The sequence below is a fragment of the Methylomonas sp. MS20 genome, from assembly GCF_050275925.1.
GTDB classification, from domain to species: domain Bacteria; phylum Pseudomonadota; class Gammaproteobacteria; order Methylococcales; family Methylomonadaceae; genus Methylomonas; species Methylomonas koyamae_A.
In genome coordinates, this window is record NZ_CP189962.1 from 5,228,098 (window position 1) to 5,285,768 (window position 57,671).

Below are 57,671 nucleotides of genomic sequence, written 5' to 3' on the forward strand. Positions count from 1 at the left end.
CTTGCAATTGGACCGCCTCGGCGCCTACGGCATCGCCGAAGCCGACTTCCCGCTGATCGTCGCCAACGCGCGAGGCAGCAGCATGCAGACCAATCCCATCGTATTGACCGACGAAGAGATTGGGGAGATTCTGGCGCGGCGGATTTGAGTCGAATGAGCCGTCCGGAATGGCGACGCCCCTGTATTGTCTCGGGATTCAATGAGCGCGAAGCGATGGATTCCGTTTTCGGAGGTTTAAGTTCCCTTCGGCTCCGCTCAGGGAACGAACGACAGGTTCTCCGGCGCAGCGGTGAGTTCCCTGGATGGATTTCGCCTTCGAGTTTTAAATTCCCTTGGGCGCCGCTCAGGGACCGAGCGACACGTTCTGCGGTACAGCGGTGAGTTTCCTGGATGGATTTCGCCTTTGAATTTTAAATTCTCTTGGGCTCCGCTCAGGGAGCGATCGACACGTTCTCTGGTACAACGGAGCGTTCCCTGAATGGATTTCGCCTTTGAATTTTAAATTCCCTTGGGTTCCGCTCAGGGAACGACCGACACGTTCATCGGCACAGCGGAGCGTTCCCTGAATGGATTTCGCCTTCGAGTTTTAAATTCCCTTGGGTTCCGCTCAGGGAGCGACCGACGCGTTCTGCGGTACAGCGGTGAGTTCCCTGAATGGATTTCGCCTTCGAGTTTTAAATTCCCTTGGGTTCTGCTCAGGGAACGACCGACACGTTCTGCGGTACAGCGTGCGTTCTACGGCACACCGCGCGTTCCCTGAGCGGAGCCGAAGGGAACATGCCGGTGGGTTCAACCCCTTACAAGCCCGATCTATAAACCACAAAACCCAGGCATTCACCAAAAACGGGAGTACACAGTGAGTTCGAAACGATATTTTAATCATCCGCTATATGCGTTTTTTCTGATTTCGGCCTTGCTATCCGCCTGCGCCGCTAATCAGCCCGAGCCACCCGCTAAACCCATCGCCGAGACTGCCACGGTCAGCGAACCGGCGGTTTCCGAGCCGTCGTTGCCGGCCGACCAAAAAACCGGCCCGATCGACGTGTATATCCTGCCGCTGGACGATTTTTCCGACGACGCGGCGGTCGAGGTGGCGAAGATTGTCGGCCGGGAATTCGGCATCTGGGCGAAAGCCAGTTTGCCGCTCGGCGCGCTGGCAATCCAAGCCTTTCCGGGCACCCGGCAATTCGCGGCGGAAGACATTTTCGAGCAAGCCCGCGCCGTGATGCGGCGCCTGCCGGAAACCGACCCCAACACTCATTTCGTGTTTTTGACCAATCGCGACATCAACAGCCGTACCCGCAATTTCCGTTTTCAGTTCTCACATCACGATCGGGTGTGCCGCTGCTCGGTGATCTCCACCGCCCGCATGCACCAGCCGGGCGACCGCAATGCCAACCAGGCTGCCGCGACCCGGCTGTTGAAAATGACCAAGCGCGCGATCGGCGAAATGGATTTCGGCTGGACCCGCTCCGCCGACATCAAGGACCTGATGTACGCGCCGATCATGAGCCTGGACGATCTCGACGCCATCGGCGACCGCCACCCGCCGATTCCGTTGCGTTGAGATTGCGCTAATCCTGTCGCCTTAGGCGCGTTTTGCTAGCGTCAAGTCACCAATGGAGCACGCCGCGCCGGTTGTATTGGTAGCTGTAAGCGCCGTCGCTGGTGGTGTTGCCGGCGGCATCCCGTTCTCGCCGACTGTGCCAAGCGGCCGGGGCGTGCCGTGCGATTGGCGTAGCGAAATCGCACGAATGCCGGCTTTCGTTCCTCCGATTACGCTTCGCTAATCGGAGCTACGCGGGCTACATGTGCATGTTCCTGCTGTCCGGGAACGTGTGGATTATCAATCCAAACTGTTGTGCCACCACCAAGATCAATAGGTTGACCAGAACTGGCAAGACCTTCCGGATCAATAAGGTTACCGGGTTATTCTCAACATAGGTGTATATGTTTGGTCACTTCGTCGTAGGCCTATATTCTGTAGCTAGTTCCCATGCATCCGGTTCATTACAGGCATTTCTAGTCACCTTACTATCTGAGTCAACAATCTCAAATATCATGTTCCTATCTTTATTAGGCTTGCTTCGTAACTTTAATGATTTAGAAAGCTCTTTCTCTATCCCGCTTGAGCTTCGGATATAACCATAAGTGCTTGGTAACTGAATATTCAAACCAGTATCAATACCAAAGAATGTTAGTTCTTGACCTATTTTAAAGTTAAATAAATGCTCTGTATTATCAAACCATGTGCAGACTAAGCGCTTTTCATTTTTGACAACATGACCTTTATATTTCTTTATAACCTCAACTTCTAAAATGCCTATCTGTTTAGTACCTAAGCCAACGACAAGCCCTTTTTCAATCGTCTTTTCATTTAGAACTTTTCCAATAAAAATGGTATCTGATTGAGTTACAACACGATTCATTACATTTTGGAATGATTCAATAGGGTACTTAGAATACGCGTTACTAGATAGCAACAGAAAAACTATAAAAATCAATTTCATTGCTTTAAGGCCTCTTCACGTTGTTTGCTATAGTATTGAATTTGTTCTGGAGATAAGTTTGGATAATCCTTTTGGAGTTTAGCGGGCGTTGGCATAGAAGTGCCATAAGCTTTATATTCAAGAATATAAGCGTCCATTTCAGTATAATTCAGTGGTTTAGAATGCGAAACCTCGTGAAGTAAAGTGCTAGGTAGTGAACCGCATTTGCCAGGGTTAAAAGCATTTCTTAGATAAATATCCGGGTCATTATTTGCCCCGCAATAATTTTTGTTTTTCTCTGGTTTCTTACAAATGAAATTTGCAGTTTCAAGGGCTTGGGAAAAACCAGGCCCAATTCCCTGTTTATTAGCAGCGTCCTGTGCATTTGCAACTGCTTTGTCAATCAATTCACACTGAGCATCATTACAACCTGTTTTGCTATACAAGCCTAAAGGATCAGTCCATCTTAGTGGATTATTTAAAGCATAGGTGTAAGTATTAATGCCCCCCAACACCCCAATCGGATCGGAGGAGATATAGCGGCCGGTCTTGGGTTGGTAATACCGGTGCATATTGTAGTGCAGACCGGTTTCGGCGTCGTAATACTGGCCGGGGAAGCGCAGGTTGAGCTGGGTGATTTGGCCGTTGCCGTCCGGGTCTTGATTGGGCGCGGTGGCGCCGAAGGCTTCGTGGGTCCAGCGCCAGACCACGTTGCCCTGGCTGTTGCTGGCGTCGCTCGGGCTGCCCAGCGCGTCGGTGTGCAGTATCAGGCTTTCCAAGGTGCTGGCGGCGCCGGCCGCGGTGACTTGGGTTTTGAAGCGCGCCACCGGCCGCTCGCCGCGCCAGACGTAGTCGAGGGCGAGCCAGTTGCCTTGGGCATCCTTGCCGATTTCCGCCAGCAATTGGCCGCCGGGGCCGTATTGATACACGGTTTTACCGCCGCTCAAGGTTTTTAACGTGCGCTGGCCCAGGGCGTTGTAGCTGTAGTTCGCGACCGCCGCCCCGCTTTGGTAAACCCGGTACAGCAGGCCGCGGCGGTTGTATTGGTAGCTGTAAGCGCCGTCGCTGGTGATGTTGCCGGCGGCATCCACGCCAATGGCCACGCCGCCTTGCTGAGTCAGGCGGTTGCCGGCCGGCGCGTAGGCGTAGCTTTCGGTCGCACCGTTGGCTAGGACAGGCTGTGAACTCTATAGCGCCACCGAGAAGGCAATTGTGGAAGTTTAATCGACATTCGTAGCGGCGGACGTGCCCGACTAGAAGGCTTGCGCCGGCTCTGCTATGCTTGTCGCCGCTGGCGTTTTCAGTTAGACCATTCTTTCAGTCAGTTCGGAAACAGTCCTAATCACCCAGCAGTCGGTCCCGGCTTGCGATGACGAGCGAACAGTCACGCTTAGCGGGCCACTACCCGAGCGCGTGTTTCGGGTAAGGCATAACGAAATCCAATCCCTCCAGGAGTTTTTATGAATAAAAGTTGCGCGTTTGTAGCAGGAATTGTTCTGTTTTTTTCCGGTTTGACCGCCCATGCCGAAGCCGGCTTCATAGCGGACGCCAACCGCTACGACATTGCCTACGATACAGTGCGGCAAGTACTGTTTATCAGCGGCGGCACCACTGTTCGGCGGTACGACATGGTCGCTAAAAAGTTTCTAACGCCGATTACGTTGGGTGGCCAAACCGCCGGCATGGACATTTCCGCCGACGGTAAATTGCTGGCGGTCGCCAATTTGTCGCGCGGGGCCAAGCAAAACTTTATCGACGTTATCAATTTGCGCACGCTCGCGGTAAAAAGGGTCGGCTTCGATTTGAGTTTCGGCGAGGGCGGCACCTTTACCGTGGCGTTCGACGAATTGAGTAATATCCTGGTCTCCAGCAACTACGAAGGCTCGGGCTGGGTGCCGCTGCGGAAAATCAATTACTTCACCAAGGCGGTCTCGGAATTGGGTTCGGTCAGACAAAACAGCATGTTGGCCGCATCGGCGGATAGGCATACGATAGCGGTCGCCGAGTCCAATATCTCCAACGGCGCCTGGGGCGTTTACAAAGCCGGAGACGAGCAATACCAATCGAATAACGCGACCAATTGGTTTAATTTCGAGATCGGCATTTCTTATACTGGCAGCCAAATCGCTGTTCCCACCTACGGCGGCACCATCATCCTGGACAGTAAACAAGTCTTCCCGGCGGTTGGCGAATACGCCGGCGTAACGCCGATCGGCGCGGCTTACGCACCGGTAGGGAACAAGGTGTATTTCCCAATGGCAAATTCCGATTACATCTCAGTTTATAACTCGGACACAATGACTGAAGTCGCTCAGATCAAAGTGCCCGGCAATTTCGACTGGAACGGCAATTTCGCCTTCGGCGAGGGCCGCGTCAAGGTTGCCTCGGACAATTCGTTTTTGTTTTCCACGCTGGATTCCGGGGTTTATTTCGCGCCGTTGCGGACGCCGGCCCAGTAATTCGCTAGTCTTCTCACGCTCAGCGGCTTGCCTTGGCTGGCCGCTGTTTGGCGGGCATCGTCGTGCGCTTGCGCCAGTGGTCTTGTGCAAGCGCCTCCAAAGCTATCTCTTCGGAGTTCTCATGAAAACCACCACTCAGCAACGCGAACATCTGGAAGCCTTGATCGGCCGGGCCGAGCAGGAAGCCAAGCGCCGGCCGCGGCGTTATCGGGCCAAGGTCGGCTTGCTGGCGCTACTGGGTTATTTGGTGATCTTCGGCATGCTGTTTACCTTGGTGGCGATCAGTGTCGGCATCGGTTGGGCGGCGCTGGCGAGTACCACGTTCGCGATATTGCTGCTGAAGAAGAAATTGATCGTTGTCATTCTGGCGATGATTTACGTGTTGCTGCGGGCACTGTGGGTGAAGTTCGAGCCGCCGACCGGCTACCGTTTGACCGCCAAGCACTATCCGAAATTGTTCGAACGCTTGAAAACGCTCAGCCGGCAATTGCGCGCGCCCAGGATTCATCAAGTCATTTTGACCCCGGAATACAACGCCGCGATCGTGCAAACCCCGCGCTTGGGCGTGTTCGGCTTTCCGAAAAACACGCTGTTTTTGGGTTTGGAATTGTTGCTGAGCCTGTCGCCGGCCCAGGCCGAAGCGGTGATCGCCCACGAATTGGGCCACTTGTCGGCTGCCCACAGCCGATTCGCCGGCTGGATTTATCGGGTGCGCTTGAGCTGGCAACGCATCGTCGCCGGATTGGAGCGTCAACAAAACATCGGCGCCTCGCTGATGCGGCGGTTTTTCGATTGGTATGCGCCCACCTTCGCCGCCTATTCCTTCGCGCTCGCTCGCACCAACGAATTCGCGGCCGACGCGGTGGCCGCGCAACTGACCAGCCGCCACGATGCCGCGCAAGCCCTGGTCAATACCTACGTGGTCAGCGGCTTGGTCAACGAGCATTTCTGGATGCCCTTTCTGAAGCAGGCAGACACTAGCGAGCTGCCCACGGCGCCTTTCAAACCCTTGCGCGATTTCCTGCGTCAGCCGCCGTTCGAAACCGCCGATTTGCACGCCAAGGTCGCCGAAGCCTTGAAGGTCGCCACCGGCCATTACGACACTCATCCGGCGCTGAGCGACCGGTTGCAAGCCCTGCAAACCGAGGCGCCGTTGCCGAAAATGCCGGCCGACTCGGCCGCGCGGGCGTGGCTGGGCGGCGAACTGGACCGGATCTTGGCGGATTTCGACGCCGATTGGCTGAAAAACAACGACGACAAATGGCGGGAGCGCTACCGCTATTGCCAGGAAGGCCGGCAAACCTTGGCGGAATTGTCCCAACAGGCTTCCGAAACCCTCAGCGCCGCGCAACATTGGCAATTGGCGGTGTTGACCGAGGAATTCGCGCCGGACATCGATCCGCTACCGCTGTTTCAAAGCTATCGCGCCGCCCACGCCGATGCGGACGCCGATTTTGTAATCGGCCGGCTGCTGCTGAAAAGCGATGACAGCGCCGGCATCGCGGCCATCGAGGCTGCCATCGCCGCGAAGCCGGAGTTGACGCTGGAGGGTTGCCGCTGGCTGGACTATTTCTACCGGCGGCGCGGCGACGAAGCCGCCGCCGATGATTGCCTGAAACGGGCCGAGCGGCAGATGGACATCAACCGGGCGGCGGGGCTGGAGCGGGATACGCTGACCCGCAAGGATAGGTTCGTCAAACCGCGGGCGGACGAGGCCACGCTGGCGGCGATTCGCGCTGCCGCGGCCGAAGTGGCCGGCGTCAAACGCGTTTGGCTGGCCGAAAAGCCGATGCAACACTATCCCGAAGCCAAGACGTATGCCGTGGTATTCGCCAAGTCCGCTTTCGCCAACGAGAAGAAATTGACGCGACAATTGTTGGAGCGTCTGTCGTTGCCGCACACGCTATTCGTGCTGGCCAAGTCCGGGTCGCATGCCGCGATCGCCAAGCGCGCGATCAAGGCGGGTAGCGAGATATATCGGCGGTAGATGCGGCGTGTCGCGGAATGTTATCGGTCGCCCCCCCCACTGTTTCGAGAATGCCTTAGCGGCGAGTGGCGGTTGCTGGGCGGAGCTGAGGTTGCTGAGCGGAGCCGAAGCAAAGCCGCTTCAATGAGGCCCGGCGGGTGCCGGGGAATGCGACGCAGGATGGAACATACAAGGGTACGCACTGCGTACCCCACATCTATCAGATGGAATAGCCCAGTAGTCGCCGCGGCGTTATTGGGGAAGCTGATTCGGGATGAAGCGGATTTTCTAGTGTATTTCAATTGTATTCATAATAGACCGACAAAACTAACTGGTTAATGCCGTTAAAAGGCTGGCCATACTCGACTTGTCACCAATGCGTCTAACGCGACGTCCATCCTCTAACTTTGGCACGAATTGATGAAGACTTATATCGAATTGACTAGCTTTAACATACAGCCATTTTAGGAGATCAATTATGCGAGCGCTTCAATTTCCCGTAGCGATTGCGCTATTTTTTTGTTTTCTATATGCCGCAAATGCTAACGTATATCTTAATGAAATAAACGAGATTGACAATGACGAGATTGGCGTAGTCATCAATATGAAGTATTACCCGAGGGACAAACTTGTTGTATACTCATTTGAGGTCTCAAACAAAGGCAAAAACCCAATATTCTTGCCTCCCAAATATGACGCAACGACTCCACCGCACAAAGGTTTCGATCCTTTTTGCGATATCGAGCTTAAAATCAACGACCGATGGGTTCACTGGATCGATAATCGTCGAGTTCCGGGTTGGGAAAAACAGAATGGCGGCATGACTTATTCCCAATTTTATGTAGGCACACTTCGTGTGAATGCTCAACCCATACCATTAGAAACAAATAATCGGGAAATAAAATTTCGTTCAGTACCGACTTTTCCACAAGCCATTCGAGTAAGTTTTCCTTATAAAACCAAATTGCAAGATAAGGACGAAAAAATCGCAATTTTTGTTTTAGAACAAAAATCCCTGGAAGAATACCGAAAACTGTTGTCTGAATAAGCCAAGAAAATAGCCTCGATGGAATCGAGGATTCGAAGACATCCCCCTGCAAGTCGCCGATGTTAGTCTCGTGACAGAACCGCCGACACCCTCGATTCTGCTAACTTTGCATCGAGGCTACGCAATACCAACCAGTACGAACCTACCGCGTTGTTTCCGGCTTCTCTACGGTGATAAGCTTATGCCTGTACCCGTGGTACGCGATGCATCACGACCGCTTGTGAAGCTGTGACGGCTTTACCGGCGTCCCCCTTTCGGAGTCTAGCCGGATGAAAACCCTGCCCCTCAACCACGCCTTCACGTTGATCGAACCCGGCCCGGTGGTGTGGGTGACGACCAACGACGGCCGGCGCGACAACGTGATGACGGTTTCCTGGACCATGGTGCTGGACTTCTCGCCCAAATTCGCGATCGCAACCGGGCCGTGGAACCATTCCTATCAAGCGTTGCGCGACACCAAGGCCTGCGTGCTGGCGATTCCGACGCTGGACTTGCTCGACCGGGTGGTCGGCATAGGCATTTGCTCGGGCAGCGATACCGACAAATTCGCCAAATTCGGTTTGACCGCGCTACGCGGCCAGCACGTCGCGGCGCCTTTAATCCAAGAATGCTTAGCGAACATCGAATGCCGGGTGATCGACATCGTCGAACGCCATAACATCGTCGTGCTGGAAGGGCTGGCCGCTTACCTGGACGACGAACGCGCGGAACGCCGCACCCTGCACGCAGTCGGCGACGGCAGTTTCGTTGCCGACGGCATAAAACTGGATCGGCGGGAGATGATGGCGGCGAAATTGCCCGAAGGTATCTGATCGCCCATCCGCAAAAGCGGCGGATTTCGGTCGGTTCCGGCATTCGTTTTTAGCGACGACGCTAGCGCGGCGGGTTCATGCCGCCGCTTGCGGTCTGGAACGCGACGACGGATGTTCCGAACTCGGCGATTCTGGTTTCGAGCTCTCCGACAAAACCGTCGAGCTTTTTTGGAAAACGTTATCCTGCCGAACGGCAAGGTTTCGGCGACGAGTTCGAACAATCGCGTTATTTTCTAAAAACGCCGTGCTTCGAGCGGCAACGGCCGAGAAACTATCTGTAACGGGCGTGTTCCGAGGCCGAAGTCTCGGGTTCGATCACCCCGCACGCCGCTGCGACGTTCGATTGCCGCAGCTTTAAATCGTGAAATTGCACATAGCTTAGCGCGCAAAAATAGGAACCGACGCAGACAATCCATACACCATAAACCACTTCGCGAATAACGCTGGTTTGTCCATCCGCTCCCCAACCCTCGGTCAGACTGTCTGCTGCGGCACACAATAGTGCCGCAACCAAAGTCGGAGCCAGATAGATCACGGCTGCGGATATCACGTGTCCCCAAGCCAACTTGCAGCTGGCCTGCAATGAGGCATACGCGGGCAAGGCATCGATAACGACAAAATAAGGATAGAAGGCCAGTGAAACCGCTATAGCGGCAGCAAGGTACGCCCCTAATACCACACCGATGACCATTGAAATTCCCATGACGATGGAATTGTCGGCGCCTGACAGGACGGTGGAAATCAACATAGGGATGAAAGACACTGTGCCTATCATCATCATGCCGGTCAATCCAACCAGGATAGACGGCAGAAGTGTGGCAAGAAATAAAGGCCATATCTTTTTTACGCCTATCATGAATACTTGCTTAAAGCTTTCCTCTCGTCCTTTTGCGACACTATCAAAACGTTGAACCATACAGGCGTATGCCCAAAATAAACAAAGCATGGTCGGTAACCAAAGGATTGTTTGTATCGTTTCAATGATAGAGACTGCGTCTGCATTCCTGTCCAACACGCTCGGCAATAGCGCTAAACCCCATTCAACAGAAAAAATCGCCGCCAAAATCCAAAATAAGGCCAATAGTTTGGGCAGGCTTTCGATATACAACTTAATGCTGGTTTCTAAAACGGCATACTTGCCGATAGGTTGCGAAGACAATAATGGCATGACGGCTCCGAAATTAGTTATGGTGGAGTTGCAAGGTCGCCCGCAAATGACAAATACGGCGTTCGGATCGGGGCTATCAATGCTGTAAACAACCGGCACCGCATCGTTCGCGATTGATGCGGTTTACAAACACATTCGCGCCGAACGCCTGATTTCGAACGAACGCTGACCGTTGGCGAGCGGCGTTTCATCCGGCGGCGCTGGACTTTAGGTTGCGCGTCGCCATCCCAGCCGGAACGCTCCCGGCAAAGCGTAAATCGCAGGAAGCGCCCACAACCGCCACACTAGTCAATTAAAAAAGTTAGGGCGCTTTTTTCCAGCCCGCCGCAAGCGCCTGTTCGACGTTATCGAAGCAGCGTTCGCCTTTGCTGAAGTCGATGACCACGCTGGCATAGGTCGGATGGCTGGGTTCGAAGTAGAGTTTGCGATACTTGCCGGAAATATTGCCCTTGACCGGGCAGGCGTTGGCATCGCCGTTGCCGGCGTTCGTATCGCCGCCGCCGGACTGGCCGCCTGTTTGGCCTCCCGTTTGTTCGCCGGGCCTGGGACAGGCAAACGGGGCGAAGTCGCGGTCGTAGCAGATGCGCCATTCCTTGGCGTTGCGGTCGAAGTAAACGCTGTCCTCGGGCAGTTGCGGATTGTGTTGCACGAACCAAGCCTTGCCCTGAGCTTCGTTGGTCATTTGCCGACTCGGCAGATGCAATGCGTTATGCAGCGCCAGGGCTTTATCGAAATAGGCCTCCGGCGTGCGCAGGTGTTGATCGATCATGCAGGTGCCGTGGTTCTCGAATTCGTGCTGCAACAACCACACGCTGGGCGTCATGCAGAAATATTTCGCCAGCAGCGCCCGGTCGATTTTGGGCTGGTCGCCGCCGCAGGCGCGCGGGTAGTCATTGGGCTTGGCCACGCTGCCTTGCGGCCAGAGTCCGTGCAGGATGTAGCCGAAGTGGGCCTTGCCGCCGCATTGCAGATAGTCTTTTTGGCCCGGACGGCGTTGCCCGCCCTTCTGGGCACAATAGCTCGGGGCCCAGGAATAAGACAAAACATAGAACTCCGACGGCCGGTCTTGGGTTGGATCGGCGACCACATTGTAAGACTCATAAGTATCTTTCGGATCGACGCAGTCGGCATGGGCGAGGACGGCGACCAGCGCCAGGCAAACCGCGGCAAACAATTTGGTTCGGGACATGGACACTCCTCTGGGGCGTTATCAGGGTTAAGCCGGCGCGCACGGGACGACGCGCGCTAGACTGATTATGCCGCGAATACTGTGACAAAATGAAGACTTTAACCCACCAATCGGCGGATCGGCCCGGCGCGAGCGGTCGGCGTTCTATCCAAATCAAAATCTCGCGGCATACTAGCCGCTGTCAGTTTAGACCCCAGGCAGGCCATCGCGGGAAAGTTGCCGTTCGCTAGCCGGGTTAGACGACGCGAAACGGGCGGTTAGCCTTTAACACCGGCTAGCGTTACACTTCAGCTCGGCTATAACTATGGCCGCGGAGTGCCTTGGTAGTTTTTTCAGCCGATAGGGGGAGAACATGAGTAACTCTTTAAAATTTAATTTGGACGACCACATACTGGCCGAATTGGTCGAAGTCTGGTACGCCAAAATGCGCGACGATTTCCGCATTAACCGTTATTTTTACGACCGACCAATCGCCGACCAGATCGCGTCGTTGAAGAACCTGATGCGCGCATTGCTGGCAAACCAGACCGTCGATCCGGCGACCTTGTCCAGACTAGCGGACGAGGCGTTTACCGCGGCCTTTGCCCGAGGCAACGCCAAACCGAGTTTGGTCAACAATCGCGATTTCGCGTTTCTCGGCGCGCTGATGAACGGCAATATCGTCGGCGACGACGACGGCACGCCGCGCTTGACCTTGCTTTGTCCGGCGCATTCTCACTTTCTGCGATTGCAGCCGGTGGACGACGTTTACGACGTGGCTTTGGAGCTACTGCAAGCAACGCTGGAGCAATTGAAAATCGCCGATGAGACGGCCGTGCGCCTGATCAATTTCGTCGCGCTGGGCAAAAAGTCGCTGATGGGCAGAGGCGAGCCGATTTTTGACGACGAAGAACATTCCAGCCGTTTCAGTACCCATGGCTAAGCTAAGCCTTTAATACGGCGGCGCTATCCTCGGCAAACTTCAACCTTGAAGATGTTTTAGCCGCGAACCGCATCTCGATAGCCTGCCGGGTTAAGCCGGTTAGGCGAACGCGGCCCGCGTTTTTATCATCCGCGTTGGATTAGTTCACGAAGCGCGTTCCAGCAAGGCGTTGCGTGCTTCGGTAATACGAATGAATTGTTCGTGGCTGCCGCCGACATCGGGATGGGTCTTTTGGGCGAGCCGGCGAAACGCGGCTTTAATTTGCGCGGCCTCCAGCACACCTTCGAGCGGCAGGTTCAGGGTCTCCCGATGCCGCTGGTCACCGAGCGTACGGTCCTGCCCCGGATATCGAAAACGGCTCTGATTGTGACGGGCCTGGTACTCGTACAGTCTTTCCTGAGCCGCGCGGCGCAGCTTTAACGATTCCCGGCGCAACGCCACTTGATCCTCCCGCCATTTTTGCCGGGACATTACCGTACAGGCTTCGAAGTCTATCCAGCCGTTGGCCTCCAACCAGTCAAGATCAAACGGACCGACCATGTCGTACGGTTCCTCCAGCCAAGCGCTCTTACCCAGCGGACCGGCTTCGACTTGGCCGATGGTCACGGTATCCACGATGCCGAGCGAGCCATTCCAAATCACCCAAAGTTCTTCTTCCTCCGGCCACGGATTTTGATGCATGGTCTTTACCTGATTGGCGAATTAACAAGAATGTTTCGGTAAAGCTGCAAGATAAATACCAAGCCGATTGACCCTCGCTGGATGCCCGCCAAACCTGGCTTGACGGCGTTTTAACGCCAATTCGCCGGTTTCGGCATTCCGTACTTAGCCGCCTATCCGGCACCGAAATGCCGACAGACTGTGGGTTTTGAAACAAGCCGGTTGCCGAGGCAAACGGCTGGAGCGAATTCCTGGCGTCGGCACCGCTTAGCCGGCAGCGCAATCGGCGAATTCGGTCGTACGTCAAAGAACTCGCCGCATAAGACTCGGAACCGAGTTTACGGCGCTACTGATTATTCGGCGGATTACCGTTGGTGTCCTCCGCTTTCCCTTAATAATAAATCGCCAGACGGGAGTCATTCGAATGGGATTTTAGGATTACGTGCACAGCGGCAAATATACGTCGGTTATTTTTACAGTAGTTTTTTTAAGGAAGTTTTATTTAGGAAAAATTCTTTATAAAACAGCCGCCTGCAAGTCAGGCATCAACCGGATTTATTATTGCTTGCCAATTGCCGGTGAAATCCAAAATCGGCTTGATCCGCGAAAAGTTATTCCCACAGTTATTTAAGGAGAAAATCATGCGCCACGCTAATTGGTTAATCTTGGCATTATCCATTCCATGTCTGTCAAACACCGCGCTCGCGGCCTCGGCCTCCGCCGGCGCGTCGCTAGACTGGAGTACGTTTTCGGTTTCCACGATCAGTCTGGGCGCCGGCACGCCGATGCTGACCTGGATAGACAGCAGTTATTCGGCCAGTACCTCGGCCATCACCTCCGGGCCGGATCTTTCACAAACCGATTTTGTGCCTGACTGGGGGACCGGTTCGCTATCGAGCGCCGGTGACTCATCGACTCAGGCATGGGCTGAAATCGCCGCGGACGCCATTTCGGCCAACGCCAGCGACGTGAACCCGACCGGCGGCAGCAGCGCGACCGCCTCGGCGATTCGGCACGGCGAATTCACCGTGTCCGGCAACGGCTTGATTCTGTTTTCGGTCGGGTATTCGATAGCCATCGATTTTTACCCGGATGGCTACTCACCGAGCTCTAACGCGACCGCCAGCGCCACCTTGGGCGCCGCTAAAGCCACCGCATCCAGCAACAGCAACCATCTCGCCTACGAGTTACTGTTCCCGGCGTCCCCGAGTGGCCTTGCGCATTCCGAACGAAAAACCGGTACGCTCTACCTGCCGGTCGTGGTTGCCGACGGCGAGACCTACAGTTTTTACGCCCAAGCGGCTAGCAGCGCGGCAATCGCCGGTTCAACCAACGTCCCCAGCGTACCTTTGCCCGCCGCGGTATGGCCCTTTGTTTCCGGCTTGATCGGCTTGGCCGGTGCTTCGCTAAGCCGACGTCGCATCGCGTAAATCGATTGGATTACCGGAGCGCCTAACCTGTGTCGTTGGACGCTACGATCCCGGCGAGCCGGGTTATTCCGCTCCTGCCTTGGAAGTCCACCTGTACAACATGGATCGAAGAGGCTGAATGGAATATCCCAACGCCATCGTAAGCTTTACGTGTGGATAGCCATCGAACGGTGCCGGACTGCTCCGGCACTACTTGAAAACCGACGCTGTTGATTGGCGGACTACCTTGATGCCGACCGCGCTTACCCGCAATGCGTCGGCAAATAGCTGATAATGCCGAACACCGCGCCTTGCGGGTCTTGCAACATACTGAAGCGGCCCAGCTTGGGAATATCCTGCGGCGGCACGCACACGCTGGCACCCAGTGCGGTAGCCCGCGCCACGGTGGCGTCGACATCGTTCACGGTGATGTAACTCCCCCAATGCGGCGGCATGCCGGCCGCGCCGGGCGGAATGGCCATCATCCCGGCCACCGGTTCGCCGTCGAGCTTGGCAACCGAATAATCGACGCCGGGCGGTGCGTTCGGCGCCGGCTCCAGCGTCCAGTCGAACAAGTTGGCATAAAAGTCTTTCGCGGCTGCCGGATCGGTGGTTAACAATTCGCACCAGCTAAATGTGCCGTGACGTAACGTGGGATTGCTCATATTGGATTCCTGGATGATGTTTGAAAAAAGGAGGCTGAATCTGCCTGAGCCGGAAAAATTCGGCACTGATAAATTCTAGCGACAAAACTAACCCGCATTAGCAACTTTTCATGTAAGCCACCAATTGTTCGAAGGCCTTGCCCCAACCGTCCTCGAAACCCATCGCGGCGTGCTGATCGCGGCCGGCGACATCGGCGTGCAACACCGTGGCTTTGTAGAGCGTGCCTTGCGGGTGATCGCTGAGCTCGATAATGCCGGTCATCGCAAAGTCGCCGCAGGCCGCAGGCTCATCCCCGGCGCTGAACCGTTTCGGCCGAAAGCCGGGCAACAACGCATTGGTCCAAACCAAGCGGCGGTTTTCGACGATGTCCAAATAAGTACCGAGATGCGGAAATTCCTCGCCCTCCGGCGAGCGCATCGTGGTCCGAAACGCGCCGCCGGGCTTTAAATCGATTTCGCAGGCCACGGTTTTCCACGGCAGCGGGCAAAACCAGGGCAGCACATGCGCGGGCACGGTCCACGCTTGCCAGATTTTGTCCTTAGGAAGGTCGGTGATGCGTTCGAATGTCAGGTCGAGTCGCGGATCTAAATCGGTCATCGGGTTTCTCCCATTAAAAATATTAAAAAGCGAGGCACGCCGGCCGAACCCGGTTGGCGTGCCCTCAGTGACCGGCGGCGAGCGCTTCAAGCATCCGCGGCGGCGCGCTCCAGCGTGGCGATGTCGATTTTGCTCATCGTCAGCATGGCCTGCATGACTCTGGCGGCTTTGCCCGGGTCGGGGTCGCTAAGCAAGCGGCCGAGCGCGGTTGGCGCGATTTGCCAAGGTACGCCGAACCGGTCGGTCAACCAACCGCATTGGCCGGGCTGACCTTCCGCCGACAGTTTTTCCCAGTAGTCATCGACTTCCTGTTGGGATTCGCAGTTAATGACGAAGGAGATCGCCTGATTGAACGAGAACATCGGCCCGCCGTTCAACGCGACGAAAGCCAGACCGTTCAGCTCGAAGCTGGCGGTCATCAGCGTACCTTCCGGCAACGGCGCCCCGGCAGGGTAGCGGTTGACATTCAGCACCCTGGCCTCTGCAAACACGGACAAGTAGAAATTCATCGCCTGTTCGGCTTGATCGTCGAACCATAAAAACGGTGTGATCGTAGCCATCGTCGTTTCACTCACAATCGCCGTGGCCGGCGAACATCGCGTCCATGCGCGACTGGAATTCGCTAGCCTCGACGTCTTCGACGTGGGTCGCCAACATCCACTGATGGCCAAACGGATCGATCAGCACGCCCATCCGGTCGCCCCAGAACTGATCGGCCGGCGGCATGGCCGGGACGGCGCCGGCCGCGACGGCCTGGGCGAAGCTGGCATCGACATCGTCAACGTACAAATGCAGCTTGACCGCCGTACCGCCCAATTTCGTTGGAGACGTCGAACCGGCGTTCGGATATTCGTCGGAAATCATAAAATGCGAGACGCCGATCGTAAACTCGGCATGGCCGATTTTGCCGCCCGGCATCGTCAGCCGCATGAATTCCAGCGCGCCGAAGGCTTGTTGGTAAAACGTCAACGCCGCCGCGGCGTCTTCGACGGTCAGATAGGGCGTGACGCTTTGGTAACCGTCGGGAATGGGGTTGACTGGCTTGCTCATCGTATGACTCCTGGTTGGGATAAAAGGGTTTGCGTTGACTAGTCGAACCCGCTTGACGGAAATCGACAACACCCGGAAAAAATTTGCGAACGGCTCGTGTCCGACCTGTAAGCCAGGCTGGCGCTCCAAGGCTTGACAAGTCGGTGGGTTGCGGCCACTTTTCGATATCGAGATGCACTTTACGCCATACTCTAACGCGACTGCTATCTCGCCCGGTAATTTAACGATGGAAACCCTAATGACGGTGACGCGCTTGTTGGAAAGTTATTACGCCTACGGACTCAGCGACCCCGGTCTGGCGCGGGCGGCGAACGAGGATGCGATCTCGATAAATGCCGCCGCCGGCTTGTGCTTGCTGGCCGACGGCATGGGCGGGCACGGTCAGGGCGATGTCGCCAGCCGGCAAGTGATCGCCAGCGTCAACGATTTGATCGGCCGCTATTTGCCGGCCGCCGCCGAGCCATTCGCGCCGAGCTGGTTCGAACGTTGGTTCAAGCGCCGCGACGGACCGGATCGGGATAGCCTGGAACGGCAACTGGATTTGCTGGCGGACATAATTAGGGAAGCCAATCGGACCTTATATCGCGACAATCAGGCCCGAGGCGCGGCGGAGGGCTGCGGGATAGGCACCACTCTGGTCGGTTGCCGGTTGGCGCGCGGGTCGGCGAAAATGCAGGTTTTTCACGTCGGCGATAGCCGCTTGTATCGGCTGCGCGGCAACGCGTTGCAAGCATTGACCAAGGACCACTCGCTGTACCGGCAGTGGCAGGACACCGGCCGGACCGGCGAGGCGCCGCCCGCCAACCGACTTTATCAGGCCATCGGCCCCAAGCCGGCGATAGTCCCGGATGTGCAGCTGGTGGAGTTTGCCGCCGGCGACAGCTTCCTGCTGTGTTCCGACGGTCTGACCGGCATGCTGGAGGACGGCGAAATCGCGGACCTATTGGGCGGATTAACCCCCGACAATCTGCCGGCCAAGGCCGGTGCGTTGATCGATGCCGCCAACGCCAACGGCGGAACCGACAACATCTCAGTAATTTTGCTGTGCCAATGAGTCGGCGTCATTGCTCGACGAACTTCAACAACACCTGTTTGATCGCGATATTGTCGTCGTTGCTCAAGCGGACCTGATGCCCGACCGCCCGGCCATTCAACCGGATGTGCTTTTTGACGACCGGGGTCAAATAATAATGGTCGCCGAGGCGGATGATTTCGGCGATCAACTTGGGCGTAAACCAGCCGCCCACCCGAACGTTGCACTGCGTCCCCTTGCCGATCGAATAATAATCCCGGTTTAACAGCAGTTTGTTGATGTTGCGGGCCTCGCCGCGCATCAACAGCGCGTAATCGCCGGTTCTCGGCGCATTGCCGGCCGGACCGGACGCGGAATTCACCAGCAAGGTTCGGTCGAAATCGTCGGCTTGCGTCTGGCCAATACCGCTGTTGGCGGCGTTGGGTTGGGCCACGAATTTTAATTCGTGCTTGCCCAAGGTGATGACGTCGCCGAATTGAAGTCGTTGCCGGCCTTCGATCTTTTTTCCGTTCAAATAAGTGCCGTTGGTGCTGTTCATATCCTCCAACCACCAGGCGTCGCCTTGTTTGGAGATCGCGGCATGCACCAGCGAAACGCCCTTATTGCCAATCGAAACGTGGTTATAGCTGGCCCGGCCGATGCTGCAAGCCTGATCGCCGATTTCGACCACGTTTTGCAGCGAGCTGTTAAAGTAAATCTCGACAAAACTCATGCCTTCGACTCCTCGGATTGAATGACGCAAACGTCACAAGTATTGGCCGGAGTCGCGGAAAAGTCAGTTTTTATTTGTATTGCCTAATGCTTTGTTTCTGGCGAGCAGACACTATTGGTGCATGGCCCCCTAATTCAGCTTCTCCAGCAAGGCGGGCTTGATTTGATCCAGCCAATCCAGAATACGGCTCTTGGTCATTTCTGGTTGGGTATGGTGGTCCAACACCAACCCGACAAATTTACCGTTGACCACGGAGTTGGAATGGGTGAATTGATAGCCCTCCGTGCTCCAGGCACCGACCACTTCGGCACCGTAGCCCGCGACGTAGTGATACAAATGAATCAGGGAACCGGCAAAGCGGGCATAGTACTTTTGCTGATTGCCCAGGCCGAATAGCGCGACACGCTTGCCGGACAGATCGACCTCATCCAAACGGTATAAAAACTCTTCCCAGTTGCCTTCCTCGCTGCCGGTGGTCCGGCCGGGGATTTCGCCGACGCCATAACTCGGCATGCCTAAGATCAAGGCCTTATAGCCGAGCAATTGCCCGACCGTTGCCCGATTAACGTTGACCGGCTCGCTGGCAATCTCATCGCCCAGCACACGGTACATCACTTGCGCCATCATCTCCGTCATGCCTTTTTCGGTCCCGTAGAAAATTCCAATCTTGTTCATCTTCAAACCCCAATTAGCTGTCTACGTTCAGCAAAGCAAAATTTAAACCAGCCTCGGTCTTGGAAGGCTAGTCGCGCCCGCCGGAGACGTTTAAGCCCGGAGATCTTTTAGAATCAAGCGATTGGCGGAACCGGCGGCCGCTATATCTAAAGCGTCGATTTCCGCTAAGCAAGTGCTGCATGAGGCGATTGCTGGTCATTTTGACAACAATCGATCCGACAGCGGGCTCCGTTTGCGACAAACTTTCGAGAAATAACCGCATTCAAAGACTCGGAAGCAGAGGAACCATAGGAAAATCTAGTGTTCATCGTGTTCCGTCCGGCGGTAAACTATCCGCCCCCGACACCGAGCTCCGGCGTTCAGAGTATCCCCGGAGCAAGCCGCGCATGCCGCCATGACCAATAACGCAATCCTGTACTCCAGTGCCGAACTTCCCGAAAACACTCGCTTCGACGTGTGGCGGGAAACCTTTGCCAAGGAAATGGCCGGATTCGACATGCGGCATTGCGACGTCCGTCCGTTCTATACCAAGGCAAGTTTTCGCGCACTGGGCGCGGTGAGCTTGGCTACTAACCTCAGCACCGCGATGCTTTTCGATAGAAACCAACAAAATATCGCGCACGACGGATTGGATGGCTTCGCGTTGCCGCTCTGCGTGAACGGAAAACTGGAAATAAGCCAAGGTAAGACCCGAATGTCGATGCACAAGGACAGAGCGGCTTTAGTGGATTTCGGTCGGGCTTTGAACGGCGGTTTGGCACCCACTGCGCCCGGAGAGCATCAATTCCAAATGAGTTTGTGCCTACCGCGCGGCGAATTTTTGCATCGAGTCCCGAAAGCGGAATGCCTGACCATGCAACCCTTCGAAAACAAGGAAGCGCTATCGTTGTTGATCAATTATCTTCGGATGCTTGACCGACAAGAATTGGAACCGAGCGCCGACCTCGATCGATTGGTCGGCGAACACGTGTTAGACCTAGCGGCCTTTTTATGCGGTAGCTGTAGCAATGATGATGCGGCTTCGGGCGGCGTTCGAGCGGCCCGCAAAGCGGCCTTGACGGACTATATCGAAAAACATTTTCGGCAACCCGGCTTGTCGGTGGCCGATATTGCTACCGCCTTGAAAATATCCAAACGCTATTTATATGCCTTACTCAACGAAAACAATGAAAGCGTCACTCAAATTCTCAATCGTCTCCGATTGGAATGTGCCGCGAGAATGTTAACTTCGCCTATTTATCGCCAGCTGAGTATAACCGATATTGCGCTGCACTCAGGATTTAACGATGTTTCCTATTTTTACCGTCAATTTCGTCGCCGATTCGGCGAGACGCCAAACGATTTTCGATCTCGGACTCAGGCGACGCCAAGCAAATCAATCGATAAACCCCGATAAATTTAATAGGCTTTGCTGATAAAATCTTCGTTGAATTGAAATAATGGATCAATATCTACGCGATATTGAACATCCACCATTCAGCTTTACCTGATTCCGAGGAAAGGCTGACAGGATAGTTTAAATCGCATCCAATTTCAATTGAAAAATTGCAATATTATCGAGTTATTTTCCGGCGCCATAACTCTCAAAACGTTCGAACGCCATAGCTACATGAACTTCGATGTAGCGTTGGAAAGCGACATCGATTATTTTGCGTATGTGAATAGTGAAATACTCGCTATCGCCATAACAATAGCACTCGAATTTTAAATTCGCCAAAAGTATTGGTCGCGGTTAAACTTCCGGCACAGTGCTGTGATAGCTTACGAACTCAAGGCAATACTCGCTAGTCTCCCTTTCGTCTGGCGGCTCCCATAATCGGTTGGCCAGATCGAAAACCTCGTCGCTGACGACCATGAAAAAGGTGGCGCCTCTCTCGACATTTCGCTGTTGCACTCGCCGGCGTCGGATGTTTTCCGGCGTACTCAGTACAAACACCCGTAAATCAAAGCCGTTTTCGATAACGCGCCGATAAAACGCCTGCCGGTCGGCGCGCTGGATCAAACCTAACTCCAACACAACGTCGATGCCGGAAGCCAATAAGGCGCCAGCGTGCTTCCAAATCAGATTCAATACTCGGTCTTTCCGTTCGAGATACCAGGTTACAACTTCCGCGTCCGGTCTATCCGGACCGAACAGCAACGCGAACCATTCGTCCAGCGCAATATAAATACCATTCGTTTCGGCGGCCAGCAATTTGGAATATGTCGATTTCCCCGCGCCGATAGGACCCTCGATTAAATATACCTTTGCCATTTTGGCTTAAACAAGTGTTTGAGTCATCGGAATTTTATCGCCTTGGCCCGCCGTTTCACGCAATTGGTAGTTGTCCTCCAGTGTCGGATAACTATCCGACTGCGAAGTCAATTGACTGTGTTCCGATGTAAATTGTCCGGGTAGTAAAGAATTATTTCGATAAATCGGCGTAATATTCGAAAACCCTTGCGAGAAAATGATCGTATTGTCGGCTTGATTGGATTCCTCGAGCAAGCCAATATTGCTATTGGAAAAAATGCCGATTTGCTGATTTTGAAAATGATTATGGTGAATGGAAACGCCTCTAGCCGATTCGACATAAATACATTGATTAATGACATTTCCCGGCGAGCTCGCCGACTCGTCGTTGCTGTTTGCGGTATTTTTATGCAGTTTGGTCAGGAATGCATTATTGGCGATTTCGACCCCGGTCACTTCCGGACTGGCGGCGCTATACCGGGAAACTAAAATTCCGCGCGTGGCGGAGGCCAGCGAATCGCCATTGAGCGTCCCCAAATGGTCGCGGGTATACAAGAAGGTATTGTTCAGGATTTTACTCATGGCGCTGCCGAACACGACCACTGCGGCGTCTTGATGCCAGCCTGCTCGATTGGTGGCGCAATTGTGACAAGCGTTGTTGGTAAATAACAAGCCGTAATGATCGGCGTCGCCCGCCTGATCGCCGCCGTATACCAACGCCGCGCCGCAATCCAAAAAATGATTGGCGTCGATGATCGAATTGAAGACGTTATCGTGGCTGCCGCTGATCTTAATCGCCGCCTGACGAATGTTTTTAAAAGTGCAAGCCTGCCACTTACAATGACTGCGACCGGCCCATGCGTAACAAGCGGCACTGGAACCCAGCGGTCCGATTCGGTCATAGGCGGTATCGGTCGGCAATTCCCACACACAGCCAGAAAATGTGGTGCCAGGCCCCGGAATGGTTGCGTTCCTGGCACCGAACGAATAGCAATTTTCCAAAACCGTACCGAAATCGCCGGGCGCGGCATCCTGCATAAACAACGCACCGCCGTAAAAATTTTGGCAATGGGAGATTCTCGCATTGCCGCACCCGTGTAAATAAATGCCGGCGCCAATATTTTCCTCGACGACGAAATTCGTCGAATCGCCCGTAGTGCTTAATCCTACGACTTTGAGCCGCGCGCAGTTTTTAAAGTACAACGCACTACGGGCCGCTTGATTGCCGATGACGGTCTCGTTGCCGACCCGGCTAGTGTCGGCGGAATAGGCGGAATAATCCAACAGACTACCGGGCTCGGCGATGACGGTTAAATCGTCTATTCCTTCGATGACCAGCGGTGCGGTCAAGGGGTATCGGCCCGCCGGAATATACACCACCGGTCCGGCCGCTTTACTCGCTTCGGCAAACAAATGCACCAATACCGACGGGCTGGCCTGCTTGTAAATGGTATTGGCCTGGTTAGCGGTTTTAGATAAAGAAAAATAAGGGGTTATTAACATTAGCGGGACCTCGTATAACAGGGTTTCTAGTCGATGGTTCGAATGCTTAGCGCCGGTCTTCAGTTACGCGGGCCATGCGGGGTAACGGGCCGTGTAGCTGACGACAAACAAGATATCGGCGATGGACTCGTCGCCTATCAACTGACTGACTAAACGCCCGTCCGCCAGCCGATCGCTAAGATCCAAATGCCAACGTCCGACCGGCGACTTACCCTGCAACGCCAACCAACTCGCGGCATTGCCGCGCCGGCTGCTGGCGATACCGGCAACCGCCGTCGCCGCACCGCCGACCGATTCGGCATTGCCGTTATCAAGGCCAAGAAATTTGATCGGCAGTTCCGGCAAGACCAAGCCATCCTTACCCACGAAGTACAGCACCAGCTGCGATATCGACACGTCCAGCGCGTTCGCCGGAAAATCGCCTTTTGCGATATCCCACTGCACGATATTGGGTGTCGCTGCCTGATCGGCATGATTCAAGTCGTACCAAAGGTCCGGGAATTGATCGCGCAAGCCGAACGAACGGTCGGCACCGAAATCGGTAGGCAGGCTTTGAATGACCTGCTTGCGGTATTGCCAGCTATCCAACGCGGTGTAATCCAACGTGACCAACACGTCGCCGATGGTGGTGAAATCGAAGGGGTTAGCCGCCTTGGGCATGCGCAGTTCCCAAAAGGTATCGACACCGACCGATTCGAACGGCATCAAAAATTCCGGCTGTTGATTGAGTTCGAATACCCCGGTCGCATTAACCGCGCCGGTCAGCGCTACCGACTGCATGCCATGATGCACTTCGACCTGCCGGAAACCGCCGTCGTCAACGACCACCCGCGATACCCCAAAATTGGTCAGCGTGGCGTGAATACCTACTGTCGGCGGGACTAACGCGACTACGCTGGTCCGCGCTTGGCGGATCAAACGCAAATAATGGCCGGGAAAATCCCGGTCGAACAGCGCCATCGCGGTGTTGAAGCGAATCACCCCGGTATCGCGGAAGCGTTGAAATTCGATCGGCGACAGCGCCGCCAGCGAGAAGGTCTTGCTCATCTGCAACTTCCGGCTATTGCTCAGGAATGCGTACTGGTCAAGCTCGGTAATATCCTGCAACAAACGCACCGAGCTGGTCATGCCGCGCTGGTCGGAAGGCTGATTGGCAGAACCGTCGTTCGGCGCTTGCCAATAATCGGCTTGGATGAACGCCGGCATCGCTTGTTGGCGCTCGAAGATCAGTTGCGTTTCAGCTAGCCGCGCGGTCGCGGTCGCTTGTTGCAGAAAATAACCGTATGCGCGTTGTAGAACTTGAGCCATCCATTTGTAGAGTTCGGCATTGGTGAACTTTTTGGACAGGAACTGAACCATGTGCATCGCATGCTCGGCCTGAGCCTTGGCGATCGCATATTCTTGATCAACGACGGCCACCTGATCACTAGAAACTTTGATTTGCGCATTCCCAATTTCTTGATCCTTTTGCGCCAATGCCAATTGCCGCCGCCATTCCTGCTCTCTACGTTCGAAACTTGCTCTAAGTCCAGTGACCTCGGCATTGGACTTTTCCGCGGAACTTTTTATATTCAAGCCTCCGCTGATAACAGAACCTATATTTGCACCGTTTCCCAGCGCGGTCGGCAAATAACTCCATAAAGCCGACATCCCGCCGGTGAGTCCCGCGGTCACCATTGGCGAGGCCACGGCGAGCGCGGTAGATGCGACGCTCGCAATTTGGCCGAACAGCCCCCAATCGCTAGTATGTTCCAAGGCGTGAAGTTGGTCGGTCTCGTTCGCGGTTAAACCCGATTTGAGTAAATCTTGATAATGCTCGACCTGCAAATCGCTGCGGCCTTTTTGCAATTGCACGACGCTGGCGGTATCACCGACCTCCGTTTGGCGCTTTTGCTGCAACTCCTGTTGTTTTTGGGCTATATCCAGGCCCTGGCTGGCCTGTTCAAGGGTATAACTTTCAGCAAAGTACTTTTCCAACGTCGACAGAAACGCGGACTCGACTTGTTCCGCCGTCGAAGTCAGTTGTTTGGCGCGCTCGATCAAGACCTGATAACGGTATGGCGTCGGTTGGCGCATCACCATCGCGCTACCGGGCGCCACATTGATGCGCTCCATCCCGGCAATGTTCAAGCCGCCTCGCAATTTTTGCAGGTTTACCTCCGCGCGTTGCCGCAGCGCTTGTAGCAGCGCGTTTGTTAGCGGTTTTCCGCTCAATTGCGGCGGAACGCTGATGACCGGCGAATTTAACAACGCTAATACGTCGAGATAGCTTACCCTCGCTTGCGCCAAACTTTGCGGCGTTTCTTGACTGAACAGGTCATCCGCCCAGGCCAGCAAGCATTCGCTCAATGCGGCAATGGTATGGCGGGTATAGACGTTACCGCGAGTTTCGGCGAATTTATGCGGGTTGAAATCGCCAGTCAGCCAATCGTTGGTCAGCGCAAAATCCACCGGATCGTTCTCTTCCCACACCAACCCCAAATAGACTTTCGGATTGCCTGGCAAATTGTAGGCATAAACCGCTTGATACCAATCCAGCGCCGTACGATAGTCCTTGGATCTCGTCAAATGTTGCGCCAATAGCATCGGAACGAAATAAAACACTTCTTGTACCCAGGCCGGCGCGTCCCAGAAATGGGTGGCAGTCGGTGCCGTGTCATCGGTCGGTACCGTGTCATGCAGTACCGCGCTAATTTTGTTACGTAGCGCGGTCACGGCGTTCACCGATGCCGGTGCCTGTAATGTAAAAGCGTCGCCCAGTTGCTGCTTAGCTTCCGCCACTTCGTTTTTCAGTGCCGATAGATAGTCGGCGGCTAGCGTTTTTGCCGTCGTCCCGGTAACGCGGGATTTGTCGTTCAACGGTTCGACCAATTTAAATCTGAACGAGTCGGTTTGGCCGCGCGCTGCCGGTTGTAATGGACGGTGATCGGCTTGCAGAAAATTTTCCGGAAACAAAAACACATTCATAGCCGACTGCCAGGCCGCAAAATCGCTCATCCACTGCCATTCCAGGTCGAATGCCGCCAAATCGACCTGCAATTTCCAGCCGCCGGTTTGGCTAGCGCCCACGGCGGGCGTTATATTCGCCAGACGTTCCCGCCGCAGCGCCGCCAGCACGGATTGCAAGGTCTCTAGCCCCTGATCGATTCGCGATAACGTTTGTTGCCCGCCGGCTTTGAAATCGATGAACAATTCCTGGGTCAGGCGTTCCGCGACATCGGCATCCGCGTCCAGGTGGGCAGCGTGAGCGACGACGTTTATTAATTGGTCGCGCAGTAACGGCAAAACCGAAGCTTCCGTGACATCCACCGCGGCAATCAATTGTTCGCGCGCCGCAGCATCGGCATCGATGCGCGCTTTTAACCGATGCTCCCAATCCTGGCGCCGAGCAATGCTCGCCCGCCAAGCCGGCAAAGGGCTGGATTCGACGGCCGGTTCCGGAATAACGAAGTCGTCGGGACCCAAAGCTACCGCCGCATTGACTTCTTCCTGGCGCCAGTTGCCATACAAGTCGCGCAGTTTCCTAGTCTGCACCAGAACCGAGAAGATACCATCCCATTCCGCGGGTAGCGGGGTATTTCCGCCCGTCAACACGGCGTACTGGTTCAGCAAAAACAAAAACGCCGGGCTGTCGAGGAATAAGCCTTTCAGCGCTTCGCCGATGTCGTGCCCTTGTCCGTAGTCGGCAACCAAGGTTTTGAATTGCGCGAATTTACCAGCGCCCAACCCGGTTTCGATGGCCGCTTCGAATAGCGCCGCACCGCTACCGGTCAATTGCCGCAATGAGTTTTCGATCTGATCCAATTGGCTTTTCCGCGCGGTAAACCAATCTTTAACCGTCTGCGACTTCAAGTCGCCGGCCGATAATAGATCCGGATCCACAATCGGTACCGGCGTCGCGGCAAACGGTGCAATGCGAACGTTATCGTCCTGCTGGCGCCACTGGTATCTGAGATATCCTTGGTGCTTGCGTAAGTACAACGGCGGTATCGCTGTCGACGCAAACGGATCGTTGAGCGCTGTGGTGTCCGCCAAACCGAACAAATTTTCCAAAGCCGTTTCGGTCAATTGGTCGTCGGCGACGACGAAATTTTGCAAAGCATCGGCTCCGATGCCTAGCCGTCCGGCCAACGCGATGCGAACACCGGCGGGAGCGCTGGCGGCCAAGCGAATTTCGGTCACCGACGTACCCAACTGATTCAACAAGACGCCGTATGCCCGCCCTAAGTAAGCGGCATTGGCGGTCGTGCTCCCGGCCACGCCACGCGTCGCAATGTAGTCGCGCAACACCTCGATCGCGATGCGCGTTTGCCGAACGTATCGCGTCGCTATCGAACGATTGGCCGGGCTGACCAGCACGCTATAACGTTGGCAAAAAATACGGCTGAAATCGTCGGCACTCGGCAACTTGTCGTCGCCGTTGGCGTTACCGCTATCGATGCGCGACGCAGCAAAACTCAGTAAGTTACCCAGGTAAGAAACCGCGCCGGTAACGTATTCCGGATCGGCGGGTGTGTAGGGCGCAACCACGTCGACGGTCAACGATGCACTGCTTTTCAAACTGAAGACGTCGGTGGCTTCGACGGACAGAGTATGCGTTTTAACCTGATCCACAACAACGTCGGTTTGCCAGCGACCGGTAACGGCGTTCAAGCTCAGGGCGCCCATCGGCGTGCCGTCCAATGTCCAGGTCAGGCCTTGTAGACCGCGATTGTCGGAGGCAATCACTTCCAACGGTATCGTTAAGGTGCCGCCGGACAATTCGAACGTCTGATCGGGCAGCGGTTTGGTAACGGCAATGGCCGGTACCAGTTTGTCGACTGCGATGGGCAAATAATCCACACGGACTCGCGCTCTTGTATCGGGATACTCGGCAATGGCGGTAATCCAGAGTAGTTGATCGTTATGACTGGCCTTGTCGAGCGGCATATCGCCGCTGAACGACCACGTCCGGTTGCCGTCGCTCGACGCCAGCGACAATTTGCGGGCTGTGGAGTCCGTTCTGCTGTTGCCGAAAGAAACAGATAATTCCATTTCGGAGGTAACGTCTTCGGTTTCTTCGGATTCATTGTTATACGTAATGGTCACCTTTCCGTACGCATTTCCTTCGAGGTCCAAACGAGTCGCATTCGATAGGTCTATATTCGCGGCCGGAGGGAAGCCGTTGACTTTTGTAATTGAGATATTTAAAGAATACGATCTTCCGGTTTCGGTTATTTTTGGCGGTTCGTTGTCCATGCGTTTTCCCTTATGTTTTTAAGTAGTATCCAAAAGATACCCAAAATTGGTAGTTGAATAATATCGATGAATTTAGTTCGTAGTTTGGCTAGCTAATTTCTCTGGCTTTTGCAAACATTAATAAACCCCTGACTAATGAAGACTTTTCAAGAAAAACCGATACAAAACTCTTCGAATTAATGGAGTCTAAAATCCAAGAGCGAACGTATTAATCAAAGGTTTCCTAAGCGCTTGTATTCCGTCGAGTAGCCCCAGATCCTTACGATTACCCGAAGCTAGGCGCGCCTACGGGACTAGAACGGAATCTCCGGCGACGGCCGGGCTACGCCGCCACCGTAAACGTCATAGGTCACATCTGTGTTTCTGGGTACCTTGATCTGCATGCGGGCATAGCCGAGCGAGCCCAGGCCGACTTCCAGTTTCTTGTAGTCGTAGCCGTTCAGGGTTTGCTGTTGCCGGTCGAACCCGAACCAGCTGACGCCGTAGCGGACTTTAATTTGCGCGCCGTCCGGCGCCTTGAAAAAGGCCGTGCCGTTAGCGTTCCAGAACGACTCGACGGTACGCCAATCGCAGCAGGTGATGAGCTTGGTTTTGATCATGATTGCTTCCTCTTCAAGGATATGATTTTGTGATTTATGAGTGGAAAGAAATACTTGTCCGGTTTTTACTACAGATCATTCGGCGGGCCAATTTCATGGTTCCGCCTTACACGAGTTGCAAGAGCCTTACATACAACATCGGTTTGCGAAGGCTCGAAAGATGAACTGTTTGACTCAGTAGTGCCGCGGAACTATATAATTTGGAAGATTTTTCAAATAAGGTAGATTAAAAACAGCAGCAGCCTCACTGTTGGATATGCCACTATTGATTGGTCTATATTCACTAGGCGAGCGACCAAATATAGCCTGGTCCAGATGAATAGCCCGCGCGGTGTGTAGCACCGCCGTTCGAGTTGCATTTCTTGGATCGCGTGTTGTTTTGCCTGAGCGTGGGATGTCGTCGCCACCTGCAAGGCGGGAGAAAAGTTTTGTAGCTGGAACGATTCCCGCGTTAAGAGCGACTCTAAGCACAGTGAATCGCTTTTCTGGATCGAGATCATCCAAGGTTTGGGATGAAGCATCGCGCGAAAGCTTATCCCGCAGCATGTTCTCTTGCATCTTGAAATAGACTCCAAACGCCGTCACTGCCTTTTCTGACGGCAATAGACCTCTCGGCTTACTATTACCTCCGGCTTTTTCAGTGGAGGTGTCCCAAGTATCCCCAGTAGCCTTTACATCGGTAAACTTTATTCCAAGAGCCGGATGAGCTGTAATGATGGCTTTCAACCCCTTCGATAAATTTGGGTCAAACCAGTCGTCCATTCCAAGTATCTCCGATGGCACTGAGCCTGCCTTTTCAGACCAAGTGGAAGCGCCAGACTCGGCAAGTAGCGATGCACCTAGAAGCCCTGGATCTATATCGAGTTCCTTCGACACGGTTTCTACACGTGATCGAAGTGTCAGATTGTTTTGAAAAATAGTATCCAAATCTTCCCGACCAAGTACTTCCGGGCTCGTTTCTGGCAGCGATTTTCGATCAGGTGCCCCGACAGGCGGCACATATTCATTTGTAGTAGCGGAGGCGACCACACTTTTCTCATCTGTTCCTCTGGGATCGATATTTATTATCGGATTGCTGGATGAATACTGATATAGCGATGGTCCACTCACCAATCCCAACGGATCAGCACTCAGCCACCTCACTACCCACGCCGCGTAATACCTCGCCGCGTGGTAATTCAAGCCGCTTTCCTCATCCCGCTCCTTGCCGGTAAACCGGTAGCGTTTCCTGGCAAAACTGCCGAAGCTGGTTTCCCCGTATGGCGTGTATTCCTCACGGTTCAGCCAGACTCCGTCGCCGCCGATGACCACATGGCTACTGCCTAGATGATCGCCCAAGTGGTATTTGATCGCCGGAGTAGTGTCGTCTGGGAAAGGCGTGCCGACTCTGACCAGCGCGATGCGCGACTGGTCGTCCATGACGTGCAGAGTGTTGTTTTCCTGGACGGTGGCGCCTTGCACCGCGCGGTGGTATTCGAACAAGCCGCCGATGTAGACGGTAACGGTATACTCGCCGCCCTGCTTGCGAGTGAGTTTTTTCACCCGCATGCCGCCGGCGTCGTACAGATATTGCGCGTGTACCGAAGGCTCGCTACCGGCCACCTGAATTCGGAAGGCTTTTAGACGGTCGCCGTGGTCCCAATCGAACCGGCGGGTTTGATGTTCGGACAGCATGTTGCCGTTGGCATCGTAGGCGTAGCGGTAAACGCCTTGGCCTATCGTCACCGTGTCCAAGCGGTTATTGCCGGCGGCATTGGTAAACACCCGGTTGCGAGCGCCGTCGGCTAATTGGTGCTTCATTTCCAGCATATTGCCCAGCGCGTCGTAGCGGTATTGCTGGCTATAGGCGCGAGTACGGGTCAGGTCGGTGCAACGCGGCTGATCCAGCCAGGGTGGCGTTTCCGGCGCTTGGTCGCACTCGCGGCCGGTGGCGGACAGCAGCCGGTAAATCGGATCGTAGGCAAACTGGCGCAGTAGAGCATCGCCGGACGCGAGCAGTTGCTTGAGGGCATTGTCGGCGACCGAGGCGGCGGCCGGATTGTTCAAGATGCCGCTGCCCTGGGCGCGGTCTTCGATTTGCAAGATATTGCCGACCAGATCGTAGCGGTAGGCAAAGTCCTGCAAGGCTTCGCCATTCGGCTGGTAACGATCGGCTTCCGGTTGGCTGTAGCGCTCGGTTCGTAGCCGCGACAAGCGAAAGGTCCGTGGATCGTAAGCATAGCGGCTCATCACGCCGTTGCCGTAGGCTACCAACACTCGTTGGCCCTTGGCGCTATAGGCAATTTGTTGCACGAATAGCTGGCCGTTCAGTTTGACTTGCGCCAAGCCGCCGGCCCGGTTGTAGAGCGGCAAAAGCTCCTGGCGTTGGCCGGTCACGTCTGTGGGATATTGCGTGCGCTTGACACGGTTCAGCGCATCGAAGCTTGAGGTCGTTTCGTAGACGTTAGCATCCAACAGGGTTTGCGCATGCGCGGCCAGCGTGGTGCCTGCCGGCGCCTGCCAATCGATGCGATATGCGTCGACGGCCCAATTGCGCGCGGCGCCGTTTTGGTAAACGCTCAGCAACGTGGCGTCGCTAAGCACCTGCCGGCTTTGGCTGAGCGGATTGCCTTTGAAGTCGTAGCCCGGCACGCTGACTAATCCGGCTTCGTCGTAGTGTTGAACCAACTTGCCGAGCAGATTTTGCCGCCGCGCCGCATCCGCGCTCAAACCCGATTCTGGCCGGTCGCCGTAAATCGACACTTCGCGTAGCGTCAACGTTTGGTTGAGGCCGTCCCTGGCCCACAGCCGGTTCGGACGATTCCCTTCGTCGTAACCGTGCAGGGTTAACGCGCCCTTGCCGTCGCGTTGTTCGAGCGGATTGCCGATCGCATCCAGTACCGTGCGCCGCAGGCCGGCATCGATACTCTCCGTGCGCCAAGGCCGATTCAACAAGTCGTAGTCGTAACGGAAAGCGACTCGGTTCAATGCGTCGGTAACGCTGAGCAAATTCCCGCGAATATCGTAGTCGGACCGGGTGACATACCAATCGGCCGGACTGGCGCCGTTCCGCGCCGTGGCCTGCACGGTGCGGCCCAACGCGTCGATGAGTATACTGGCCGGCGTGTTCCAGTGGCTTTGGAAGGCTTGCGACGTCGCGGCATGGGTGCGGCCGGCGTTGTCGTTGGCGTCGTAGGTATAGGCTTCCCAAGGTGTCGGCGCGAATTGCTCGGGCTCGGCCAAGTCGGTAGGCACGCCGTAAATCACCCGTTGCTCGGAGCCGTCCGGGTTCAAGGTGCGGATTACCTGACCGCGCGGATCGTAGCTCATGATCGCCTTTTGGCCGAGCTGCGCTTCGCCGGGTGCGGCGTAAACCCAACCCCGACTATAAAACGGCTCGTATTTTTCGACCACCCGACCCTTGTTGTCGTAAATCTGCCAACCGCTGACCAGCACGTTGGGTTGGTCGGCCTCGGCGTTGCGGTCGCCGGTAAACGCCAACTTGGTGCCGGCGGCGTCGGCTTGATCGATAGGCAAAATGCCGCCGCCGAACGTGGCGTCGCCGAAGCGAATCTCTTCCGACTGCACCCTGGTTTGCAGCAAGCGACCGAAGCCGTCGGAATATTCGACGCTGTCGATAGTTTCGTCGCGTTGCGGCAGCGGTACGTCACTGTCGCTGTCGTGATATTGATAGCGGCGAGTACGCACCGAGACCGGTTGGCCGCGTTCGCCGAACGCCGTCAAGTCGTACTCCATCTCGATACTGGGCCTATCGATGTCGCCCTCGGCGGCATCCGCCTTACCTTGTATCAGTGTGGCTCGAGGCAGGCCCAGCGGCGTGAAGCGCGCTCGGCTGCGATTGCCGTTAGGGTCGGTAACGCATGCGGCTTGCAGGACGCGGTAATCGTATTCGGCTTCGACCATCAGACCCAACGGGTCTAGGACTCGAACCGGTAACAATTGGTAGACATCGTAGGCAATCGTTGTCGCGCGGCCTAGCGGGTCGCGCTGCTGTAACAACAGCCCGCGAGGTTTGCCCGACGCATTGTCGCTTTGAAAATCGTAAGCATGCGCGGCCGTCACAACGAAATAGCCCGGCGCCGACATCGCGCCGGCGCCGCTAGGACGGTAAACGTAACCGACTAAGCCGGGTAGGGTATGAAACTCGGCGGGATAGTCGTCGTTCCAGGTCGCGCCGGCCGGTTGCAGATAGGGGGGGATCGTGAGAAGGGCCAGAGACGCGGCGGATCGTCGCGATGCTTTATGGGTCATCCCTTCGGCCGCTCCCGCGTGCTTGCCGATGCCGGCCAGGGATTGATCGCCGGGAGCCGGATCGGCAATCGGGTCGGCCGCACCGTAGAGGACTTTCAATTGCGCGTCGGTGAATACCAGGTTCTCGGTCCGGGTCAGTGCGCCGAAATCGCCCAATTGCCCGAACGGCAAACCGGCGAACGCCGGCCCGTCGTAGAAATTCAAGGTTTGCGCGAACAACTGGCTGGCCGCTTTGCCGGATTGCACGGCACTCCACAGCATCGACGCCGATAGTTTTCCGTCGTTGATCACTTGGTATTGGCTGATCTTGACGGTCCGGTCGATCAGGTAGCGCCGGTCGTCGTCGCGTTTCGCGTATACGGTTTCGCTAACGGTCGCCAGATAAGGCGATACCGGGCCGGAAGCTGCCGACCGGTAATCGCGGCCGCGCGGCACGGCAATCGCCAATGCCGCGGTCGAGCGGCCGTATTGATCGGGTTCGGCCGTGAATGCCAATTGCGTCAACGGCTCGTTGCCGCGCTCCCACTGGCTGGTGCGTTCGGCCAACCCATAGGCGAAATAAATCCCCGGTCGGCCGCTATCGTTCGGCGGCGGAACTTCTTCGCGCACTCCCTGAAGGTGTTCGGTGACGGTGTAGGGCCGATTTTCCCGTTCACTACCGTCCAGCGCATACAACTCGGTGCGCAAAACGCTGCCGCGTAACGCTCTGAGAGCGTCGCGCTTACGCCGCCTGGGTAGCGAATTGAGCTTGGCGGTGACGGCCGCCGGGCGGTCCAAGGCGTTGGTATCTCCGGGCCAAAATTCGGACCGGCAGTCCAGTTCCCGCCAATCGCCGAATTCGTCCCCGACCGGTCCTTGATGAAACCAAGTGCGGGTTTCCAGCGGCGGCGAAAACTGTTCGGCGCCCACCGCTTCAAAAGCTCGCCCGCCGTGCAGTCCACTACCGTGAAAGTCGGCAAAGACTTCGCTGTCGAGCTGATCGACCCGGCCGAAGCCTCGAAATTCGCGCTCCGCACCGTCCCAATAGCCGTGGCGGTAACGGTATTCGCTGGTGAGTTTGCCTTGGGAAATTTGGTCGATGACTTCGACCTTGGCAACCACTTGCACCGGCATCGGCAGCGGGGTTTGCCAACGATAGGCCGGATGCGCTTGGTCCTCCAGATAAAAACGCGTGGACGGCGCGTAAGCGACTTGGGTCAGCGCCCCCATGTGGTTGTCCATTTGCGTCAATAAATACGGCTTGACGCCGCCGCAAAAATCCAGGAAATACATCGGCGGCCGGCCCGAGCCGTCGGCATCGCGGCTCCACAACAAGCCGCGATGGCCGCTGCCCAGTAAATCCACCAGGCGAATCGCATCGATGTCGGTAACCGCCGGGGTGCCGGTGATTTCGATGGGGTCGCTCCACCGGTTTCCGCTCTGATTAATCCAGATCAGGACTTTGCGATCGTCCACGTAGACGATGTCGGCCAGTCCGTCGCCGTCGATATCGTCGATCAAGATCCGTTTCGGGTCGTAACCGTAGGGCAATCGCGGACTATGCGCCATCGCGACGCGAGCGCCCCAATCGCCGTATCCAAGATTGGGCCAATAGCTGACGTTGCCGTCATGAATCAGTGCGATGTCTTGCAGACCGTCTCCGCTGAAATCGCCCCATTTGACGCGCGGATCCGAGAAATTGACGTTGGGGAAGCGCTCCAAGGCTTGACGTTCGACAGCCCGGCTGGCCTGCCAGCCAACATTGCGGTCGTTGAAGAAAACTTCGAGGCGGTTACTACTGCGAATGGCATCGGTCACGCCGTCGCCGGTCAGATCGACCAGTTTGACTTCTGGGTCCTGGAAGTTAAAGCTGGGGGCCACGGTATAACGGCGAAAGGCGCTTTTATCCCATAGGCCGTCGTAGCGCAACGGGAAATAGCCGGACAGATTGTCTCGGTGCACCAGCAAATCGATACGGCCGTCGCCGTCGGCATCGATCAATTGCACGCCCGCCTGACCCAAATTCAAGCCGGCCGGCGCGTCGGCCATGGGTCGCGGCTCGGCGAAACGGCCATCGCCAAGATTACGCCAATAGCGGGCGGTACCGTTCAGTTGCACGATGTCCGGCAAACCGTTACCGAACAGATCGGCCAATTCGTATTCGGGATGGGCTAGCGACGCCGCCGGCAATGGGCCTCTTACGGCAAAAAAGGTTTGCGCCTTTGGTTGAAAACGGCTGTAGTCGAAAGTCAACGGCGGCAGAAACTCCGTAGCTTGTCCGTCGCGGCCTTCGACGCGAATCCGAGCAAGTAAAGAAGCCCCGTTGGCCGGCAAATCCGCGTCACCAAGTTGATCGAGATAGTCCAAATGATAGTTGCGAGTCAGCCTTTCTTGATCGGCTTGGGTATAGATCTCGATCCGAACGCAGCGGCGCGTCGTACGTACCTCGAAGCCGGCGCGGTAGTCGGAAAAAGGGTCCGGGCGGTCTGCGTAAACAAAACGCACCCGGACCAGGAAGTGCGGATTGGCGGGATCGCCGTAGTCCGCGTAGCGCAATTCGGATAGGTAAAGTTGATCCCAACGGCGCGTAGCGCCTTCCGGCTGATGGTCGCGTTCGTAGACATAGTCGATGCGATTGCCGAAGGGATCGACGGTTTGGCTGAGTTTCCAGGCGAATATTCGCTGCCGGTCGTTCGGGTCGGCAATCGTCGCCAGTTCCGGCGCGGCGGTTGCCGCGGAACCGTAGTAACTGACCAGACCGTCCTTGCTCGAGACTTGCCAATAGTCACGTACCTTATCGCGGCGATGAACGATGCGGGCAAACAGCCCTTCCGAACGAGGGCGGTAACGGGTAATGCCGCTGGCTTCGTTGACCGGTACCAAATCTTCCGCGCCGGACAGCAAGAAGGTGTCGCTACGGTCGTCGTAGCGCGGCAGACCGCCGGACGTTTTACGCATCACGCCAGGCACGCTCAGTGCCCAGCCAAATCCGAACGGGCCGTTGCCGCTACCGGTACTGTAACCGAGCGTCAAATGCGGTTGGAAGCCGTTGCGCCCGGAAGGCAGCGCAATCGGTACGCTGAAGTTCCCGGTGCCGGTATGTAAGTCGGGAGAAAACTTTTCGCCTAAGCCATGAATTGCCCCGCCGCCTTGCGGCAAGCCGATGATTTGACTGGATGTGCCTGATTTGTTGCTCATTTAGGTACCGAAAATTTGGTCGTATCGTTGCGGTTTTCAGATTAAGGCATAGGCTAAACAGGCCTAACGCATTGACTTAGGCCATAGCGTATACAACGCAACCTTGCCCAAACATCCTCTGCAAAGGGGGTATTTGGGCAAAACTGTCCTCTAGTCGGGTCCGCGTATGCCAATTCGCTACAGCCTTAACCCGCCGGGTTCGTTAATCAATGAACAGAGTTGACGCTCAGAAGCAAAGGCAATAAATCGCCGCGCTGCCGGATATTCAGTTTTAAATATATTTTTCCGGCGTGGTCTTTCACGGTATTTTGCTTAATATGCAGTTTTCGACCAATTTGCTCGAACGATATGCCTTTGGCCAATAACATCGCGACTTCCTTTTGCGTCGGCGACAACGGAAAGTTCCGAACAGCCCTTAATAACTTTAACTCGATTGGCTCACGGTATTTCACGGTGACGCCAATCATATTGTTACTGTCTGAATCGAGATTATTTAACCAATAACCTTTAAAGCTAAAGGCGCCGTAGGGGTTTACGCGATCGAATGCCGGGATGGCGCTCTCTTTGCCGCGATGGATACTGACTAGATCATCAGCTAGTTTCTTTAGATTTTCCAGTAGCCGGTTATTCTGGCGCCTGTCAATCAATGTTCTTGGCGTATCGGCTAACTGTATTAAGCGTTTAGCTTCCGGACATTGATAAATTAACCTCCCCTCCGGATTCATAATTAACATTCCCTGGGATGCGGTGTTTCCATACTCGGTGGCTTGGTTAGGCTTTGCCTGATAGGCGTGCGAAAGATAGGCGATTAAGCTGGTTATTTGATTTCGATCGCCGCTGCTAAAATCGGCCTGTTTTTTTGACCGATATAAACCCAACACGCCAACCTGACTGTCGTTAATAGGCACTTTAATCCAGCTCGTGTAATGCATATCGAAGGCTCGATAAATAATATTGTAGACATCGGATTTGTAAAATTGATCATCCACGATACGAGGGTCGTCAAGCGTTGGCGATTGCCGAAACCAATTGGCGACCCGAACGAGTCGCTCCTTGGTATGGTGATCCCTTAATACGTTCGGAACAGCGAGCGCCAGATACCCTAAATCGAATCCCGTCAGGTGATAAATAGAGCGTAGTTGCTGATCGCATACCGAAAAAGTATTACTATTCGATTGAATAAGATTCGGAATCGCTCGCAGAAACTCAGTCGTGATTAATTCACTACTTAAATTTGAGCAACAAATTTGGCGTAAATAGGCCAATGCGTGACTTTTTCTCATACGACATTCTCTTTTACGATGTGAAAAATTAACTAATATCGCAATGCGATTTAGCTTCCGGCGTTTAATGTAAATCTCAAACTGCGGACTGTCTTGGTAAATAGCGCACAGCCTTAGTGGACACGCGTGCAGTTTCTTGCAGAACATATCCCCGAAGCAAATAAAATCGTTGAATTTAAGCGCGATGCAGAGTTCAGATTATATGCAAGGTAATATTTCACATATTAAATACCCATTCGCACGCGACATAACCACTTAAAATACGCGGGTACTCCGCTAAATTGCTTGCCTATTTCAAGCCGCTAAAATAAATGGTCTTCAAAGCGACTCGTTGTAGCTGTGTCTCGGAGGACACTTAGGCCGTTTGAGCGTTTTGGTAGCCCGGCGGCTAACTTGGAAGCTGCGAATAGCCGATATAAGCTTTTCACCGATACATTGAAATTTGTTATTGCAGAACCAGATAAGCCTTTACCCTTGTCCCACTTATTTCGCTTGATTTAATCGGGGCGGTTTCACATGGTCCAAAGGGGAGTTGATCGAAACGACGCTCCTCTGCGCTTCCCCCGTCATTGACCAACTCAGGGTAAACTTGCGACTTTTATGTGCGAGACCAACCTGGGCGCGTGCCTTAGCCCACTCCACTTTCACGCCTAACGATTCCTAGAACCCAATGCAAGCAAATGCTCAGCGCGAAGATCGATCGATGGCTCCGGCCACGACTTTCGACCGTCACAACAATGCCTCTCAAACCCGGTATCCCGGCTTGTTTTCGAGACACCATCCGATCGGCTACCCGGAAACACGGATTCTTTGGCATAGCAACGTTTCGACTGATCGAATCGACGCAGCGTCGACGATCGAACCCGCCTTGGCGGGTCCCGCCGAGGCTGTAGCGTATGCCGATTTAACCAAGCCCAACCAACGTCCGGACTTGAATCTCTGGCGACCTTACCCGGCGTTTGGGGGCCGGCGGGCACCAACGCGCTCAGGCCCCGGAGACCCGCGGTTTTGCGCGCGATGAAGGCGAAAATTTGGGCCGCGTTGCTGGCGGTCTATCTGGTGTGGGGCTCGACCTATTTGATGATCCGTTTCGTCGTCGAAACGCTGCCGCCTTTCTTATCGGCGGGCTTTCGCTTCGTCGTTTCCGGTCTGATTTTACTGGCTTGGCGGCGGCTGGCCGGCGATGCCGCGCCGACCGGACGACAGTGGCGTTCGGCCGCTATAGTCGGTACCTTGTTGTTACTCGGCGGTAATGGTTTGGTGTGTTGGGCCGAGCAAACCGTGGCGTCCGGGCTCACCGCGCTGATCATCGGCGCCGTGCCGATGTTTCTGGTGATTGCCGACGCTCTTCGGCCGAACGGCGTCCGACCGACGCCGCGCGTACTCGTTGGCTTGGTCATCGGCTTTTCCGGCATTTATCTGCTGGTCGGACCGACGGCGGATACCGAAAGCATGCCGTTAAACATCTTCGGCGTGGCGGCGTTGCTGTTGGCTAGTTTGCTGTGGGCGATCGGTTCGATCTACAGTAAGAGCGCGGATTTGCCGAAATCGGCCTTGATGACGACCGGCGCGGAAATGCTGAGCGGCGGAATGGCCTTGTTGCTGGTCAGCCTGCTCGGCCAAGAGTGGCGCGCTTTCGATCCCGCCGAGGTATCCACCGAGTCATGGCTGGCATTGGCCTACCTGATCGTGTTCGGTTCGATGATCGGTTTCGCCTCTTATGCGTGGTTGTTGCAGAACGCCTCGATCTCGCTGGTGGCGACGTATGCCTACGTCAATCCGCTGGTCGCGGTGTTTTTGGGAAATTGGTTCGCCCAAGAGCCGCTGACGCCACGTATTCTAGGCGCGTCGGCAATCATCATCGGCTCTATCCTCTTCATGAATAGCTCGCGTGCCGCGCGGCCGAAACCGCAAGCGGCCCGGCGCGGGGACGACTGATGCACCGTCGTTGGCACTGGTTTTAAAAAAACATCGCCGCAAGCTAGCGCTAGCTCGCGTGGGCTTAGCGCTTTCTGTTTACACAGCGCTATGCTGTTTTCGTCTGGACGTCGAGACAAGCGGCTTATTCGAACTGCGGCAACACCTCGGTTTCGGCGCGACCGGCCGCCAGCCATTCTTGCATGGCGGGCTCCGCCAACACGGTTTCGATGTAGTCCCGAGATTCCGGTCCGTGGGGGAGGGCGTAAGCCTGAAAGCGCAACGCGACCGGCGCGAACATCGCATCGGCGATTGTGAAGCGGCCAAACAGCCAAGGTCCACGCTCTGCGTAGCGTTGCCGGCATTCTCGCCAGATCGCGTCGATCCGCGCCGCGTCGGCCTTCGCGGCGTCTGGCAGCGCTTTGGCGGCCGGCGTCCGGCTGACGTTCATCCCGCAATGTTCGCGCAACGCCATGAAACCGCTGTGCATCTCGGCCGCCAACGCGCGCGCCAGTGCTCGTTCGGCGAAGTCTTCCGGCCAGCCTTGGGTTTGCGGAAATCGCTCGGCCAAATATTCCAAAATCGCCAGAGAATCCCAAATAGGCAGTTCTCCGTCCCATAACACCGGCACCTTGCCGGCCGCCGAGTAGCGCTGGATTTCGGCTTTCGAGCCCGCCTGGTAAAGCGGGATGCGTACTTCCTGAAATTCGATGTCATGGTGTCTCAAAAATAGCCAGGGCCGTAGCGACCAGGACGAATATTTCTTATTGCCGATGATTAAGCTCAGACTCATGTCGATTAGCTCCTGACGAACAAAAAGGATCAACGCGGAGCGCTAACGCCGATAATGCGCGTTGACGCGGGTGATTTTGGCATCCTGATCGATTTCCATGACTTCGGCGGCCAGCAAGTCGTTAACGCTACGGTAAACTAGGGTCAGGCTAGCAACGCCGGGCAATGCGTGCAATAGCGTGAAGTGCAAATCGGGATATTTGCCTAGGCCGATCCGGAAATAGTCCCGCAAGGCCGGTTTGCCGACTACCGTGCCGCTCGCTTCGCCCAGCAAAGCCTGCGCGAACGGGCTGGTAAACTCGATTGAGTCGGCATAATGGCCTAGGATACGCGCCAGGTCGCGGTCGTTCCAAGCTTGCAACCATTCTGCGGCGAAGCGGTCTGCAAATTCTTCGGTCATTGGGCGTCCCTTGAAGAGAGAGTGCTTGTCGAATCAGTCCGCGGCGCTGATGCGTTTATCAAACGTTACCGCATGGCCGCTAGCTATCGCGTCCGAAACCGTTTCCACACTGCGGGGATTGTTGGTATTCCGGGACGAAAACCGTCTTCTGCTCGGCAGGCCGGCCAGAGAGCCAAACTGCGGCGAGCGCGCATATTCTACCGATTATTTCAGGTGGCTAGAAGCTCGGGCCAGCCGGCGATACCGCGCCTAGCGAATGTCCGTCCGCCGGCGTAGGACTACCGCAGGAGGGACTTATCATACGTAATACCCTCTGAAATACCATCCGAAGATCGCCGAGCAAACACCCGACACGTCCCATTACCAACGATCCCTCGCGACGACAACTGAAGCCGCCATCCTCAGAAAAACTCGCCGGCCGTCATAGGCCCGGCTCGGACGGCATCGGGTAACTTGATCCAAGAACGCCGCGTTAACCCGCCGGGCTCAGCGCCGCCTGCATTTGCGCGACGCTTTGCGGACGGTGTTCCGGAAACACCGCCATCGCCCAATCGATGGCCTTTAGCAGATATTCCGGGTAACGGCGTTTGAAAGCCTTGACGGCCGGCGGCAAATCGTCTTGCTTGACCCGGTCGGGCGACGACATCGGAATCCGGCAATCCAAACAGGCGCGCATACTGGCGCCCACCGCATACAGGTCGGACCAAGGTCCCAGATTGCCTTGGCTATCGTATTGTTCGATCGGCGAATACCCGTTGGTCAGCACCTTGGCTCGACTGCGTTGCGGCGACAGCGAGATCTTGCGAATCGCGCCGAAATCCAGCAACAGCGGATCGTTGCCGCTACGGATCAAAATGTTGGCGGGTTTGATGTCCAAGTGTACCAATCCCTTGTGATGCACGACTTCGATACCGGTCAGCAATTGCCGAAACACGGTCAAAAGGAATTCCTCGGTGATCGGCAGCATGCGTTTATGGAGAATTTTATCGAGGGTGACGCCGTAGTCGTAGGCCATCACCATGTACACGGTATCGTTGGCCTGAAAGAAGTTGATAACGTCGACGATGTTGTGGTGCTTGAGCATCGCCAATACCTTGGCTTCCTCGAAAAACAAGGCCCTGCCGCGCATGAACAACGCCTTGGCTTCGTCGCCGTTGGGCACGACCACATTATTCCAGGTGCGGTGCGCCAGCTTGCGCGGCAGGTATTCCTTAATCGCGACTTGTACCTGATCGGCCATTTGCCTGGCCAGATACACCGAACTGAAGCCGCCGTGCGCCAATTCCCGCTCGATCATGTACTGATCTATAATGGTGCCCGATTGCAGGTAATTCCACTGCTTAGGATAGGTTTCGGGATCGTAGTATTCGGCCATGGGCAAGCAACGCGGATTGAGGCTCTGGATTATAGGTGAAAAATGATTAGAAGCATGACCGCTTTCGCGGACGGCGAGCTGAGCGCCGACAACCTGACATTATTGTGCGAGCTGCGTTCGGTCAATCACCGCTATAGCGACGTCAGCGTCAAATTGCCGGAACGCTTGCGCTTCGCCGAAGCCGAGGTTCGGCGCCTGATCTCGGAAAAACTCAAACGCGGCAAAATCGAATGCTCGCTCGGCTACAAAAAACAAATTGGCGAACAAAGCTTGCACGTCAACCACGAATTCGTGCGCAAGTTGCTGAGCGTAACCGCCGAAATCGAAACGGCCATGGTCAATCCCCAGCCATTCTCGGCACTGGAAGTCTTAAGCTTTCCCGGCGTGCAACAAGAAACCGAAATCGACAAGGAAGCGTTGCGCGAGCTTATCCTGCGGTTGCTCAACGCCACACTGGAAAAAATGCTGGATACCCGGGCTCGCGAGGGGACGCAACTGGCACAGTTGATCGACGACCGTTGCCAAAAAATCTCCTTGCTGGTCGAAGCCGCGCACAAACGCATGCCGGATGTCCTGCATAACTTGCGCGGCAAGCTGACCAGCCGGGTCGTCGAAATGGTCGCGGATCCCAACTTCGACCGTCTGGAACAGGAACTGGTCCTGCTGGCGCAAAAATTGGACGTGGCCGAGGAATTGGACCGTTTGGAAACCCACGTCGCCGAAGTCCAACGCACCCTCAAATTGCCGGAGCCGGCCGGCCGCCGCCTGGACTTCCTGATGCAGGAAATGAACCGCGAGGCCAATACGCTCGGGTCCAAGTCCGCCGACCGGGAAATGACCCAAATCTCGATAGACTTGAAAGTGCTGATCGAACAAATGCGCGAACAAATTCAAAACGTCGAATAAGCCGCCCATTCGGAATTCACATGAGTGTTAACGACACCAAAACCGGCCACGCCGATCCTACCCTGAAACTGACATTGCGCCTGATGCACTGCGGCGAAATCGCGATGGGTCCGGGCAAGGCCGATTTGCTTGAAGCCATCCAATCCACCGGTTCGATCAACGCCGCCGGCAAATCGATGAACATGAGCTACCGGCGCGCCTGGCTGCTGGTCGACGTGATGAATCGCAGCTTTATCAAACCGCTGGTTCAAGCCGCCAAGGGCGGTCGGCACGGCGGCGGCGCCAAACTGACGCCGTTCGGCCTGGAGGTGCTGGCCAACTATCGCAAAATGGATCAAGCGGCTAAATCGGCTGCCAGAGCCTACTTGCCGCTGTTCGACGGCTTGATGGCCCCGGCCGATTCCATCAGCCCAGCGGAAACGCTACCGGCGGATGCCGAGACTGAAGAATCAGGCACCTGAATGTTGTTACCCCATCTTGCCGGCCCGAGGCCAAGACCGAGTCGGTTTTAAGCTCACGGTCTGAAACGCCTCGGCCTCCGCGGCTAAAACGCAATCAGCGCGCCATTAGCCTGAGCGCTCACTCGGCCAGACGCCGCTCCAACCGACCCCGCAAGGTCTCCAGAAACGCTTCGGTCGTTTGATACTGGTCCTCGTTCAAGTTCTCACCATGAATGCACAAAGCCAAATCCTTGGTCATATAGCCTGCTTCGACGGTATCGACGCATACTTTTTCCAGCAAGTCGCAGAAATGAATGAGCTCGGTATTACCATCCAATTTGCCGCGAAACGCCAGGCCGCGCGTCCAGGCGAATATCGACGCGATCGGGTTGGTCGAGGTCGGTTTGCCCTGTTGATGCATGCGGTAATGGCGGGTGACGGTACCGTGGGCGGCTTCGGCCTCCATGATTTTGCCGTCCGGCGTGACCAAGGTCGAGGTCATTAGACCCAGCGACCCGAAGCCTTGAGCGACGGTATCGGACTGGACGTCGCCGTCGTAGTTCTTGCAAGCCCAGACGAAAGCGCCATTCCATTTCAGCGCCGAGGCGACCATGTCGTCGATCAGTTTGTGTTCGTACACAATGCCCTTAGCCTGAAACAAATCGCGGTATTCAGACTGATAAATGGCCTCGAAAATGTCTTTGAAACGACCGTCGTATTTTTTCAATATCGTGTTTTTAGTGGACAGGTACAGCGGCCAGCCGCGATCCAAGGCCACGTTAAAACAGCTGCGAGCGAATCCGACAATCGATTCGTCGGTGTTGTACATGGCCAAGGCCACGCCGTCGCCGTCGAAGTGGTAGACCTCGAAGCTCTGCTCCGGGCTGCCGTCATCCGGCGTAAAGCTGATTCTTAACTTGCCTTTGCCCTTGGTGACGAAATCGGTAGCGCGGTATTGATCGCCGAACGCGTGCCGGCCGATGCAAATCGGCTGAGTCCAGTTCGGCACCAGTCTCGGCACGTTTTTACAGATAATGGGCTCGCGGAACACGGTGCCGTCCAGAATATTGCGTATGGTGCCGTTGGGCGATTTGTACATTTTCTTCAAGCCGAATTCCTCGACTCTGGCCTCGTCGGGTGTGATCGTCGCGCATTTGATACCGACACCGTATTTTTTGACCGCCTGAGCGGCGTCGATGGTCACTTGGTCGTCGGTGGCATCGCGATGCGTGATACTCAGGTCGTAGTATTCGATCGGCAGATCCAGATAAGGCAGTACCAGTTGGTCCTTAATGAAATGCCAGATGATGCGAGTCATTTCGTCGCCGTCGATTTCGACGACCGGCTGATTGACGGTAATTTTCTGCATGGCGGCCTCCGATCGGATGGGTAGAAGCCGCCAGTATAGCCCGCCGCCTCGAGAACCGGTGCGGACAATTCGGTAACTCGAGGGAATCTGATCCGGCTATCCGCGCAAGCCACACCGCGTGCGAGTGCCTGTGTTAGAATCGAAACAATGCAGGAATTAGAGACTTTTAAGCTGATAGAGCGTATCAGCGCCATATTGCGCTCGGAAGAGCGCAAAAAATACGCGGCGATCGGCTTGCAGCCGGTGCACGGCCAAGTGCTGGACTATTTGGCCAAATGCAATCATTACAGCAACACCCACGCGGCTGTCGCGGAATATCTGGGTTTGACCAAGGGTACGGTATCCCAGACCATCCAGATTCTGGAGCGGCGGCATTACTTGGAGAAAACCACCGATGCCGTCGACGGCCGGGTAGTACACCTGACGCTGACCGAAACCGGGTACGCTCTGCTGGAAGACTTGAAACCGCTGGATGTGTTTAAGCACGCCGAAACCCAACTCAGCGAACGCGAGTTCGAGACGATAGGTCAGGCCTTGCGAGCCACGTTGAGCGTGTTGCAAAAAGTCAATAATTCCAAAAGTTTTGGGCTGTGCCGCTCTTGTCGACATTTTGCCGTCGAGGCCAACCATTATCATTGCGGCCTCACTGAACAACCGCTGGCGCGCGGCGATACCGAAAAGATTTGCCGCGATCACCAGCCATTTTCCGATCCACACCACGAAGAGTAACCGCCATGTTCGATACCAAGACCATCGATAACCTTGCCGACCGCATCTCTAGTGCTATCCCACCTGGGCTGCATAATCTGAAGGACGACATGGAGAAAAACATCCATGCCTTGTTGCAAAGCGCCCTGTCCAAGCTCGATTTGGTCAGCCGCGAGGAATTCGAAGTTCAAAAAGCCGTACTGGCCAAAACCCGCGCCAAGCTCGAAGACTTGGAAAAACGCGTTGCCGAGTTGGAGCAGCGGCTTCCCAAAGACTGAACCGATGTCGCTGGCAGTGGTGTACAGCCGGGGGCGCACCGGCATAGACGCCCCGCTGGTCACCGTCGAAGTCGATGTCGCCAACGGCTTGCCGGCCCTAAACATCGTCGGCTTGCCGGAAACCGCCGTCAAGGAAAGCAAGGATAGGGTGAGGGGCGCGATCGTCAATTCGCAATTCGAGTTTCCGATCGCGCGGATCACCGTCAATCTGGCGCCGGCCGATTTGCCCAAGGAAGGCGGCCGTTTCGATCTGGCTATCGCGCTCGGCATTCTGGCCGCCTCCGGCCAAATCCCGAAAACCGCGCTTCACCAATACGAATGTATCGGCGAACTGGCACTGGGCGGCGAGTTGCGGCCGATACCCGGCGCGCTACCAGTCGCGATTCACTGCCGCAACGCCGCCAGGCGACTGATTTTGCCGGTGTCCTGCGCCGCCGAAGCCAGTCTGATCCAAGACGCGGCATTGCTGCCTGCCCGCACTTTACTGGAAATCTGCGCCCATCTGACCGGCCGGCAAGCCATCGACTCCGCGCCATACGCATTTGGGCTGCCCACGGCCGCATTCGACATCGATTTTGCCGACGTTCACGGACAATTCCACGTCAAACGCGCGCTGGAAATAGCCGCCGCCGGCGCCCACAACTTATTGATGCTAGGCCCGCCCGGCACAGGGAAGTCGATGTTAGCGGCACGGTTGCCGACGATTTTGCCGGAACTCAGCGAACAGCAAGCGCAGGAAACGGCGGCGATCGCCTCGGTCAGCGACCAGGGACTAGACGTCGGCCGCTGGCGGCAACCGCCGTTTCGAGCGCCGCACCATACCGCATCCGCCGCGGCGCTGGTCGGCGGCGGTGTAAACCGGAACGTATTATGCGACTGAACAAGATTTCAGGGCCAATAAATGCGACTATGGCAATTTTGCAATTACTACCTTATATTATGAGCGCTTTTTGCGACTGAGTACGGATGAAATTGTCATTCACCTATTAGCTACTATGGCCGCTTACTCTTGACTCCAACAAACACAAAGCCAAGAAGCAACCTGTACCACCAAAACACAAATCCAGATATACCAATTATTTACGATTTTTAACCGATGAAGAGGACAATAAATGTCAGGATCGAATGGAAGTAGTGGCGTTGGAAGCGGCTTTTGGGAAGGTGAAGAAAGTTGTGAAACGTTAGTAATTGACACACAACTTAGCTCCCCCAAACCCGATGTTATTTCGGACATTTCAGTTGGCGATCTGCTGGATATTTCGGCACAGCCAATTGGGACTACCACAGTAGTCGTTGCATTCTATAAGGGTAAGGTTGCAGGTGGGTTGGCATCTCCGAAAACACGACGGCTGCTTGAATGTTTGGCGGGCGGCACTCGGTACGTTGCTAGAGTCACCGAAAAGAACGACGGTCAAATCCGTGTGCGTGTTAGTCCTCAATGAATTCAACTATAGATAATACTTACGCTATCGCCGTTGTCGGCGGGGTGTATCGTGAACGCTGCATGCGACCAGCGTGGCAAGAGGTATACGGATCAGCAGGACGAGCCGCATCCGCCATGGCGGCAATGGGGATCTTTGTTGAACTACATACTTATTATGATTCCATAACTGAGCCGGTATTAATTTCTCGAGCAGCCATTGAAGGGTTTAAGTTCTCAGGGGAAAGCATTCCAAAATCTACCCTTTTTGATTACGACCACGGTTTAGCCACTCCTCGCATTTATAGTTTTGGTAGTCGTCAATCTTCGCTACGCGTACAGGCTGAACAGGTTTTACGCTTCGGCATGCTGGAAGGCAGCGCATCTGTTCACGGCAAGAGAGTTGTTTACGACCCGCAGAGCCCGGCAAAGCCTGAGCCATTTCATCAAAACGGATCTACGGCAGACGAACTTGCTCTGATTCTTAATTATCGCGAGGCCCGGTTATTGAGTGGCGGGGAAAGTACATCAGCTGACTCAATTGCCAAATCATTGATTCTTGATGGTCATGCTCAAGTTGTAGTCATTAAATGCGGTCCACTGGGTGCTTTGGTTCATGATGGTAAGTCAACTAATCTAGTTCCAGCCTATCGATCGCGCTCCGTATGGAAAATAGGTTCCGGGGATAACTTTGCCGCACATTTTGCATTGCGATGGATGGAGGAAGGGAAATCGGCCGCCGAAAGTGCAGACCTTGCCTCACGAGCAACAGCATACTATTGCCAAAGCAAAGGTTTTGCCATACCTGAACTATTTGAATCATTCACTCCAGAAGCAATTGTTCCTTCTGAAGCATTCAGAAAAGGGCGCCGTCCGGTTGTCTATTTGGCAGGTCCTTTCTTTACTTTGGCTCAGCTCTGGATCGTTGAGCAAGCGCGGAAAGACCTAGCGGACATGGGGCTTGAAGTATTCTCACCGTATCACGATGTGGGTTGCGGCAGTGCAGATGATGTGGTGATGCTTGACTTGGTTGGCATCGAGAAAGCGGACATTATTTTTGCTATTGGCGACGGTATGGACTCAGGCACAATTTATGAAATTGGATACGCGCGCGCCAAAGATAAGCCTGTGATCGTTTATTGTGAGAATGAGTCCGAAGAAAACAAAAAAATGATGCAGGGTTCGTCATGCCATATGTGTGATGACTATGTTAGCGCTATCTATCATGCAGTTTGGACCGCGTGTAGTTTATGAGTGCTGCTTTATTATTATCGGGTGGAATGGATTCACTGGCCGTTGCCTGGTGGAAACGGCCAGACTACTGTATTACTATTGATTACGGACAGCTCGCCGCCGAGGCAGAGATAACTGCATCAAAGGTTATCTGTGAGAAATTGGGCATTGAGCATCATGTCGTCCGTGTCGATTGCAGGTCTCTAGGCTCGGGAGATATGGCAGGTACACCTCCAGATGGATATGCCCCTGCCAGCGATTGGTGGCCCTATCGAAATCAAATGCTACTAACCTTTGCAGCCATGAAAGCCCTACCTTTGGGCGTCAAGACGATTTGGATTGGTTCTGTGAAATCCGATAAGTCTCATCAAGATGGCACTATACAATTTCTGGAGAGCATGAATGCCTTACTGTCTCTCCAAGAAGGAGGTATGACAGTTAGAGCTCCCGCAATCGATATGACCACTCCTGAACTGATTCGATACGCAGACGTTCCTAAAAATATCCTGGGTTGGGCACACAGCTGTCATAAAGCAAACGTTGCGTGTGCAAACTGTCGAGGATGTAATAAGTATTTTGAGGTGCTTTATGAACTCGATGGCGGAATGGATGGACTTGGGTAATCCTTTTCCCCGTCCAGTGCCCAATTGCTATACACCTATCACGTGGCCTAAGGGAAACGTAATTCAATTACCCCTCACAATTACTGCCGAGGAAAAACAAGAATCTGCAATCAATATATTGCTTCGTCGTCGTACGCGACGCCAGTTTTCCGATATTAGTCTGGATTCGCTCGGCGCTTTACTTTGGATATCTTGCCATACTCGAGAATTAGGCAGTGACCACTTAGGGTTTCCTTTGTCGCGGCGCCCATGCCCATCAGGCGGCGCGATTCATCCCATCCACCTTCTTGTACTGTTACCCCAAGAAGAGTGTTGGTACCGTTACGATCCTAATCAACATGTATTACACGAAACGCCCAGTAAACTGGATGCAACAATAGTGAAGAGTTCAATGCAGAATATAGTAACTGCTCCATCAGCGACGTTGTTCATCCTTGCGGCGGAACCAGGGATGACGGCGGCAAAGTATGAGGCCTCTGCAAGCCTTGTATGGAGAGATGCCGGCGTGATGCTTGGGGTATTAGCCATCGCTGCAGAAGCCCTTGATCTCAGTTTTTGTCCTTTGGGGGTAACTGGCGAACCTTGGGTAAGTCAACTACTCGAACAACCGGGTTTGTCTGGCGTCGGAGGTGCTTTTGTTGGAACGACCCCGTCCTCTTGATGAACTGGCCGCAAAAGCATCGGACGGCGAGCGCGGACGAACTCCGGCTAGACTCCCTCCCATCAATTGAGTAATAGTCCGAGGGGAGGACATCATTTCAAACCAAATAATGGCATCCAGCTCTGAAGGACGGGTGCCGATAGCCTGAGCAAAACGTATGAATTGTTCCTCGAGCTCTAAATAGTTCCTCTCTACCGTTAGGTTTTCATCAAAGAACTTCGCCAGCGCACCCGCACGCAGTACGTGAATATCCAGAATTGCGACATCGTCCGCGTCTAACCAATTACGTGCGACCCACGACGCTGTTTTGAGTCCAATACCTGGCAATTGGATGAGCCATTGGCGTAGTGCTTTTCCACTGTCTAATGGTGGGTTTTCTGCAGACAAGCGGGATAACGCTGTACTCAAATAGCGGGCTTTCTGTTTCACAAATCGGTATCGAATCTGACGGCCATCGATTTCAAGAGGCTGGGAAAGTACGTCAAATATATCTGATTCAGTTGAAGCGTTGGCGAACATTCCCTGTGCCTGGAGTCTTCGAAACGCGGCAAGGCCGACACTTGCCGGAATTCCATGTCCGCCCAAGAGACAGGCGCCAACCTCTTCGGCAAGCGTATTTCCTAATCGATGTCGTGGCGGCATCCCGGTGATACGACGTGCCATGACTTGGTAAGTCCAATAGGCTGGAGTAGGGAATGCTTCAATTGCCCCCCAAGGAATGCCTGGCAAAACGAAGGTGTCAGAAGACGGCAGTTCGATTTGCACTACGGCGGCGCCTGTGAAAACTGCAGCGGACTGTCTCATGAGGGTCTCGACTCAGTTAAGTACTGAGCATTGAGTGCGCGCAAAACGTGCTCTCGCTCAATTGGTTCCATACGGTCAAACCGATCAAACAAACGCTGATGGCGGCGCTTGTTCGTCTGCCGATCGCGATATGTCTCTCCAAAATATGAAGCGTCATGAAGCTTGGTTGGGGGAGGGAAATTCATCCAGACACACTCTGTACGCACATCTACATGGGTCTTCGACAAAAACGTTGCTTTGCGCCAATTCCCTAGGCGTAACTCATACATCGAGTTGTCGTAACCCGAAAGCATTACCATGCAAGGCAAAGCAATTAGAACGTCCAATAGTCGGCTGTGGTCCTTGTATGAATACTCATGCCGATAAATTTTCGAATTTCTTCGAGATTCGGGCAAATATGGGGGGTCGGCGTAGACTAATTCCCCTCCTTGATAATCATACTTCTCAAGGAATGAGACGGCGTCACCGTGTATCAGAGTGCAATAGTTCGGATATCGTTGTCGCCACTTTGCGATAACCGCCCCGTCTGCGTCGATACCAAAATTGATTTGAGCGGCCTTTTTGTTTCTTAGCACAGCTCCACCACCTAAGTGAGATTCAATATAAGTTGTGTGTGCCGGCATGAGATTAATTAGCCGTTGGTAGCACTTGCCTTTTCCGCCTGGATACGTCATGGATCAATCATCGTCAATTTTGACGATGATGTCAAGTGGTGGCAAACCAATTGAACTTCCACGATTTGCTCGCTGTAAACGAGTTAACGGCATCGCCTCAATTCCTGTTTCCCTGGGGCAAGCAGCGATTCAACAGACATTGACTTTGATTATCCAGTCTTTGAATGTCTACAGTATTGTCAGTTCTGGAACCCCACAACTTTAGGATCACTTTGTAAACCGGCTCTCTTGAATTAGGGCAAATAGCGCCCCATATTGAAGGCGCGTTTGGCATTTTTACTGCCAAGTTCGCCTTTATCGCTGCAGGGAGGCCGGCCCGTTCCCGGTCGTTTAGATCAACTCCAGGACCACGGGGATAAACAATGGCTCTAACCAACACCGAGCTTCGCTACTACGACAGCAACGTACTTCGCCTACCGGCGGATAAACGCAAGGAATACCACGCCCAAGTCGATCGACTAATCGACGAACTCTGCAAGCATGTTAGGGACAAGACTGAAATCAAAATTACCAAGGTCGTGAAGGCCGGTTCCTTTGCAAAATATACAATTTTGAGGAAGACAACTTACGATCCCGTCGATGTCGATGTGGTGTTCTACATTTCCGGCCGCGACGCGAACAAGGAAACCCTCGATAGCCTTAGTGCGACGATCTACGATCTTTTGATCAAAATCTATCCGACCAAGTCAGTTGAAGATTTCGAAATCCAGCGCAAAGCTGCGACTGTGACTTTCATTGGAACGGGATTGAGCGTCGATATTGTGCCAGTGATTGAGGATGAATCCCGGCCAGGTTATGGCTGGCAATACGACATCCATGATGGCTCTAAAATTCAGACCTGCGCGCCCTGTCAAATTAAGTTCGTTCAGGAACGCAAGAACGAGGATGGCGATTTTCGCACTTTAGTCCGAATGGCGAAAAAGTGGCGCAACTACGCCGAAGTTAAACCGCTCAAATCTTTTGCCATTGAGTTGATCATGGCGCATGTGCTCGTCACGCAGGGAAAAGACGGCAGCATCGAGCAACGCTTCCGTAACTTTCTACTTTACATCGCGCAATCAGGCCTAAAGGATCAAATCAGCTTCCCCGAAAACACACCGCCGTTCGGAGTCTTTTCTGATCCGGTCGTAATCCTTGATCCGGTTTATAGCCTCAACAACGTTACAAGCCGGATTTCTGAAGCGGAGCGGCAAGAGATCGTCACAGCAGCCCAAGAGGCTTGGGAAACGGCCAACTTCGCATCGGTTGAGAACGACAATTCGGTCTGGAAAGAGATTTTCGGTCCGGGCTTTAAGGTGGAGGATTGAGATGAGCCAGACGCGAACCGTCTCTGCGACCTACACCACGACGGACATCGAAAACGTTGTCCGGCGTATGAAAGCTGACCTTGTAATGATCGCCGACAGCACGAAAGCGTGGACGCCACAGCAAGCTGCCGACTATGCTTACGATATTGAGGTACTTGCGAAGGCTGGCTATCTAGCATGGGTCGACTTAACTCTCTTGCAATATGGTATCGAATTGAAAGCAGTCCGCTTCGACGTCGATACTGATGCCGGCGCCTTGACCACGAGCCGTCCTGGTGGAGTCATGTGGCCATGTGTATCAGGTGCAAAACTACGTATCGTAATCGGCTACACCGACACCTATACGAGCGAAGCCCGTGAGGCAACGCGGAAAAAGTTGAAAATCGGCTGGACCACATCCTACGACGATACCAGTCATTCGCGCCTCAATTCCTCGGGTGGACGCAACTATGTGAGCAATGCCTATGGCATACAAAGAAAGGATTGGGCAGCATGAACCAAGTAAATATCTTTGATAGCGAAATACAGCTACCGAGTGATACTTTGGCTCGACGGGAGAAGACCTTGCTTGGTTTCGACAGCCGCTATGCCCGCGTTCACGACCAACTCCGTCTGCTGTTGAATGTCGGTGCGCTAGGCGACTGGAACCGAAAGAATCACGGTGGCAAGCTTGCAATTTGCGATCTTGTCGCTGAACAGTATCCGCTTGTCATCTTTCATGGGGATGTCGGCACCGGCAAAACTGCGATGGCGGAATGTATCGCGAACCGACTGGTGACAGAAACCAGAAGCTCAGATTCAATTCTATTCAAACTTTCCAACCGGGTTCGTGGTAGCGGCATGGTTGGCGAAATGGGAACGTTGCTCACCGAAGCGTTCCAAAGGGTTACGAAATCAGCGGGAAAAACTCGCAGGACGATCCTCATTATTGATGAGGGCGATAGCCTTGGTGCTTCGAGGACTCAAGCCCACAGCCACCATGAAGATAAGGTGGCAGTCAATACACTCATCCAGGGTGTTGACGACCTTCGGCAATATGGTGGACGGATTGTCGTCATTCTCTGCACAAATCGCCTTTCCGTTCTTGATGCCGCTTTGCGCCGCCGCGCCGCGATAATTGAAGAATTCAAGCGGCCCTCAGATGCTGAACGCCAGCAGCTTTTTCAAATGGACCTCGACGGTCTCAACCTCTCGCCGACTCAGATTGGCGAACTGGTTCGCGCAACCGGAGCACATCAGCCTCACCCATCTTGGACTTATTCTGACATTCGAACCAGACTGTATCCAGCCGCACTTGCAAAAGCTTATCCTGATCGAGCACTCCAATTTGACGACCTGCAAACAGTGGCAACAACGCTCCAAGCATCTCCTGTTATGGAGGATCGGTAATGGCAAAATCCCCTTTATTTGGACGACGCATTCACATATCTGGTAGCGTCGTGAATGACCTGATGATCGCTCCGACCACAGAGGTAGAGGCCGCGCGTACTTTCGTCGTGAGTTTGGTCAAAGAACTAGTCAAGCGAGGAGCCAACTTCGTTATTCCTGTTGATGCTGAACCGTTGCGTAAGGATGAGCTGCCTGTGTGCTTCGATTGGCTTGTCTGGCAGACCGTAAAAGAAAACCTCGCACATCGTCCACAAAACGTTCCCGGTCCATTTGTCGTAGCTGTCCAACATCATAAGACTGAAGAACAAATCCCCGACACATTTGTCGATATGTGGGATGAGTTACGCACCACCCAACTTATCAAGATCGAGAGCGCCGCGCAATGGAACATGAATAGCAAACGCATGGAGGTACAGGCGCGTTATGGCGATATTCTCATCACTTTGGGCGGTGACGAAGGGGTTCTATATCTGGCGAACCTTTATCACGATGCTGGCAAGCACATCGTACCGCTCAATCTTCCTCTTTGCTCGGAAAGCAAAGGTTCTCGGCGGCTCTATAACTTCGGTTTGGCTAGCTCCCAAACACGTCGCATGTTCCAGATCGCAGACGATGGAGACGCTCATGATTGGATTAATCGAATTAGTTTCCCTAAGCGGCAATCGATTACTGATCGTGTATCGGCGCTGGTGGAGCTACTTGAAGCGTTGGAACGCCCTAAAGCCTTTGCGGTGCGCCTGCTGAATCCCGACCATGATGATTATACTGACGTACAAAACTTCTTCGACATTGTGGCAAAGCCCGTGCTTGAAGATGAATTTGGATATCGCCTGATCGTTATCGATGGACGGCAGGCCTATGAACACGCACGAATCGATCAGGAAATCTTTGCCAAACTACATCGTAGTAGCATGGTTCTGGCCGATATCACCGGAGCTCGCCCAAATTGCTTTCTGGAATTGGGCTATGCGCTTGGGCGAGGTCTGCCCACAATGGTCACTGCACGAGATGGAGCGGACTTGCCATTTGACATCAAGACCTTCGCCGGTCATCACTGGAAAACCGACGGCAGTGCGGATGAACGCAGAAGAGCATTTAGGGAACACTGGTACGCCATTCGCAACCGCCCTACGCTTGTTCCCACGGAGCCACTGATTTTATGAGCGACAAGCGCGAGGTTTTTGTTTCAGTCGATGTTGAGACGTCCGGACCAATCCCAGGCGAGTTTAGTCTGCTTTCAATCGGTGCATGTTGCATTTTTAATCCAGAAAAGACGTTTACTTGCAAATTGAAACCCATCACTGATGCCTTCGACCCGAAGGCGTTAGAGGTGACGGGGCTCTCGATGGAAGAATTGAAGAAATGTGGATTGGAACCCCATTCGGCAATGAGTAGCTTCTCGCAATGGCTGGCTAGTTTGATTGATCGAGGTGACTCCATTGTTTTTGTCGGCTTCAACGCCCCTTTTGATTGGTCGTTCGTTAACTACTATTTTCACCGTTTTTTGGGCGAAAATCCGTTCGGTTTCGCAGCACTCGATATCAAAGCACTATACATGGGTGCGACCGGTTGTTCTTGGCGTGATACACGGTCCAGCAAGATCGCAGAACACCTCAAGCCGAGGTTATCAGGTACGCACGATGCCCTGCACGATGCCCAATACCAGGCTGAGATTTTTCAATCGATTTGGTGCGATCTTATTGCTAGTCACCGATGATGGGGCAGTTCTAGCTAACAACATAACCTGCTGTTATAACTCAGTGTAGTAACAGGGTTAGGACCAAACTCAAAATGTGCCAATTTTCCACGCCCAATTTGTTCCGGCGGAAATAAAATACTTGCCGGAAACAGAGTGAAGCCGGAATATTTTCTTAAGCTCAACTTTAACGAATTCGACAACCTCGGACTGATGCTCAAAATCATCATCGAACTTTGCTACATAGGTGTTTGAGGGAAGTCCAATGGTTCTTTCTTTTTTCCCTTTTACAACCTTAGAATAATCTAGATTGTCTAGCGCATCGGTTATCTTTGAGTAAACGTTATTACCATGTGGCGATATACTGGCATAGCTCAAATCAAACGTAATAGTAACGAAGTAGCTCACAACACCCCCCACTGAACAATGCCGTTGTTTTTTGCATCGGCATCATGGATTAGCTTGACGATATACTTTTGGAGGACATGAAGTTCTTCCGATGACTGGAATTTTTCAGTATAGGCGTAAGTCATTGGGTGTGAGCTTATTGACAGACGCAATCCTTCAGCAAGGCTATCAGAGGTTTGGACTATAACGTTCGTTAGGGGATACGCCTGATCGTTGGTAGTGTTAATGGCAAACACGATGAATTTCCCATTGATTTGCCTTTCTACTACGCGATCAAAATACATCACGTTTCGTTCTTCTGGAGTGTTTGTCATAGAGTAGTCCTAACGTTTGAATCAGGCGTCACTCTCGGGACGCTATTGGTTTTCCAAACAGGCCGGTTCAGCCTGTTTTCTAATTGGGGTAATGCAAGTTTGCAGGCAGTTTCTTGTCCAGCTGTTCGCCCGTTTTTTCGATTGCTTGCGGAATGCCTACACCAACCAAACTGGCAGCTTTATCTAGGCCAACCAAAAATTTAGGGTAAAGCGGCGCGGCCTCTACCAATTTGGTGTCTGTATAAAGATTGCGATAGGCTGGAAGTAAATATTGAGGTGCTTTGCCGGGGGGGAGTAAAACACTGAGATACTGATCATCACGAACAGCAAACTCAATGAATTGTTGGGCTGCGGTAAGTTTTGGGCCAGTAACACTTTTATCTATAGCGAAGCTATCAACCCAAAGCAAGGGAACTCCTGATTTGTCGCCTTGATTGAATAGCTTTACCGAAATTGTTCGTGGATCAACAACGGGAGTCGGATCGGTTGGTTTTGTAATTTCTTGAAGAATGTGGTGCATGCGCTCGCTATAACCAACTAAAGCACGCCCACGCCCGTGAGCAAATTCCAACGCATAATATGGTGGCCAAGCTTTGTGAGCGACATCGCTACGACCGCTACCTACGTCGGAAAGAGCGATCAGGTCACTGAGTGCTGATTTTGCGTTGGGGTTAAGCTGTTCATTTGATAAAGCCTTGACCGTATCTTCCGGCGAAACACCTAAATCGAGCAAGGAGTCTGCGTATAATTCTGTAAGAGTAATATGGCCTTTCCAATCGACTAATAGTCCACGGCCCCTTTCATGAGTGCTTCCAATAACAGAAATTAAATCTGTTCTCGTATTCGCGGCAGCCAGCCTAGTGTCATGCATAAAAAAGAATGTGAACAATGCACAACTCCAATGAGGTACGGCATAAATCGCACCATCAACTTTCGTTGCATCTGCTGCTGCTTTAATCACATCTTTGCGAATTTGCGCTTCTGTACCGTTGATAGTTTGAAGTCTTCCGGCTTTCACGAAATCGCTCAAGAAGATACCATCTAGCTCATACACGTCATATACTGGATCAAGCCCACCCGGCTCGTAGTAATTCCAATTCTGTTCGCTTAACACAAGATCCACGCCTGAATTTTCGGCTTCAAACTTTTCCTCCATGACCTTGGCTATATGCGCGTAGTCGGGTACCCAAGGGTAGAGCAGCACTGTAAGTTTTGTCTTCTCGGGCTGTTGCGCACTAACGGCAGATACTAGCCCTACGAATAGGTAAGTGGAAATGACGGCAATACGGATAAACTTCATGACCTCTTCCTCTTTACATGTGATTAAATTCTTATAGCACTTGAAGTAGCGTAGCGCATTCTGAAGTATGTTGGCTTTAAATTATTCAATGCTGGCATTTTTCCATCTGATCCCTCAAACGAATGCCGACATCGAAACGCTGATCTATGCGTAACGGCTTGCATTCAAAACACGCAAAAAGCGACGGTCGACATCTAATATTGAATGCTCGCAATATAGCCCAATTTAGGCGTTGAATATGGACTTGGCGACTGTGCGATTTTTCAAACTGGTCGGTTTAAGAACAGCACAGTTTTTTTTAAGCATTTTTTGGGGCAAACATGATGATTGACATGCCCACCAGCGCAACCGAAGAACCTACAATATCCCATAGGCTGGGTCTTATGCCATCAACCAGCCAAAGCCAAAGAATGGCGACGAATATATAGACGCCGCCATAGGCGGCGTAAATGCGGCCGGCGGCGGTAGGATGGAGAGATAAAAGCCAAGCGAAAGCAGTGAGACTGAGCGTTGCTGGA

The 57,671-nt window shown here is 54.2% G+C and carries 50 protein-coding genes and 1 pseudogene (2 of these 51 only partly in view); 25 read left to right on the plus strand and 26 right to left on the minus strand.

The window, feature by feature from the left end:
• Positions 1-148: the end of an iron-containing alcohol dehydrogenase gene (locus ACQE3D_RS23305; RefSeq protein WP_313730290.1), read on the plus strand. It extends 1,049 nt beyond the left edge of the window; only the last 148 of its 1,197 coding nucleotides appear in the window; the start codon falls outside the window, past its left edge; it ends in the stop codon at positions 146-148.
• 708 nt (positions 149-856) lie between these two features.
• Entirely contained in the window at positions 857-1,567 is a 711-nt protein-coding gene (locus tag ACQE3D_RS23310) for a hypothetical protein (RefSeq protein ID WP_313730289.1), read from the plus strand.
• A 391-nt stretch (positions 1,568-1,958) separates the two neighbouring features.
• Here the strand turns inward: ACQE3D_RS23310 and ACQE3D_RS23315 are convergent, their stop codons facing one another.
• Both ACQE3D_RS23315 and ACQE3D_RS23320 read right to left on the minus strand, forming a co-directional pair.
• Positions 1,959-2,510, minus strand: coding sequence for a hypothetical protein (locus tag ACQE3D_RS23315; RefSeq protein WP_064028112.1), 552 nt, complete (start codon positions 2,508-2,510; stop codon positions 1,959-1,961).
• Positions 2,507-3,592, minus strand: coding sequence for an RHS repeat domain-containing protein (locus ACQE3D_RS23320; RefSeq protein WP_313730288.1), 1,086 nt, complete (start codon positions 3,590-3,592; stop codon positions 2,507-2,509). The genes ACQE3D_RS23315 and ACQE3D_RS23320 overlap by 4 nt, the downstream gene beginning before the upstream one ends.
• Positions 3,593-3,949: 357 nt before the next feature.
• Between ACQE3D_RS23320 and ACQE3D_RS23325 the strand changes: the two genes are divergently transcribed.
• The 4 genes from ACQE3D_RS23325 (at position 3,950) to ACQE3D_RS23340 (ending at position 8,774) form a co-directional block, all read left to right on the plus strand.
• On the plus strand, positions 3,950-4,948 hold the full coding sequence (locus ACQE3D_RS23325; protein ID WP_313730287.1) for a YncE family protein: 999 nt from the start codon (positions 3,950-3,952) through the stop codon (positions 4,946-4,948).
• A gap of 121 nt (positions 4,949-5,069) precedes the next feature.
• Positions 5,070-6,935, plus strand: a complete 1,866-nt coding sequence (locus ACQE3D_RS23330; RefSeq protein WP_313730286.1) for a M48 family metallopeptidase — start codon at positions 5,070-5,072, stop codon at positions 6,933-6,935.
• Positions 6,936-7,392: 457 nt separating this feature from the next.
• Complete coding sequence (locus ACQE3D_RS23335; protein ID WP_313730285.1) at positions 7,393-7,962, plus strand: hypothetical protein; 570 nt, start codon at positions 7,393-7,395, stop codon at positions 7,960-7,962.
• Between the two features lie 269 nt (positions 7,963-8,231).
• Positions 8,232-8,774: a flavin reductase family protein gene (locus ACQE3D_RS23340; protein WP_071159117.1), complete on the plus strand. Its 543-nt coding sequence runs from the start codon at positions 8,232-8,234 to the stop codon at positions 8,772-8,774.
• Positions 8,775-9,045: 271 nt separating this feature from the next.
• On the opposite strand, the gene ACQE3D_RS23345 is transcribed toward ACQE3D_RS23340, so the two are convergent.
• Together ACQE3D_RS23345 and ACQE3D_RS23350 are read right to left on the minus strand one after the other, a co-directional pair.
• Entirely contained in the window at positions 9,046-9,942 is an 897-nt protein-coding gene (locus ACQE3D_RS23345) for a hypothetical protein (protein WP_313730284.1), read from the minus strand.
• 301 nt (positions 9,943-10,243) lie between these two features.
• Positions 10,244-11,131 carry a ribonuclease T2 family protein gene (locus ACQE3D_RS23350; RefSeq protein ID WP_313730283.1) on the minus strand — a complete coding sequence of 296 codons (888 nt, stop codon included), beginning with the start codon at positions 11,129-11,131 and terminating at the stop codon, positions 10,244-10,246.
• A 352-nt stretch (positions 11,132-11,483) separates the two neighbouring features.
• Between ACQE3D_RS23350 and ACQE3D_RS23355 the strand changes: the two genes are divergently transcribed.
• The gene (locus ACQE3D_RS23355) at positions 11,484-12,053 is read left to right on the plus strand and encodes a hypothetical protein (RefSeq protein ID WP_313730282.1); all 570 of its coding nucleotides are present in this window, start codon (positions 11,484-11,486) and stop codon (positions 12,051-12,053) included.
• A gap of 144 nt (positions 12,054-12,197) precedes the next feature.
• On the opposite strand, the gene ACQE3D_RS23360 is transcribed toward ACQE3D_RS23355, so the two are convergent.
• Entirely contained in the window at positions 12,198-12,734 is a 537-nt protein-coding gene (locus ACQE3D_RS23360; RefSeq protein ID WP_064023886.1) for a J domain-containing protein, read from the minus strand.
• A gap of 620 nt (positions 12,735-13,354) precedes the next feature.
• Here ACQE3D_RS23360 and ACQE3D_RS23365 point away from each other — a divergent pair.
• Entirely contained in the window at positions 13,355-14,143 is a 789-nt protein-coding gene (locus ACQE3D_RS23365; protein WP_313730281.1) for a hypothetical protein, read from the plus strand.
• Positions 14,144-14,385: 242 nt separating this feature from the next.
• Here ACQE3D_RS23365 and ACQE3D_RS23370 read toward each other — a convergent pair whose 3' ends face one another.
• From ACQE3D_RS23370 to ACQE3D_RS23385, 4 genes are all read right to left on the minus strand, one after another.
• Positions 14,386-14,787, minus strand: a complete 402-nt coding sequence (locus ACQE3D_RS23370) for a VOC family protein (RefSeq protein ID WP_064023888.1) — start codon at positions 14,785-14,787, stop codon at positions 14,386-14,388.
• 97 nt (positions 14,788-14,884) lie between these two features.
• Positions 14,885-15,385, minus strand: a complete 501-nt coding sequence (locus ACQE3D_RS23375; RefSeq protein WP_071159185.1) for an SRPBCC family protein — start codon at positions 15,383-15,385, stop codon at positions 14,885-14,887.
• An 86-nt stretch (positions 15,386-15,471) separates the two neighbouring features.
• Positions 15,472-15,945, minus strand: coding sequence for a VOC family protein (locus ACQE3D_RS23380; protein WP_313730280.1), 474 nt, complete (start codon positions 15,943-15,945; stop codon positions 15,472-15,474).
• A gap of 7 nt (positions 15,946-15,952) precedes the next feature.
• Positions 15,953-16,435: a VOC family protein gene (locus ACQE3D_RS23385; RefSeq protein ID WP_313730279.1), complete on the minus strand. Its 483-nt coding sequence runs from the start codon at positions 16,433-16,435 to the stop codon at positions 15,953-15,955.
• A 226-nt stretch (positions 16,436-16,661) separates the two neighbouring features.
• Between ACQE3D_RS23385 and ACQE3D_RS23390 the strand changes: the two genes are divergently transcribed.
• Positions 16,662-17,489: a PP2C family protein-serine/threonine phosphatase gene (locus ACQE3D_RS23390; RefSeq protein WP_313730278.1), complete on the plus strand. Its 828-nt coding sequence runs from the start codon at positions 16,662-16,664 to the stop codon at positions 17,487-17,489.
• Between the two features lie 7 nt (positions 17,490-17,496).
• Here the strand turns inward: ACQE3D_RS23390 and ACQE3D_RS23395 are convergent, their stop codons facing one another.
• On the minus strand, positions 17,497-18,180 hold the full coding sequence (locus ACQE3D_RS23395) for an FHA domain-containing protein (RefSeq protein WP_313730277.1): 684 nt from the start codon (positions 18,178-18,180) through the stop codon (positions 17,497-17,499).
• A 129-nt stretch (positions 18,181-18,309) separates the two neighbouring features.
• Positions 18,310-18,855, minus strand: a complete 546-nt coding sequence (locus ACQE3D_RS23400) for a flavodoxin (RefSeq protein ID WP_064023894.1) — start codon at positions 18,853-18,855, stop codon at positions 18,310-18,312.
• Between the two features lie 394 nt (positions 18,856-19,249).
• Between ACQE3D_RS23400 and ACQE3D_RS23405 the strand changes: the two genes are divergently transcribed.
• Positions 19,250-20,251 carry a helix-turn-helix domain-containing protein gene (locus ACQE3D_RS23405; protein WP_313730276.1) on the plus strand — a complete coding sequence of 334 codons (1,002 nt, stop codon included), beginning with the start codon at positions 19,250-19,252 and terminating at the stop codon, positions 20,249-20,251.
• Between the two features lie 336 nt (positions 20,252-20,587).
• Here the strand turns inward: ACQE3D_RS23405 and ACQE3D_RS23410 are convergent, their stop codons facing one another.
• From ACQE3D_RS23410 to ACQE3D_RS23435, 6 genes are all read right to left on the minus strand, one after another.
• Positions 20,588-21,109: an AAA family ATPase gene (locus ACQE3D_RS23410; protein ID WP_313730275.1), complete on the minus strand. Its 522-nt coding sequence runs from the start codon at positions 21,107-21,109 to the stop codon at positions 20,588-20,590.
• Between the two features lie 6 nt (positions 21,110-21,115).
• A complete protein-coding gene (locus ACQE3D_RS23415) occupies positions 21,116-22,591 on the minus strand; it encodes a hypothetical protein (protein ID WP_313730274.1) in 1,476 nt (491 codons plus the stop codon).
• Positions 22,592-22,654: 63 nt separating this feature from the next.
• On the minus strand, positions 22,655-27,679 hold the full coding sequence (locus tag ACQE3D_RS23420) for a neuraminidase-like domain-containing protein (RefSeq protein ID WP_313730273.1): 5,025 nt from the start codon (positions 27,677-27,679) through the stop codon (positions 22,655-22,657).
• Between the two features lie 443 nt (positions 27,680-28,122).
• Positions 28,123-28,428 carry a hypothetical protein gene (locus ACQE3D_RS23425; protein ID WP_313730272.1) on the minus strand — a complete coding sequence of 102 codons (306 nt, stop codon included), beginning with the start codon at positions 28,426-28,428 and terminating at the stop codon, positions 28,123-28,125.
• Positions 28,429-28,602: 174 nt separating this feature from the next.
• Positions 28,603-35,856, minus strand: a complete 7,254-nt coding sequence (locus ACQE3D_RS23430; protein WP_313730271.1) for a SpvB/TcaC N-terminal domain-containing protein — start codon at positions 35,854-35,856, stop codon at positions 28,603-28,605.
• A 206-nt stretch (positions 35,857-36,062) separates the two neighbouring features.
• Entirely contained in the window at positions 36,063-37,139 is a 1,077-nt protein-coding gene (locus ACQE3D_RS23435) for a helix-turn-helix transcriptional regulator (RefSeq protein WP_197471880.1), read from the minus strand.
• A 1,017-nt stretch (positions 37,140-38,156) separates the two neighbouring features.
• On the opposite strand from ACQE3D_RS23435, the gene ACQE3D_RS23440 reads away from it, so the two are divergent.
• Positions 38,157-39,077 carry an EamA family transporter gene (locus ACQE3D_RS23440; RefSeq protein ID WP_064031387.1) on the plus strand — a complete coding sequence of 307 codons (921 nt, stop codon included), beginning with the start codon at positions 38,157-38,159 and terminating at the stop codon, positions 39,075-39,077.
• Positions 39,078-39,201: 124 nt separating this feature from the next.
• Here ACQE3D_RS23440 and ACQE3D_RS23445 read toward each other — a convergent pair whose 3' ends face one another.
• The 3 genes from ACQE3D_RS23445 to ACQE3D_RS23455 all read right to left on the minus strand — a co-directional run bounded on the left by ACQE3D_RS23445 (position 39,202) and on the right by ACQE3D_RS23455 (position 41,623).
• Positions 39,202-39,849, minus strand: a complete 648-nt coding sequence (locus ACQE3D_RS23445) for a glutathione S-transferase family protein (protein ID WP_064031388.1) — start codon at positions 39,847-39,849, stop codon at positions 39,202-39,204.
• A gap of 42 nt (positions 39,850-39,891) precedes the next feature.
• Positions 39,892-40,248: a nuclear transport factor 2 family protein gene (locus tag ACQE3D_RS23450; RefSeq protein WP_064031389.1), complete on the minus strand. Its 357-nt coding sequence runs from the start codon at positions 40,246-40,248 to the stop codon at positions 39,892-39,894.
• A 472-nt stretch (positions 40,249-40,720) separates the two neighbouring features.
• Positions 40,721-41,623 carry a serine/threonine protein kinase gene (locus ACQE3D_RS23455; protein WP_064031390.1) on the minus strand — a complete coding sequence of 301 codons (903 nt, stop codon included), beginning with the start codon at positions 41,621-41,623 and terminating at the stop codon, positions 40,721-40,723.
• A 54-nt stretch (positions 41,624-41,677) separates the two neighbouring features.
• Between ACQE3D_RS23455 and ACQE3D_RS23460 the strand changes: the two genes are divergently transcribed.
• Together ACQE3D_RS23460 and ACQE3D_RS23465 are read left to right on the plus strand one after the other, a co-directional pair.
• Positions 41,678-42,529 carry a YicC/YloC family endoribonuclease gene (locus ACQE3D_RS23460; protein WP_231883758.1) on the plus strand — a complete coding sequence of 284 codons (852 nt, stop codon included), beginning with the start codon at positions 41,678-41,680 and terminating at the stop codon, positions 42,527-42,529.
• Between the two features lie 20 nt (positions 42,530-42,549).
• Positions 42,550-42,990, plus strand: a complete 441-nt coding sequence (locus ACQE3D_RS23465) for a winged helix-turn-helix domain-containing protein (protein ID WP_313730270.1) — start codon at positions 42,550-42,552, stop codon at positions 42,988-42,990.
• Positions 42,991-43,108: 118 nt separating this feature from the next.
• Here ACQE3D_RS23465 and ACQE3D_RS23470 read toward each other — a convergent pair whose 3' ends face one another.
• Positions 43,109-44,338: an NADP-dependent isocitrate dehydrogenase gene (locus ACQE3D_RS23470; protein WP_313730269.1), complete on the minus strand. Its 1,230-nt coding sequence runs from the start codon at positions 44,336-44,338 to the stop codon at positions 43,109-43,111.
• Positions 44,339-44,485: 147 nt separating this feature from the next.
• Here ACQE3D_RS23470 and ACQE3D_RS23475 point away from each other — a divergent pair, with 147 nt between their 5' ends.
• The 6 genes and pseudogenes from ACQE3D_RS23475 to ACQE3D_RS23500 all read left to right on the plus strand — a co-directional run bounded on the left by ACQE3D_RS23475 (position 44,486) and on the right by ACQE3D_RS23500 (position 49,261).
• Positions 44,486-45,067 (plus strand): MarR family winged helix-turn-helix transcriptional regulator, encoded by a 582-nt coding sequence (locus tag ACQE3D_RS23475; protein WP_064031394.1) that lies wholly within the window; start codon positions 44,486-44,488, stop codon positions 45,065-45,067.
• Between the two features lie 5 nt (positions 45,068-45,072).
• Positions 45,073-45,324: a ubiquinone biosynthesis accessory factor UbiK gene (gene ubiK, locus ACQE3D_RS23480; protein WP_071159226.1), complete on the plus strand. Its 252-nt coding sequence runs from the start codon at positions 45,073-45,075 to the stop codon at positions 45,322-45,324.
• A 4-nt stretch (positions 45,325-45,328) separates the two neighbouring features.
• Positions 45,329-46,183: pseudogene (locus tag ACQE3D_RS23485) on the plus strand (YifB family Mg chelatase-like AAA ATPase); the annotation flags it as partial.
• Positions 46,184-46,762: 579 nt separating this feature from the next.
• The gene (locus ACQE3D_RS23490) at positions 46,763-47,998 is read left to right on the plus strand and encodes a PfkB family carbohydrate kinase (RefSeq protein WP_427551306.1); all 1,236 of its coding nucleotides are present in this window, start codon (positions 46,763-46,765) and stop codon (positions 47,996-47,998) included.
• On the plus strand, positions 47,995-48,600 hold the full coding sequence (locus ACQE3D_RS23495) for a 7-cyano-7-deazaguanine synthase (protein WP_427551307.1): 606 nt from the start codon (positions 47,995-47,997) through the stop codon (positions 48,598-48,600). The genes ACQE3D_RS23490 and ACQE3D_RS23495 overlap by 4 nt, the downstream gene beginning before the upstream one ends.
• A complete protein-coding gene (locus ACQE3D_RS23500) occupies positions 48,587-49,261 on the plus strand; it encodes a SagB/ThcOx family dehydrogenase (RefSeq protein ID WP_427551781.1) in 675 nt (224 codons plus the stop codon). The genes ACQE3D_RS23495 and ACQE3D_RS23500 overlap by 14 nt, the downstream gene beginning before the upstream one ends.
• Here ACQE3D_RS23500 and ACQE3D_RS23505 read toward each other — a convergent pair.
• Entirely contained in the window at positions 49,196-50,065 is an 870-nt protein-coding gene (locus tag ACQE3D_RS23505) for an 8-oxoguanine DNA glycosylase (RefSeq protein WP_427551308.1), read from the minus strand. The genes ACQE3D_RS23500 and ACQE3D_RS23505 overlap by 66 nt on opposite strands.
• Before the next feature lie 672 nt (positions 50,066-50,737).
• Between ACQE3D_RS23505 and ACQE3D_RS23510 the strand changes: the two genes are divergently transcribed.
• The 6 genes from ACQE3D_RS23510 (at position 50,738) to ACQE3D_RS23535 (ending at position 55,152) form a co-directional block, all read left to right on the plus strand.
• Positions 50,738-50,944 (plus strand): hypothetical protein, encoded by a 207-nt coding sequence (locus tag ACQE3D_RS23510; protein WP_427551309.1) that lies wholly within the window; start codon positions 50,738-50,740, stop codon positions 50,942-50,944.
• 157 nt (positions 50,945-51,101) lie between these two features.
• The gene (locus ACQE3D_RS23515; protein ID WP_427551310.1) at positions 51,102-52,046 is read left to right on the plus strand and encodes a CBASS oligonucleotide cyclase; all 945 of its coding nucleotides are present in this window, start codon (positions 51,102-51,104) and stop codon (positions 52,044-52,046) included.
• A 1-nt stretch (position 52,047) separates the two neighbouring features.
• Positions 52,048-52,542, plus strand: coding sequence for a hypothetical protein (locus ACQE3D_RS23520; RefSeq protein WP_313731162.1), 495 nt, complete (start codon positions 52,048-52,050; stop codon positions 52,540-52,542).
• On the plus strand, positions 52,539-53,435 hold the full coding sequence (locus ACQE3D_RS23525; protein ID WP_313731161.1) for an ATP-binding protein: 897 nt from the start codon (positions 52,539-52,541) through the stop codon (positions 53,433-53,435). The genes ACQE3D_RS23520 and ACQE3D_RS23525 overlap by 4 nt, the downstream gene beginning before the upstream one ends.
• A complete protein-coding gene (locus ACQE3D_RS23530) occupies positions 53,435-54,598 on the plus strand; it encodes a hypothetical protein (RefSeq protein WP_427551311.1) in 1,164 nt (387 codons plus the stop codon). Before ACQE3D_RS23525 ends, ACQE3D_RS23530 begins: the two co-directional genes overlap by 1 nt.
• On the plus strand, positions 54,595-55,152 hold the full coding sequence (locus ACQE3D_RS23535; RefSeq protein WP_427551312.1) for an exonuclease domain-containing protein: 558 nt from the start codon (positions 54,595-54,597) through the stop codon (positions 55,150-55,152). The genes ACQE3D_RS23530 and ACQE3D_RS23535 overlap by 4 nt, the downstream gene beginning before the upstream one ends.
• A gap of 69 nt (positions 55,153-55,221) precedes the next feature.
• Here the strand turns inward: ACQE3D_RS23535 and ACQE3D_RS23540 are convergent, their stop codons facing one another.
• The 4 genes from ACQE3D_RS23540 to ACQE3D_RS23555 all read right to left on the minus strand — a co-directional run.
• Positions 55,222-55,539: a hypothetical protein gene (locus ACQE3D_RS23540; RefSeq protein ID WP_427551313.1), complete on the minus strand. Its 318-nt coding sequence runs from the start codon at positions 55,537-55,539 to the stop codon at positions 55,222-55,224.
• Positions 55,536-55,853: a hypothetical protein gene (locus ACQE3D_RS23545; RefSeq protein WP_202054409.1), complete on the minus strand. Its 318-nt coding sequence runs from the start codon at positions 55,851-55,853 to the stop codon at positions 55,536-55,538. The genes ACQE3D_RS23540 and ACQE3D_RS23545 overlap by 4 nt, the downstream gene beginning before the upstream one ends.
• Positions 55,854-55,932: 79 nt before the next feature.
• Positions 55,933-57,153 (minus strand): extracellular solute-binding protein, encoded by a 1,221-nt coding sequence (locus tag ACQE3D_RS23550; protein ID WP_427551314.1) that lies wholly within the window; start codon positions 57,151-57,153, stop codon positions 55,933-55,935.
• A 298-nt stretch (positions 57,154-57,451) separates the two neighbouring features.
• On the minus strand, positions 57,452-57,671 hold the 3' portion of the coding sequence (locus tag ACQE3D_RS23555) for a YnfA family protein (protein ID WP_427551315.1). Its footprint extends 113 nt past the window's final position; only the last 220 of its 333 coding nucleotides appear in the window; the start codon falls outside the window, past its right edge — the gene reads right to left on this strand; its stop codon occupies positions 57,452-57,454.

What these genes read in the sequence shown, in the direction of transcription:
- ACQE3D_RS23315 (WP_064028112.1), bottom strand. Translation starts at nt 2,510, where the DNA reads ATGAAATTGATTTTTATAGTTTTTCTGTTGCTATCTAGTAACGCGTAT.
- ACQE3D_RS23325 (WP_313730287.1), top strand. Translation starts at nt 3,950, where the DNA reads ATGAATAAAAGTTGCGCGTTTGTAGCAGGAATTGTTCTGTTTTTTTCC.
- ACQE3D_RS23330 (WP_313730286.1), top strand. Translation starts at nt 5,070, where the DNA reads ATGAAAACCACCACTCAGCAACGCGAACATCTGGAAGCCTTGATCGGC.
- ACQE3D_RS23335 (WP_313730285.1), top strand. Translation starts at nt 7,393, where the DNA reads ATGCGAGCGCTTCAATTTCCCGTAGCGATTGCGCTATTTTTTTGTTTT.
- ACQE3D_RS23340 (WP_071159117.1), top strand. Translation starts at nt 8,232, where the DNA reads ATGAAAACCCTGCCCCTCAACCACGCCTTCACGTTGATCGAACCCGGC.
- ACQE3D_RS23345 (WP_313730284.1), bottom strand. Translation starts at nt 9,942, where the DNA reads ATGCCATTATTGTCTTCGCAACCTATCGGCAAGTATGCCGTTTTAGAA.
- ACQE3D_RS23350 (WP_313730283.1), bottom strand. Translation starts at nt 11,131, where the DNA reads ATGTCCCGAACCAAATTGTTTGCCGCGGTTTGCCTGGCGCTGGTCGCC.
- ACQE3D_RS23355 (WP_313730282.1), top strand. Translation starts at nt 11,484, where the DNA reads ATGAGTAACTCTTTAAAATTTAATTTGGACGACCACATACTGGCCGAA.
- ACQE3D_RS23360 (WP_064023886.1), bottom strand. Translation starts at nt 12,734, where the DNA reads ATGCATCAAAATCCGTGGCCGGAGGAAGAAGAACTTTGGGTGATTTGG.
- ACQE3D_RS23365 (WP_313730281.1), top strand. Translation starts at nt 13,355, where the DNA reads ATGCGCCACGCTAATTGGTTAATCTTGGCATTATCCATTCCATGTCTG.
- ACQE3D_RS23370 (WP_064023888.1), bottom strand. Translation starts at nt 14,787, where the DNA reads ATGAGCAATCCCACGTTACGTCACGGCACATTTAGCTGGTGCGAATTG.
- ACQE3D_RS23375 (WP_071159185.1), bottom strand. Translation starts at nt 15,385, where the DNA reads ATGACCGATTTAGATCCGCGACTCGACCTGACATTCGAACGCATCACC.
- ACQE3D_RS23380 (WP_313730280.1), bottom strand. Translation starts at nt 15,945, where the DNA reads ATGGCTACGATCACACCGTTTTTATGGTTCGACGATCAAGCCGAACAG.
- ACQE3D_RS23385 (WP_313730279.1), bottom strand. Translation starts at nt 16,435, where the DNA reads ATGAGCAAGCCAGTCAACCCCATTCCCGACGGTTACCAAAGCGTCACG.
- ACQE3D_RS23390 (WP_313730278.1), top strand. Translation starts at nt 16,662, where the DNA reads ATGGAAACCCTAATGACGGTGACGCGCTTGTTGGAAAGTTATTACGCC.
- ACQE3D_RS23395 (WP_313730277.1), bottom strand. Translation starts at nt 18,180, where the DNA reads ATGAGTTTTGTCGAGATTTACTTTAACAGCTCGCTGCAAAACGTGGTC.
- ACQE3D_RS23400 (WP_064023894.1), bottom strand. Translation starts at nt 18,855, where the DNA reads ATGAACAAGATTGGAATTTTCTACGGGACCGAAAAAGGCATGACGGAG.
- ACQE3D_RS23405 (WP_313730276.1), top strand. Translation starts at nt 19,250, where the DNA reads ATGACCAATAACGCAATCCTGTACTCCAGTGCCGAACTTCCCGAAAAC.
- ACQE3D_RS23410 (WP_313730275.1), bottom strand. Translation starts at nt 21,109, where the DNA reads ATGGCAAAGGTATATTTAATCGAGGGTCCTATCGGCGCGGGGAAATCG.
- ACQE3D_RS23415 (WP_313730274.1), bottom strand. Translation starts at nt 22,591, where the DNA reads ATGTTAATAACCCCTTATTTTTCTTTATCTAAAACCGCTAACCAGGCC.
- ACQE3D_RS23425 (WP_313730272.1), bottom strand. Translation starts at nt 28,428, where the DNA reads ATGATCAAAACCAAGCTCATCACCTGCTGCGATTGGCGTACCGTCGAG.
- ACQE3D_RS23430 (WP_313730271.1), bottom strand. Translation starts at nt 35,856, where the DNA reads ATGAGCAACAAATCAGGCACATCCAGTCAAATCATCGGCTTGCCGCAA.
- ACQE3D_RS23435 (WP_197471880.1), bottom strand. Translation starts at nt 37,139, where the DNA reads ATGAGAAAAAGTCACGCATTGGCCTATTTACGCCAAATTTGTTGCTCA.
- ACQE3D_RS23440 (WP_064031387.1), top strand. Translation starts at nt 38,157, where the DNA reads ATGAAGGCGAAAATTTGGGCCGCGTTGCTGGCGGTCTATCTGGTGTGG.
- ACQE3D_RS23445 (WP_064031388.1), bottom strand. Translation starts at nt 39,849, where the DNA reads ATGAGTCTGAGCTTAATCATCGGCAATAAGAAATATTCGTCCTGGTCG.
- ACQE3D_RS23450 (WP_064031389.1), bottom strand. Translation starts at nt 40,248, where the DNA reads ATGACCGAAGAATTTGCAGACCGCTTCGCCGCAGAATGGTTGCAAGCT.
- ACQE3D_RS23455 (WP_064031390.1), bottom strand. Translation starts at nt 41,623, where the DNA reads ATGGCCGAATACTACGATCCCGAAACCTATCCTAAGCAGTGGAATTAC.
- ACQE3D_RS23460 (WP_231883758.1), top strand. Translation starts at nt 41,678, where the DNA reads ATGACCGCTTTCGCGGACGGCGAGCTGAGCGCCGACAACCTGACATTA.
- ACQE3D_RS23465 (WP_313730270.1), top strand. Translation starts at nt 42,550, where the DNA reads ATGAGTGTTAACGACACCAAAACCGGCCACGCCGATCCTACCCTGAAA.
- ACQE3D_RS23470 (WP_313730269.1), bottom strand. Translation starts at nt 44,338, where the DNA reads ATGCAGAAAATTACCGTCAATCAGCCGGTCGTCGAAATCGACGGCGAC.
- ACQE3D_RS23475 (WP_064031394.1), top strand. Translation starts at nt 44,486, where the DNA reads ATGCAGGAATTAGAGACTTTTAAGCTGATAGAGCGTATCAGCGCCATA.
- ubiK (WP_071159226.1), top strand. Translation starts at nt 45,073, where the DNA reads ATGTTCGATACCAAGACCATCGATAACCTTGCCGACCGCATCTCTAGT.
- ACQE3D_RS23490 (WP_427551306.1), top strand. Translation starts at nt 46,763, where the DNA reads ATGAATTCAACTATAGATAATACTTACGCTATCGCCGTTGTCGGCGGG.
- ACQE3D_RS23495 (WP_427551307.1), top strand. Translation starts at nt 47,995, where the DNA reads ATGAGTGCTGCTTTATTATTATCGGGTGGAATGGATTCACTGGCCGTT.
- ACQE3D_RS23500 (WP_427551781.1), top strand. Translation starts at nt 48,587, where the DNA reads ATGGACTTGGGTAATCCTTTTCCCCGTCCAGTGCCCAATTGCTATACA.
- ACQE3D_RS23505 (WP_427551308.1), bottom strand. Translation starts at nt 50,065, where the DNA reads ATGAGACAGTCCGCTGCAGTTTTCACAGGCGCCGCCGTAGTGCAAATC.
- ACQE3D_RS23510 (WP_427551309.1), top strand. Translation starts at nt 50,738, where the DNA reads ATGGATCAATCATCGTCAATTTTGACGATGATGTCAAGTGGTGGCAAA.
- ACQE3D_RS23515 (WP_427551310.1), top strand. Translation starts at nt 51,102, where the DNA reads ATGGCTCTAACCAACACCGAGCTTCGCTACTACGACAGCAACGTACTT.
- ACQE3D_RS23520 (WP_313731162.1), top strand. Translation starts at nt 52,048, where the DNA reads ATGAGCCAGACGCGAACCGTCTCTGCGACCTACACCACGACGGACATC.
- ACQE3D_RS23525 (WP_313731161.1), top strand. Translation starts at nt 52,539, where the DNA reads ATGAACCAAGTAAATATCTTTGATAGCGAAATACAGCTACCGAGTGAT.
- ACQE3D_RS23530 (WP_427551311.1), top strand. Translation starts at nt 53,435, where the DNA reads ATGGCAAAATCCCCTTTATTTGGACGACGCATTCACATATCTGGTAGC.
- ACQE3D_RS23535 (WP_427551312.1), top strand. Translation starts at nt 54,595, where the DNA reads ATGAGCGACAAGCGCGAGGTTTTTGTTTCAGTCGATGTTGAGACGTCC.
- ACQE3D_RS23545 (WP_202054409.1), bottom strand. Translation starts at nt 55,853, where the DNA reads ATGACAAACACTCCAGAAGAACGAAACGTGATGTATTTTGATCGCGTA.
- ACQE3D_RS23550 (WP_427551314.1), bottom strand. Translation starts at nt 57,153, where the DNA reads ATGAAGTTTATCCGTATTGCCGTCATTTCCACTTACCTATTCGTAGGG.